The following is a 42,767-nucleotide window of genomic DNA, read 5'->3' on the forward strand; positions in this document are numbered from 1 at the left end:
ACGCCATCGCGATCTCACGCTTGCCCGTGGGCGTTGCACTACTCATCGAGTACACCGCGGTCATCTTGGTTGCCCTCGCCGCCTGGTTACTCTTCAAGGAGAAGGTGCACGCGCGCCTATGGCTTGCGATCGCGTTCGTGATCATCGGCCTCGCAATCGTCGCAGAGGTGTGGGACATCTCGCTCGACGTCATCGGCACGTTCGCGGCCCTCGCGGCCGCAGTCGCGTACGCCTTCTACTTCCTTGCGGGCGAGCGCGGGGTCGCGCGTCGGCCCGCTCTCGCCGTGACCTTCTGGGCATCCACGTTTGCGACCGCCTTCTGGGCGCTGTTCAGCGGCTGGTGGAAGATTGAACCCGCGCTTTTGACCTCAACCGTGTCGCTCACGGGGGCGCTCGACGCCGTGCATGTGCCCCTTTGGGTGCCGACGTTATGGGTTATCACCCTTGGGGCCTTCGCCCCGTTTGTGCTGAGCTTCGCGGCGCTACGGCACCTCTCTGCCACGGCGGTTGGCATCCTCGCCTCTTCTGAGGTGATTTTCGCGTTCATTGTGGCTTGGGCATGGCTTGGCGAGACATTGGTCGCGCTGCAGATCGCCGGCGCCGCCCTCGTGCTCGCGGGGATCGTGATCGCCCAGACCGCTCGGGATCGCAAAATGGGCGCGGATGCCGAGGTGCCCGCAGAGGTGCCATAACGCCGTGTCAGCAGGCGTCGCTATGGTGCCCATTGAGGTGAACCCGCATGCAGATAGATGTGATTGCCGACGGCGAGCTCCCTAGTGGTGCGGTGCTCGAGGTGCGCGACCTCGTTCGCGGCGCATGGCCATTCCTGTTTGATGAGACGGACACGGGCGGCCTCTGGTGGCTCGCCGAGTTAGAACCGGTGCATGTGGTCGCCACCGAAGGCGACCGCGTGGTTGGTTACTGCGCCGTTATACGGACGTCCGTCGTGCTTGCTCACGAACGCCGCGACATCCTCGGGTTGCACGGAGTAGTGGTCCGCGACGCTCACCGTGGACGCGGTTGTGGGCAGGCGATCGTGGCGACGGCGACGAAATTGATCCGCGAGAGTTCTCTTCCCGCGATGCTGTTCTGTGAGCCCCAGCTGATCGCGTTCTACGAACGCGCGGGCTGGGAATCACACGCGGACTCTGTCACCTTCGTGGGCACGGAGGCATCACCGCAGACAGTTGAGGCAGACCCCACCTTCCCCGAGGTGCGCATGATGTTGTTCAGCACGCAAACGCGAGACACTGACGAGTGGCGAGAAAAGCGCCTCTACGTGGGCGGATCCACATGGTGATGGCTCTGCCGTGCGTGACACAACGTCTAGGGACGCACCGGGTTCGCCGCGAGGTCACCGACGACGGTGTTCCACGGCACCACGTCATACGACGTCACGAGACCGGCGGTCATGTAGGGGTCGCCCGTTACAAACTCGTGGATCTCGCTGGGGTCATCGACCGACCACACGATGATGCCCTCGTTGCCGGCCTCCCCGGCCGCACCCGCGAGTACAACTCGCCCAGCGTCGGCCTGTTGCCAGAAGCGTGACAGGTGCTCGTCACGGAAGGGGCCGCGACGCTCGCCAATGTCGACGACGTATTGGTACCTCAGGAGGTAATGCGGCATCAGTCGAGGTAGTCGCGCAGAACCTGCGAACGCGAGGGGTGGCGCAGCTTCGACATCGTCTTGGACTCGATCTGGCGGATGCGCTCTCGCGTCACGCCGAAGACCCGGCCAATCTCGTCGAGGGTCTTGGGCTGACCGTCGGTCAGGCCGAAGCGCATGCCGACGACGCCCGCCTCGCGGTCGCTCAGGGTGTCCATGACCTTGCTGAGCTCCTCCTGGAGCAGCGTGAAGCCAACGGCGTCCGCGGGCACAACCGCCTCGGAGTCCTCGATGAGGTCACCGAACTCGCTGTCGCCGTCCTCGCCGAGCGGGGTGTGCAGCGAGATGGGCTCACGGCCGTACTTCTGCACCTCGACGACCTTCTCAGGCGTCATGTCGAGTTCGGCGGCGAGCTCCTCAGGGGTGGGCTCGCGGCCAAGGTCCTGAAGCATCTGGCGCTGGACGCGCGCAAGCTTGTTGATGACCTCGACCATGTGCACGGGGATGCGGATGGTGCGGGCCTGGTCCGCCATCGCGCGCGTAATCGCCTGGCGGATCCACCACGTGGCGTACGTGGAGAACTTGTAGCCCTTGGTGTAGTCGAACTTCTCGACCGCGCGGATCAGACCAAGGTTTCCCTCTTGGATGAGGTCGAGGAACAGCATGCCGCGGCCCGTGTAGCGCTTGGCGAGCGACACCACGAGGCGCAGGTTCGCCTCGAGAAGGTGGTTCTTGGCGTGGCGACCGTCGTTTGCGATCCACTCGAGCTCACGGCGCAGCTTGGGGGCAATCTTCTCGCCGGACGCGAGCTTCTCTTCCGCGAACAGGCCGGCCTCGATGCGCTTGGCCAGGTCAACCTCTTGCTCCGCGTTGAGGAGCGCGACCTTACCGATCTGCTTGAGGTAGTCCTTGACGGGGTCTGCGGTGGCTCCGGCGGTCATGACCTGCTGGGTGGGTGCGTCGTCGTCTGCGGTGCTCACGACGAAGCCGGCGGCGTCCTCCTCGGACTCCTCCTCGGACTCCTCCGCGGACTCGTCTTCCTCGTCGTCGCCATCCGCGGTGCCCTCGGAAGCGACCACCTCGTCGGTGGGGTCAGCGTCCGAGGCGTCGGCGTCGTCGACGTCGACCTCCTCCAGTTCCGCCTCGTCAACGCCGGGGGCGTCGAGCTCGGCGTCGTCGGACTTGGCCTTGCGAGAGGTGGCAGTTGCCTTTGCGGGGGTCGTGGCAGGCTCCTCGAACTTGGGACAGCCTCGCTCCTGGCACGCCAGGACGACGCTATGACTGGGATTGTTATGGCGCTGCGGACTTGGGAACGAGGCCTGGGGCCGCGCGCAAATCCATTAAATTGTAACGCCACTGTCAAGCGAATCGTTCCCGCGCCGCGCCCCTTTTCCGCGCTCGGTGGGCCTATTGGGCGGTTTGTCCGGCCTTCACGGCCCACCCCGGCGCGATCCCCCTGTCGGCGGCGATCGCAACGAGTTCGGCGAGCCGATACGAGTGGTCGTCCGTCAGCGCAAGGGAACAACGCTCCGCGGCGGCTTCAAGGTTCCCCTCCCACCACTCGAGCACGGCGCCAAGCGTTTGCGTCGCAGCGCGCCTGCGCCGTCCCCTCGCGGCCCTGGCGACGCGCTCCACAACGGCTCGCGCGCGTTCGAGAGACAAGAGGTCGGGGGCCGTGGTGCCGACGAGAGCCCTGTCGAGGGCATACGCCACCGCGCCGGATTCCATGCCCACGAGGGCGTCCTCGGTGGCGTCGCGATCGGCGCCCAGAATGGTGAGCACCACCCAGTCGCGTACGCACAGGTCATCGAGTGACGCCGCAAGCTGGCGAGCAGTGGTGGCGTCCGCCACCGCGCCCTCCGCGAGCGCCTGCTCCCATGCGGACGCCGCAAGCGCGCGGCCCTCCCAGCGCCGCACGTGGTGCTCCATTGCCCGCGCGTAGGCCTCTTCCTCGCGCTCCGCGTGGCGACGCGCGGCCGTAATCACGTCCACCAACTCATCCCGCAACGGCGGCAGGGGACGCGGGCAGCAGCCCTCCTCGTCACAGCCTGGGCGGAACCATTCGCCGTCCTGGAACGCGAGCGCCTCAACCTGGGGAATCAAGAACTCCACCTCGAGGCGCAGGGCTTCGAGCGCCTCGCAGTGCTCGCGAACGTCCCGCTCTGTGTAGGAAACGAGAAGAGCTCGTTGGCCCCGCTGCGCGGCGAGCTCCTCAGCGACGGCAGCCGCGGTGACGCTCGCGGACTCTTCTGCAAGGAGCACCTCGCGGGGAATCTCGAGAACGCACGTAGGCAGGTTCAGATCATTGATGCTCACGGCCACGACCGATTCGTGTGGCACATGACCGATGGCGGTTGGCAGTGCGGCGATCAGCTCGCCGAGGCTTACTTTGATGGTCTCCATGCGCACACCTTGTCGCGATCAGTTCTTCCACGTCGGTGCCGTACCCCCAAACGGTGGATAACCCGCCTGTGTCCCTCACCTGGGGACGCGGCTCTAGGCTGGTGCGCGTGCCCCCAGCAGACTCCGCATTGCTCGCTGTTATCGAGGACGCGATAGGCGCCACCATTGCACAGACTCGCGCCACGGCGGCGCCCGCAGGCGATGTCGGCATGGAACTCGTCGACGCGGTGGAGGCAGCCGTCGCAGGGGGCAAGCGGCTTCGCGCGCTCGCCGTGATGTCCAGCTACGCCGCACACGGCGGTGACAGTCCTAAGGACATCGCCCCGGTGGCCGCCGCGCTCGAACTCTTTCAGGCCGCGGCGCTCGTGCACGACGACGTTCTGGACGACGCCCACACGCGGCGCGGCCGCCCCACCTCACACATCGCGTTCGCCAAAGCTCACGCCGCACGCGGCGACGAGGGCAATGCCGAGCGGTTTGGGCTCGCGGGAGCGGTGCTCACGGGCGACCTAAGCCTGATGGTCGCCATGCGAGCCATCGCCCAAGCTCAACTTGGGGAGCACGGCGCCGCCACCATGCGACTGTTCACCGAGATGACGGAACTCGTCACAGTGGGCCAGTACCTCGACATGCGCATCGCGGCGAGTCCGCTCACCGAGTTGCCGAATCAGTTGGACGCGATTCGCGCGACGATGCGCTCCAAGACCGCCTCCTATACTGCCGAGTTCCCCCTCGCACTTGGCGCGAGCGCCGCGCGCGGGGATGGCCCGCATGTGGACGCCGCTCGCGCCGCGGGCGTGCCAGCGGGAATCGCGTTCCAGCTTCGCGATGACCTGCTGGGGCTCACGGGGTCGCCAGCCGTCACGGGAAAGCCGGTGGGTGACGACATTCGCGAGGGAAAGCGCACGGTGCCGCTGTGGCACGCGTGGACAAGAACGGATGCCACTGGCCGTGCCGTGATCGAGACCGCGCTAGGCGAGCCGAGCGCTACTGAGCAGCAGGTGCAGGCCGCGATCGACGTGATCACAGACACCGGCGCGATCGATGCGGTCGAGCACGAAATCGCCGAGCTCATGAGCCACGTGGACGGCCTTGTGAGCCATCTCGACGTCTCGACTCAGGGCCGCGAGCAGCTCGCGGCTCTGTTGAGCGGTTGGGGAGCCCGCGCGTCCTAGAGAAGCGTCTGGGCAATGCGGCGCACGTGGGCGCGCTGTCCTGACCGCAGCGCGGCGAGCGGACTCATCCCCAACTCCTCATCGTCAGTGAGCAGCCATTCAAGCGTCGCGTCGTCGCTCAAGTGGGCGTCGCCCAGCAGCGTCAACGTTCCCTTGAGGGTGGGGATGATCGACGGCACACCGTCCACCTCCATGATGAACTCGGCGGGCAACTGCACGGTGTTCCGCTCTCCCCTGCGGACAGACACGAGGGCGCCCTCACGAAGAAGTTCGCGCACCTGAGACGCGGTGACTCCGAGCCGATCGGCGAAGTCTGGAACGGAGATCCACTCGACGTCTGACATGCCCCAAGACTATCGAGGGTTGCCGTGTGAGCCGCGCCGGGTTATTGTCACATGAGTCACTTGAGTCACATCTGTCACATCTACCCCAGCAGGAGGCGACCGTGGCCCCCCTCACCCCCGCAGCAGGCGCCCGCACCGGTGCCATCAGTGTCACCGCAGTACTAACCGCGACTGGACTGCTTGCAGCTCCCGCGGAAGCGAGCACGCATCAGAGCGCATCGCGCGCATCGGAGGGCTCCCACATGACCACAGACGTGCGCATCAACCCTGCCTCCATTGAGCGAGCGCTCGCCCCAGCGGCGGCGCCCATCGTGATCGCCTCCGTCGCACCCGCGGCGGCCCCAGCGGCCTTGCCCGCGGCGGCAACGCGAACCACCCACACGGTCAAGCGCGGCGACACGGTGTGGGACATCGCGCGCCACTACGGCTCCACCGTCACGGCGATAATCGACGCGAACGACCTTGACCGCAACGCCACCATTCGGGTGGGCGAGAAGCTCGTCATTCCGGGTGCAGCCAAGGCGGCAAAGGCCACAAAGCAGGGATCTACCAGCAAGAAGACCACCAGGGTCACCGGCACCCACACCGTCCGCTCTGGGGACACCGTGTGGGACATCGCGCAGCGCTACGACAGCACAGTGAGCGCCATCGTGTCGGCAAACAAGCTCGGCTCCAACGCGGTCATCCACGTGGGAGATCGCCTCACCATCCCCGGCGCCAAGGCGGGCACCACCACCACCAAGGCGACCACAGCGTCGGGCACCACCAAGTCGTCAACAAAGTCGTCGAGCGCGTCCTCGCGCTACACCGTTAAGTCCGGCGACACCCTGAGCGCGATCGCGCGCAAGTTCTCCACGACTGTCGCCAAGCTCGTCTCGACCAACGGCATCGACAACCCCTCGCGCATTCGCGTGGGCCAGGTGCTCACCATCCCTGGCGGCGTGCCAACGGGCCTCGTTGGCGACACGTTCGCCGGCCGCACCTACTCCTCCGACATCGTGAGCGCGGCGAACGTCAACAAGCACACGCTCAACAACATGTCCGTGCCGAGCCGCGCCCAGATGCGCGCGCTCGTGGAGAAGACTGCCAAAAAGTACGGCGTCAACGTTTCCCTCGCGCTGGCCGTGGCGTATCAAGAGTCCGGCTTCAACCAGCGCGCCGTCTCCCCCGCGAACGCGGTGGGCACGATGCAGGTGATCCCCTCGACCGGCGAGTGGGTATCCACCATGGTTGGCCGGGAGCTCAACCTGCTCGATCCCCACGACAATGTGACGGCCGGAGTGGTGCTCTTGCGCTATCTCACGCGCAACGCGGACAGCCTCGACCAGGCGATCGCCGGGTACTACCAAGGCCTCGGCGGGGTGCGGAAATACGGCATGAACAAGGACACCAAGCAGTACGTGAAGTCCGTTCGCGCACTCATGAAGAAGTTCGACTGACCTTCCGGCTCGCCCCAGCGCCCTCCTCAGCCCACCCACAGCCCCTGCCTAGAATGAACCCGTGTCTGAGACGTTAACCGACCCCTTACTGGGCCGCGTCGTCGACGGGCGGTATGAAATCCGTGAACACGTCGCGACGGGCGGGATGGCGTCTGTCTATGTGGCCTTCGACAAGCGCCTTGAGCGCGAAGTGGCGCTCAAAGCAATGCACCAGCCGCTCGTCGATGACGCCGCGTCCCGCGAGTTTGTGGCGCGATTCCGACGCGAAGCCAAGTCCTCCGCCCGGCTCACCCACCCAGGAATCGTGCACGTCTACGACCAAGGCATCGACGGCGACCTCTCCTACCTGACCATGGAATACGTGCGCGGCGAAAACCTCCGCTCTCGCATTGCCCACGAGGGCACCCTCACCATCGGCGAGGCGCTCGCGCTCTCCGACGCGATCCTTGACGCCCTTGCGACCGCGCACCGGCTGGGCCTCGTCCACCGCGATGTGAAACCGGAAAACGTCCTCATAGACACCGACGGCCGCGCGCGGATCACCGACTTTGGACTCGCCCGCGCGGTGACCGATGTAGGCAGCAATCCCGACACCGTCATCATGGGCAGCCCCGGCTACCTAGCCCCCGAGCTTCTCGCGCGCGGCGAAGCCGCCCCCACCATGGACGTCTACGCGGTGGGCGTCATGCTCTTCGAAATGGTCACGGGCCGCCACCCCTTCACGGGCGAGTCCGCCGTCGCGATAGCCGCGCGCCACGTCCACGAAGACATCCCAGCCCCCTCCACGTTCGCCCCGTGGCTGCCAACCGAGTTCGACGACCTCGTAGCCGCGCTCGCGTCGAGGGACGCCGCAGATCGCCCGGCAGATGCCGCGGGTGCTCTCGTCCTTGTGCGCTCTACCAGGGCCCTTATGGACGATCCCACGCTTGACCGGCGTGCGGACCCGCCAAGTGGTGCGCTCGCCATCACCCACGATCCAGACGCCACCACGGTGCTCGATACCCCTGCCGCCGGAGCCACCGTGGCCCTGCCGGTCGGCATCGGCCGGCCCTTCGCGGCCGTTGGCACCGAGCTTGAGGCGATCGACGACGATCCCGACGCGATGCAACCAAGCAAGCCACAGCGTCGGGCCGGCTGGTGGGTGGGCGCAATCCTTGCCGCGATCGTGCTCCTCGGCGCGGTTGGCCTGTGGTGGTACAACGCGGTGGGACCCGGCGCGTACACCACGATTCCGGCCATCGCCGGCGAGAGCGCGGAGGATGCCAACCGCACGCTCGTTGCCGCGGGCTTCATCGTGCACAGCGAGGAACGCAACGACGACGAGGTCCCCGAGGGATTCGCTGTCGGCACCGATCCCGAGGCGCAACAGCAAGTGCAGCGCGGCTCGGAGGTGACGCTCATCGTGTCGCTCGGGCCCAAGATGACCAAGGTGCCCTCTGTTGTCGGATACCAAGAGGAAAAGGCGGAAGCCACACTCACCGATGACGGCTTCACCGTTGGCGAGCCCACGCTCAAACACAGCGACACCGTCCCCAAGGGCGAGGTCATGGGGTCCACCCCCAAGGCGGGTGAGACCGTGCGCCACGACAGTGTGGTGAAGCTCGAGGTCTCCGATGGTCCCGCACCTGTCACCATCCCCAAGGTCACCGGCATGGGCCTCGACGAGGCGCAGACCACTCTCGAGGACGCAGGTCTCAAGGTCACCGTGGAACACGGCCGCACTGAGAAGGTCGAGGCGGGCGAGATCTACAAGCAAGACCCCAAAGCCAAGGCCGAGGGGCATCGCACCGACACCGTCACCATTTGGGTCTCTGACGGCCCGCCGCTCGTGACCGTGAACGACTACGTTGGCATGGACTACGAAGACGGTGTGGCCGCCGCGAAGGCCGACGGCTTCGACGTCTCCACCACGGGCCGCTGGGGCTTCCTCAGCGACAAGAACTCGATCGTGGACCAGAGCCTCTCCCCCGGCCAGGAAGTTGAGAAGGGCACCACCCTCGTGCTCGTGTACAACTAACCGCACCTGCCCGACGCTGGTGTTGGCTAGTCGCACGTGTTGGCTCGGTGCAGCGGCCGGGTTCTGCGCTAGATCGCCTCGAGCCGAGGGGCACGCTTGGCGAGCAGTTCACTCACGAGGAATGCGAGTTCGAGCGACTGCTGGTGGTTGAGCCGCGGGTCCACCTTGGTCTCGTAGCGCAGCGCGAGGCTCGCCTCGTCGATCTCCTCAGTTCCACCGAGGATCTCTGTGACGTCGTCGCCCGTGAGCTCCACGAGCAAACCACCAGGCACGGTGCCCAATTGCTCGTGAACCTCAAAGAAGCCCGTGACCTCGTCAAGGATCGTGTCGAAGCGACGCGTCTTGAAGCCGGACTCCGAGGTGAAGGTGTTCCCGTGCATGGGATCGCTGAGCCACGTGACGTTGATCCCTGCGTCACGAACTGCCTCGACGAGCTGCGGCATGTTCTGCCGCACCTTGTCCGCGCCCATGCGCACGATGTACGTCAGACGCCCCTCAATGTTGTCCGGGTTGAGCTTCTGGGCGAGCGCGATCGCCTCGGCTCCCGTGGCGGTAGGCCCAAGCTTCACCCCGATGGGATTGTGAATCTTGGACATGAACTCCACGTGTGCGCCGTCGAGGTCGCGAGTGCGTTCGCCGATCCACACGAAGTGCGCTGACGTGTCGTACGGCAGGTCAGAACGCGAGTCGATGCGCGTGAGCGCGCGCTCGTAGTCGAGCAGCAGCGCCTCGTGACTCGCGAACAGGTCAACGGTCTTGAGCGCGTCAAAGTCGCCGCCCGCGGCGCCCATAAAGCGCACCGCGCGGTCGATCTCGGCCGCCATCTGCTCGTACCGCGCGTAGGCGGGGTTGGCCGCGAATCCTTTGTTCCACGCGTGCACGCGGCGAAGGTCCGCGAAGCCGCCGTGTGTGAAGGCGCGCACCAGGTTGAGCGTGGACGCGGACACGTTGTAGGCGTCAAGCATGCGCTCGGGGTTGGGGATGCGTGCCGCCTCCGTGAACGCCGACGAGTTGACGATGTCTCCACGGTACGCGGGCAGCGTGACGCCGTCGCGAGTCTCCATGTCGGCGGAGCGCGGCTTGGCGTACTGGCCCGCGATGCGGCCAATCTTCACCACGGGCGTGGAGGCGCCGTAGGTGAGGATCACGGCCATCTGCAGGATGGTCTTGATCTTGTTGCGAATGCGATCCGCGGTGGCCTCCGCGAAGATCTCCGCGCAGTCCCCTCCCTGCAGCACAAAGGCCTCGCCACGGCCCGCAGCGGCAAGGTAGTCGCGCAGAACGTCCGCCTCACCAGCAAATACCAAAGGTGGGACGCGCTCAAGGTGAGCCGTCACGCGCGCCAAAGCCGTAGCGTCGGGCCATACTGGCTGTTGCTTCGCCTCGCAATCGCGGTAGGAGTCAACCCCAGCGGCAGCGAGCTTCTCCCCCGTGTCGCTCATGAGGTCTGGCCAATATCCGCGAGCAACTCGGTGTACCAGTCCTGCGAGACGTCGAACGCCTTGTGGCCCGCGATGCGCGGGAACTCGATCGCCTTGAGGCGGTCGCCGTCCTCCTCATCGTGACCGATGACGCCGGACTCGCCGCGCAGGGCGCACTCCACCGCGTAGTCCGTCATCGACTTAATGAGCCGCAGGTCCTCGGTGTTGGCCTTCGCCGAACGCGAGAAGTAGCCGGACTTCTGCACCATGACCTTCTCCGCTCCGAGGCGCTCGGCGAACTGCTTGGCGAACCACGCACCGGGGTTGATCGTGTCGAGGCGAACGTGGCCGAACGCGTCGCGAGCGACCTCGCCGCCCGCCTCTTCAATCTCCGCAATGATCTCGGGCACGCCAGCGCCCTCGGACAGGAAGATGTTGACGTTGCCCACCTCGTCCATGACGGCCTTGAGACGGTCTGCCTCGGCGTCAAGGTCGATGGGAGCCTCAGGAACGTACACGGCGTGAATGTCCCAGCGCTCTTCGCTCAGGCCAACCTCCGGAAGCCACTCGCGGGTTGAGAGCCACTCGCGGTACTTGGCGGCAGACGCCGCGGTGAGCCAACCGCACGCGCGGCCCATGACCTCGTGCACGATGAGCATGCGCGGGCCAGAGCGGTGCTCGCCGATGACGTTCTGGGCGAAGATCGAGGCCTGCTCCGCGGCGCTCCACGCACCAAGCGACTGGCGGATGGGCACGATGTCGTTGTCGATGGTCTTGGGGAGGCCAACCACGGTGAGGCCGTAGTCGTTGCTTGCGAGGTACGCGGCAAGGTCGGCGGCGGTGGTGTTGGTGTCATCGCCACCGATGGTGTGGAGCACGTCCACACCGTCCTTGACCAGCTGCTCGGCGGCAACGTGCAAGGGGTCCTGACCCTCCTGCACAAGGCCGCGCTTGACGCAGTCGGCGACGTTCGTCAGCTTCACGCGCGAGTTGCCGATGGGCGAGCCGCCAAAGTCATGCAGCAGCGCGGCGTTCTTGCGAACCACGTCGCTGATCACGATGCTCTCGCCCTTGAGGAGACCCCAGTACCCGTGCTGGTACGCGATAATCTCCACCTCGGGAGAGATCTCGGTGTAGCGCTCGATCAGCCCGCCAACGGCGGACGAAAGGCAGGGGGCAAAGCCACCGGCGGTGAGCAGGGCAACACGGCGAACCGACATGACGGGCCTTTCAGTTGGGAAGAATCCCGCCCATTCTATGGGCGGCTGACGTGCACGACTATTAGGGCGAGGGTCCTACTCGGTGCCCTCTTCTTGGGCCTTCTGCGCCTTCTCGAGTCCACGCTTGACGATCGCGGCGTCCTTGTCCACGTACTCCTGGCCGGAGAGTTCCTGAATCGCCTTCATGATCCGGTCCGTTGCGGCGCGCAGCGCCTCGCGGTCGTCGTGGCGCCCCGCGAACTCTGCCAGGTCAACAGCCGGACCGATGCGAGCGCCCACCTTGAACGCCCTATTGGGCACGCGCTGGCCGATGGGCTGCGCCTTGTCCGTGCCGATCATTGCCACGGGAATCACGGGCACTCCTGCCTCGAGCGCCATGCGCGCGGCGCCGGTCTTGCCGCGATACAACTTGCCGTCTGGGCTGCGGGTTCCCTCTGGATAGATGCCGAGCAGGTCACCGCCCTTGACCACCTCAATGCCCGTACGGATCGCGTCCTCAGAGCCGCGCCCTCCGCCGCGCTTGACCGGGATAGTGCCGACGCCCTCCATGAAGGCCTTCGTTGCCCACCCCTTCACGCCCTTGCCCGTGAAGTACTCCTCTTTGCCAAGGAAGACGAGCTTGCGCTTGATGACGAGCGGCAAGAACACGGAATCCGAGAACGACAAGTGATTGGACGCGAGCAAAGCGCCTCCCGTTTCGGGGATGTTTTCCTCGCCCTCCACCCACGGGTCGTAGTACACCTTTAGGCCGGGACCAAGGAGTACGTACTTAAATGCGTGGTAGTACATCAAGACTCCAGTCGTGCGAGCGCCGCCGCTCCCACGATACCCGCGTCGTTGCCCATCGATGCCGCCACGATGGGCGCCGTGGTGCGGTGGCCCTTCGCGGACAAGTGGCTCGCGTACGCGTCACGCGCGGGATCGAGCAGCAGGTCTCCCGCGCCGATCACGCCTCCCCCAACCACGAACAGTTCGGGGTCCAGCACGGCGGCGAGCGACGCACAGCCCTCACCAATCCAGCGGCCAAGTTCGGCAAGTTGCCCGACGCTGAATTCGTCTCCCTCAAAGGCCAGTTTGGTGATTTCTGGGCCGGTAATGGCGGCAGGGTCTCCCCCGGCGGCCTCGATCAGCGCGGCTGCCCGCTTTGGGTGTTCCGCGGCCGCCCTTCGCGCCTCGCGGGTAAGGGCGGATCCGGACGCGTATTGCTCCCAGCACCCGCGCTGCCCACACCCGCACGGCTCCCCGTCAGGGACAACGCGCAAGTGGCCGAGTTCCGCGGCAAAGCCGTACGCTCCGCGCAGCATCACTCCATCCGCAACGATGGCCGCGCCCAAGCCGGTACCGATGGTCAGCATCGCCATGTTCTTGGCGCTCGCTCCAGAGCCGTACGCGTACTCGGCCCAGCCGGCCGCGTTGGCGTCGTTCTCGACCACCACGGCAACATCTAGCCGTCCGATCGCGGTGGCGACCTTCTGCGCGAGCGGGTACTCGCGCCACGCAATGTTGGGGGCGAAAAGCACGCGCTTGCGGTCCGAAGACACGAAGCCAGCGGCCGCGAGCCCCACCGCATGAAACTCGTGTTCCGAGGCCAACTCAGCCACAGCGTCGGCTATCGCAGCGTCGATGCTTGCGGGATCCGCAGGGTTGGTCTTGCGCTTGGTCTTGGCCAGGATCGTGCCGTGTTCGTCGACCACTCCAACGGCGATTTTCGTGCCGCCGATGTCCACTCCGACCGCGCGCATGTATTCCCACCTTCTTCGAGTTGTCGAACGCCATAAGAGGGTATCGTTTCCGTCACGTACGTACAGCCACTGGAGAGACAACGATGCCCACCCAGACTGAGGAATCCCCGCGCAACATCGTCGCGCTCGCACAGGGCGGCTGGGCCGCCCGCGGACCGGAGACGGTCTTCAGGTGGCACGACGATGACTTGCAGTGGCACGACGTCTCTGGCGACGAGGCCATGGACATGGTGCGGCGCGCGGCGCTTGGCCTCATTGCGCAAGGCGTCAAGGTTGGCGATCGCGTGGCGATCATGGCGAGGACTCGCTATGAGTGGACCATCATCGACTTGGCACTATGGTCCGTTGGCGCCATCCCCGTGCCGATCTATGACTCATCTTCCCAGGACCAGATCGACTGGATCACGTCGGACGCCGACGTCTCGCGGATCTTTGTCGAGACCGCCCACCACGCCGAATTGGCGCGAGCGGTCGCCACCCAGACGGAGTCTCCGCTTCAGCAGGTCTACGTCATCGACGAGGGCGCACTCGAGGACTTGTTCAAGGCGGGCGTTGGTGGTGACGTTGCCGAGGTTGAGCGCCGCACTGCGGCCGTTGGCCTCGATGACCTCGCCACCATCATCTACACGTCGGGAACCACGGGCAGGCCAAAGGGTGTGCGGCTCAACCATTTCCACTTTGTGCACCACACCAAGGGCATCCAAGAGGCGCTCCCCGAGGTGCTGTACCAAGAGGGCGCAAGCACCGTCCTGTTCATGACGCTCGCGCACGTGTTTGCGCGCCTCATTGAGATCGTGTTCATCGCCACCGGCGTGGTGGTGGGCTTCTGCCCCGACTCGTCGAAGCTGGTTCCGCTGCTCGGCCCGTTCAAGCCGACACTGTTGGTGGCCGTCCCGCGCGTGTTTGAGAAGGTCTATAACGGCGCCGAGCAGAAGGCTGCGGCCGGCGGAAAGGTGAAGATCTTCCGCTGGGCCGCGCAACAGTCGATCGACTACTCGATGGCGCTCGACACTCCCGGTGGTCCCGGAATGGGCCTCAAGTTGCGCCACGCGCTCGCCCACAAGTTGGTGCTGTCGAAGATCATGGACCTGCTTGGCGGCCAGGCGCGCTGGGCCGTTTCGGGTTCTGCGCCCCTTGGCGCGCGCCTTGGCCACTTCTATCGCGGGCTCGGCATCACGGTGCTCGAGGGCTACGGACTTACGGAGACCACCGCCGCTTCGCACGTCAACCGGCCCACGCTGTCCAAGATTGGCTCTGTAGGCCTGCCGTTGTCGGGCACCGAGGTCAAGATCGCCGACGACGGCGAAGTTCTCATGCGCGGTCCCATCGTCTTCGACGGCTACCACCACAACCCGGAGGCAACCGCCGCGGCGTTCGAAGACGGCTGGTTCAAGTCGGGCGACGTGGGCTACGAGGACGAGGACGGGTACCTGTTCCTCACGGGCCGCAAGAAGGAGATCATCGTCACCGCGGGAGGCAAGAACGTGGCGCCGGCCGTGCTCGAGGATCGACTTCGCGCCTATGCCCTTGTAAGCCAGGTGGTGGTCGTTGGAGACGCGCGCCCGTTCATCGGCGCCCTCATCACGCTAGACGAAGAGGCGCTGCCCGGCTGGCTCAAGAGCCACGGGCTGCCGGTACTGACGCTCGCAGAGGCCGTGAAGGATCCCACCATTCTTGGACACCTTGACAAGGCCGTGGAGCGAGCGAACAAAGCGGTGTCGCGCGCCGAGTCCATCCGCAAGTACGAACTGCTGACGGATGACTTCACGATCGCGAACGGCTACCTCACCCCCTCACTCAAGGTGAAGCGATCCCTGGTACTGCGCGACTACGCGAATGTCATCGAGGAGCTGTACACCGATAACCGCTCAGGCGCGGGCGGAACGGCTCCCGGCCACAACGTCGGCTCCTAGACCGCCTTTCGTTCTACGAGACGCAAGGGCGGGACAAGGCCACCGTCGGCAAGCGCACTGACGGCGGCGGACACCTCCGAATCGAGTTCGACGGCGCTCACCAATGGGGCCGGCTCTGCCGGACGCGCCCCAATTGTGAGGAAAGTGACAACGCAGTCCGCGCACGCCTTGCCGCGGACCTCACAGGTATCGCAATCAATCAACATGCTGACGACGGTATTCGCGGGGTCTGACATGGCTCGTGTCAGTGGCCTGACGTAGGTTCGCCGTATGGCCACTTCGCCCTCATCCACCGTAGAGCAGATGCTGCATCTGCAGCGTCGCCTGGATGACTTTGGGGAGCCGCTTTCACAAACCACGTTTGTCACGGTGGACCTTGAGACAACCGGCGGCAGCCACGTCTCCAGCCAGATCACAGAGATCGGCGCCGTGAAGACGCGCGGCGGCGAGGTCATCGGCGAGTTCCAGACTCTCGTCAATCCTGGCGCCCCCATCCCGCCCATGATCGTTGCGCTCACGGGCATCACCGATGCCATGGTCGTCGAGGCGCCCCCCATCGAGGAGGTGCTTCCCGCGTTCCTTGAGTTCCTTGGCGACGCCGTGCTGGTGGCGCATAACGCCCCCTTTGACACGGGCTTCCTGAGGGCAGCGTGCCGCACGCACGGCTACAAATGGCCTGGTAGCGAGGTCGTGGATACCGTCACGCTCGCCCGCAGGGCCACCACCAAAGAGGAGGCGCCCAACAAGAAGCTGTCCACGCTCGCGCGCGTGTTCGGCACCGAGGTCACTCCCAACCACCGGGCCCTCGCGGACGCCCGTGCCACTGCCGAGATCATGCACAAGATGTTCGAGCGGCTCGCTGCGTTCGGCATCACGCACCGCGAAGATCTTGACGCGCTGCGCAACCCCATGCCCGAACGCGTGCGCAAGAAGGCACGCATGGCCGACGCCGTGCCGAGCAAGCCGGGCGTCTACATCTTCCGGGGCCCTCGCGGCGAGCGCCTCTATGTGGGCACCTCAAAGAACCTGCGCTCGCGGGTGAAGTCCTACTTCACCCGGGCCGAACAGCGCCGTGGTGTGCGGGACATGCTTGAACTTGCGGTGAGCGTCGACACCATCGTGTGCGCCACGGAGCTCGAGGCGAACGTGCGCGAGGTTCGCCTCATCAACGAGTTCAGGCCCCGCTACAACCGGCGCTCCGCTCGCCCAGAGCGCACCGCGTGGGTGCGCCTCACCGATGAGCGCTTCCCGCGCCTCACGGTGTCTCGCTCTGCAGGCAAGGCGGATGCGGTCCTGGGGCCCATGCGTGGGGCGTCCGACGCTCGCCTGGCTATCGAGGTCACGCAAGTGGCACTTGGGGTACGTACGTGCACCACGCGCTTGCCGATCACACCGCGCGCGGGGGCCAGGGCGTGCCTGCTGAAGGACTTGGGCGCGTGTGCCGCGCCATGCGTACTGGGCGCGGAATCCGAATACGACTCGGTCATCGCGGCTGCTCGCGCGGCCCTATCCGATGACCCAAGCGGCATGGTTTCGGCAGTGGAACGGGCCATCGCCGAGCATGCGGAAACACTGAACTTTGAACGCGCGGCCCAGCTGCGTGACGGAGTGAGCGCCTTCGTCGATGGTGCCATGCGCGCGCAACGCCTCGACGCCCTCGCACGCTGCTCCATCGTCGCGGTGCGCAGGGTGGGCGCGGAATGGGACCTCGCCGCGATTGCGGAAGGGGCCCTCGTGGGATCGGAACGCGTTGCCACTGGCGTCTGGGACGCCGCCAACCGGTTGCGTCGCCTCACCCAGTCCCTCGACGTCCCAACGGACGTGCTCGTGGAGGAACGCGAACTCGTGTCGCGGTGGCTTGAACAACCGGGTACTCGCCTGTTGTATGTGGACGGCGAGTGGTCCATGGGGGTCAACGGCGCAGGGCGCCACCGGCGCTGGATCACGGCCCGCGAAGCGGACAGAGCCAGCGCCGGCAGCACCCCTCGTTAGCGCGCCGCGATTCGGTACGTGGGTCCTACCACCACGACCTTCGTCGCGAAGCCCTGCGCGCGATACGTCACCGAGACCGTAATGCGCTTGCCCAGGTCAGCCCTCTTGACCGTGTACGTGGACTTGGTGGCGCCGGAGATCGCCTTTCCATTCGCCTTCCACTGATAGGTCTTGACCGTGGACACAGGGTGAGAGGCGCCAGCGGTCACCCGCAGCACGCCACCCACACGAGTGGGCCCGTTCAGCTTGGAGCGGTCCACCGTGAGCGTCAGCAGCGGCACCTTCTTGCCTGCCGATGCCTTCGTCACCGGGACGTAGCCAGAGCGCTTACCCGTCACCTTCACAGTGAGCGTGGTGCCAGCTTGCGAGCGCGTGATCTTGAAGCTCGACTTCGTGGCTCCCTTGATCGCCTTGCCGTTGCTGTACCACTGGTACGAGTAGCTGGCAGAGGGCGACCACGCAGACACCTTCGCCTTGACGACGGCTCCCACCTTGACCGTTCCCGAAATGCTCGGCGAGGTGGTCTTGGTGAAGGTCTTGAGCACTGTCGCCGACTGCGCGGAGGTCTCCGTGCGGTCAACGTACCCAGCCCGCACCGAGGTGACCTGAACGCTGATCTTCTTGCCAGCGTCGGCCGTTCCCAGCTTGTAGGTGCTTGCCGTGGCTCCAGCGATGGCAACGCCGTTGCGCAGCCACTGGTAGCTCAACGTTGAGCCTGCGGGAAGGCCGGTCACCTTGAGGGTGGTGCCAACCACGGCAGAACCGCTCAACTTGGGCGTGAAGGCGTCCTGTGCGATGAGCGTGCCCTCAACGAGGCTCGCCACGCCCCAACGGGCAGAGGTCTGGTACCCCGTACCCGTGGGATCCGCCCAGTTGCGGATGGCAGTGCGAGCGCCACCAGTGGCGTCGTTCACCTGCACGTCGAGGCCCTGGATAGATCCGAGGCCGCCGTACTCGAGCAGGCTGATGGCTGCCTCGACCACGTAGCCGCCGTCGACTCGCTTAGCCGAGGACTGCACGCGGTTGGCCTGGAACGTCTCGTCGCCAGTTCCGAACGAGATGGCGCCATCCGCGTTAATGCGGATCTGCGTGTCGTCGTAGCGGTACGAGCCGTTCTTGGAGTTGCCCGCGTCGAGATACATCTCGATCGAGTCCTGGATCCAGGGGTCGGAACCGGTGGTGTCGACCGTCGGATCCGCAACCTCTGCGTAGACGTAGAGGGTCTGCCCCTTCCACAGCAAGTGGAAAGTGCCGATCGCTCCATCCGTGCCGGACACCTGCTTGAGCGTCTGCACCGACGACGATGTGCTCCACACAGGGTCAAGCGTTCCGTCGATCGCAGGCGCCACCGCAGCCTCGGGCACATCGGTGTGCGACAGTGCCTCGACGAGCGTGACGGTGCCAGTGACCCCCGCGGTGTTCCACCCGTCCGTGGTGGCGTCGTCGGTGACGCGCACGTCCAGCTGGATCGTGTCGCCAATCGCCGCGTCATCGAGCGGAATAGACAGGATGGCCTTGTATCCACCCTCGCCTTCAACGACCGCACCTTGGGCTCCCCCGCTGCGCGGCAAGAAGTACTCCGCGTCGCCAAGGAACACCGTCACGCCATCACCGTCGTTCGCCACCGCGTCGTCAACATCAACGAAGACGGTGAGGTGGTCATCGGCCCACCGGGTTTGGAACCCTGCGTTTTCACCGGCAGAAAGCAACGGGAGCAGTTTCCAGTCGCCAGCCGCGGCACCCTCCGCAGTGGCGGCGATGTCGCCCGCGAACGAGTTCGCTGTGCGCAGTCGCGCGGGCAGCGGGTCCTCTTCGCCCGACGGCTCAACGATGCCGTAGTACGCGGGCTTCGCCTGGAAGCCGTCGTCGAACACAAGCGGTCCACCGCTCGAGTCACGCCACGAGCGAGCGTCGTTGAGACCCCACACGGTCACCGAGTAGAGCTGCTCCGCGTGCGCCCTGAAGATCTCGAATGCATCGCGGTAGTAGTAACCCTGGTCAATGAACTTGGCTGCCGATTCCGGAGTGCCCGTGGGGACATCGAGCTCCGTGACGGCCTGCAGCAGGCCGCGCGTGGAGGCGTCGGTAAGCGCCTCGTCCATCGCAGACACCGGCATGGACAGGCTCACGTGGAACTGGTGACCAATGCCGTCTACGGGCACATCAGCGGCGAGCAGGCGATCGACGAGGGCAAGGTAGCGCCCGCGCTTTCCGGACTGCTCCGTGTTGTAGTCATTGATGAAGAGTTTGACGGGACGGTCAACACCAGCGGCAGTGTGCTCGCCCTGGTTGAACGCCGACTCTGCGTACTCAAACGCGTCGGTAACAAACTCCTCACCAAGGATTCGGTACCACTCGGAACGGCGCATGCCGTCCGCGTACGCCGACGAGTCGTCAATGACCTCGTTCACGACGTCGAACGCAGTAATGGGGTTGCCGTCTCCGAAGTCGCCCCATTGCGCCAGGTAATCCGCGACATTATTGATGTGGTCGCGCATGCGGTCGCGGAGGATCTGCTTGTCCCCCTCGGAGTTGGTGAGCGGGTTGCCCTCGTCATCCTGGAAGAACCATGCAGGAGTCTGGCTGTGCCACACGAGCACGTGACCGTAGACGCGGATGTCGTTCGCCTTGGCGAAGTCCATGAGGCTGTCGATCTGCGCAGAGTTGGGGTCCCACTCGCCGTCGGCGTTGTACCAAGCCTCAGGCTTCATGTAGTTCTCTGGCGTGATCTGGTCAAAGTGCTTCAGGAGCAGCTCCGACGGGGCTCCAAGGGTCTCGCGCTGATCGATCGCGACTCCCACAGGGAAGTCGACCGTGCTCTTGATGGGCGTGAGGTCCTGCACCACGGGCGGCTCGGGAACCACGAGCGAGATGTCGTCCACGTAGAAGTCCGTGGTGTCTCCGGCCTCGCCGCTTGCGTACGGCGTCTCGAGGTACAGGAAGAGACCGTCAGCGCTCGGTGCGCTGAAGGTTGCCGTGACCTGGTGCCACTGGCCCCCGGCAAGGCCGGTGAACTGACCGAGCGTGTTGTACGCGTCGGAGCCCTCGTTCGTGACGCGCATCGAGAGCCACAAGCGGTCAGAGGATGCGTCCGCGAGCTTCACCCATGCAGTGAACTCGTACTGAGCGCCCGCCTCAATGAGGCCCGTGAGATCGTGGCCGATGCCGTTGCCCTGGGACACCCGCTCCGAGACCAGAGCGGAGTAGTCACCGTCGTGGGCGTCGGTGTCAACGCGCTCGAGCGAGAAGTCGCCAGTGCCGTTGTCCCGCTTGACCCACCCGTCGAGTCCCTCTTCGAAGCCGGTGCTGACCACTACGGTGCCGGGCTCAGGGCCATCGGTGCACTCGGAGAGGTAGGTGACGGTGATGTCGTCGACGAGGTAGTCGAGGAGTCCTTCGACCTCGAAGTAGATCTTCGCGGAGTCCGCACCCGCTCCAGGCGTGAAGGTGCCGGTGACGGTCTTCCACGCGGAGTCCGTGCCTGTGGAGGTGTTGCCCACCCACGAGTACTCGTTGTCAGCACCAGGCTCGTTGTACGTGAAGTGCGCCGCACCGCTTGTGCCTGCCGTGCGCACCTTCGCCGTAATCGTGTACGCAACGCCCTCATCGAACGCGCCCACCGGCGACTGAATGCCGAAGTACCCAGACGTGCGGCCCGACACGCTCAAGACCGTGTTCTCCGCATTGTCAGGGTCCGCAACATACGCCAACGTGGGGCTGCCGTTCTGCTGCCACCCGCCAAGCGTCGAGTCCTCAAAGTCGATGGTGACGCTTCCCGGCGCAGGTGCCGCTTGCGCAGGGATAGTGACGACCGCCGCCGCGATCAGTCCCAGTAGTGCCGAGACGGCAGCTACCGATTTGGTCCTAAGCATGAACGCTCCTTTGCGCACATGGGCGGGCCGCGCGCCCCGATGCGCGCGGGCCAGTACCGCCTAAGCCACGCCATCGATACCGCATCAACCTTCCGAGTCGATAACGATTTCGATAACGATGTCGGGAACCGTAGGTTGGAAACTCGTTTTCGTCAAACGGGAACGCCAAGAGGCGATTTAGCAGGGAATTCGATACGTTTCGGGTGCGAGACGATCGCGACTATGCCGCGGACGCAGAAACCCAGCGATCGAGAACCGCGGCCGCGGCACCCGAGTCAACCGACTCGCGAGCGTGCTCAATTCCAGCGGCGAAACGCTCCACGATTGTGCCGCTCGAGGTGCCCGGCAGCGTGCCGTCGGCCACGATCCCCGCGGCCGAATTGAGCAACACCGTCTCTCGAGCCGCTCCCCCACCACCGGCGAGCACGTCGCGGACCACACGAGCGTTCGCCTCTGCATCCCCGCCACGAAGGTCGTCGATCGTGATTCGCGCAAGGCCAAGGTCCGCAACGGGATCCAGCCGCAGTTCCGTGACTCCGTCGCCGCGGACTTCCCACACCGAAGCGGCACCAGTCGGCGAGAGCTCGTCGAGGCCGTCGTCGCTGTGGAACACCATTCCTTGCCGACCCTGCTGGGACAGCACGCCAGCAAGAACGGGAGATACCCTCAGGCTCGAGGAGCCAATCGCGCTCGCGATGGGCTGCGCGGGGTTGGTGAGCGGCCCAAGAATGTTGAGCGTCGTGGGAATCCCGATCTCCTTGCGGATCGGCATCGCGTGGCGCATCGCCGGGTGGAACACCTGGGCGAAGCAGAACGTGATCCCCACCTCTGTTGCGAGCTCGGCCACGCGCTCTGGCGGCAAGTCAAGTCGCAGACCAAGGGCCGCAAGCACGTCAGCGGAACCGGACATCGACGTAGCCCCGCGGTTTCCGTGCTTCACCACAGTCAGCCCGGTCCCAGCAGTGACCAACGCGGCCATGGTGGTGATGTTGACGGTGTTGTAGCCGTCGCCACCAGTGCCCACGATGTCCACGGAGCGTCCTGGTACCTCAATGCGGATCGCGTGCTTGAGCATCGCGTCGGCGAGTCCCGCGACCTCTTCAGGGGTCTCACGCTTGACGCGCAGCGCCGCGAGGAAGGCGCCAATCACCACGGGAGACGCGTTGTCCGTGAGCACCTGATCCATGACCGCGGCGGTCTCTTCAGCCGTGAGGTCGTCGTGCTCTACGAGGCGCGACAGCAGCTCTTGGAGCGTTGCCATGAGACGGTCAGCTTGCCGTAGCGGGCTCGAAGAACTCGTCAACCGCCTCGCGGACAACAAACGGATCGAGAGGGTGCGAGACCGCGGCATCCGCCTCGGACCACGTTGCCAACCATGCGTCGGAAGGGCGCCCAACGAGCAACAGGATGGGAGGGCAGTGATAGAGCTCCGCCTTCATCTGCCTGCAGATTCCCATGCCCCCTGACTTCGCGGTCTCGCCGTCAAGGATCACCAGATCAAAGGTCGCGGTGTCGAGCGCGCCGATGACCGCGTCGTGGGTCGCCGTCTCCGTCCACTCCACCGGCCTTCCGTGAGTCGTGGAGCCAACCGCGAACCGCACATTCTCGCGAACGTGGAGGTCATCGCTGTAGATCAGAATGCGTGCAGCACGTGGGGCCGGCGCTGCCGATTCATGCGTCACCAGGTCACTCATGTCGGCCATTCTCGCACGACCGCACCACCGCTGAAGGCGACCTTCCGGACAAGGCTCGCCGGACCGTCGGACAATGGCACACACCAGGGCACTCGTACGCAATAATGGGACCTATGTCCCAGGCAACGGCCGTCCCTTCGCCGATCCATGCCACGCGACCAAATCAGGTTGCCGTTGGCACGATCGTGTGGCTCAGTTCCGAGCTCATGTTCTTCGCTGGACTCTTCGCGATGTACTTCACGTTGCGCGCGGAGGTGCCCGAGGAGTGGGCCAAGTGGACCGCCGAGCTCAACGTGCCGTTCGCGGCAGCCAACACCACGGTGCTTGTGCTGTCCTCGTTCACCGCGCAAGCGGGCGTGTGGGCCGCTGAGCGCTACCAGGCCAAGCGCACCGGGTCGATCTTCAACTTCCGCGCCTGGGGACAGCAAGAGTGGTGGGTCCTCACCTACATCATGGGCTCGGTCTTTATCGCGGGCCAGGTGCTCGAGTACACCGAGCTCATCGAGCACGGACTCACGATTTCGTCGAGCCCATACGGCTCCGTCTTCTATCTGACGACTGGCTTCCACGGCCTCCACGTGCTCGGCGGACTCATCGCCATGCTTTTCGTGCTCGGCCGCCAGTTTGCCGCCAAGAAGTATGGGGTTCACGAGGCCACCACCACCATCGTGGTCTCGTACTACTGGCACTTTGTTGACGTTGTCTGGATCGCGCTCTTCGCCGTGATCTACCTGATCAAGTAAGGGAGAGTGATGAACGCCCTCGCTCGCCGGCGCTACAGCAAGTCGGCCCCCGTTCTGCTCGTTCTCATTCTTCTCGCGGCGCTTACCGCCATTGGCTTCGTTGCCAACGGCTCGCCGGCCGACGCTGCCACGGCTACCGCTGATGACGTCGCCGAAGGCCAGAAGCTGTTCGCCGCAAACTGCGCCTCGTGCCACGGGCTCGACGCTCAAGGCACCGACGGCGTGGCCCCCTCGCTTATTGGCGTGGGCGCTGCGGCGGTTGACTTCCAGGTGGGAACGGGCCGCATGCCGATGCAGGCCTCCGGCCCGCAGGTACAAGAGAAGAAGCCTCAGTTCGACGCGGAGCAGATCTCGCAGCTCGCTGCCTACGTCGCGTCGCTTGGCGAAGGGCCCGCTATTCCCACCGCTGAAATGGTGGACCCGGCGCTCGGTGACGCCGCCGTCGGCATGGAGATCTTCCGCACCAACTGCGCGATGTGCCACGGCTCCATCGGCGGTGGTGGCGCGCTCACTCAAGGCAAGTTCGCGCCCAACCTGTGGAGCACCTCGAACACCCACATCTACGAGGCGATGCTCGTTGGCCCCCAGTCGATGCCCGTGTTCAACGACGCCAACATCACCCCAGAGAACAAGCGCAACATCATCGCGTACCTCGACTTCCAGCAGCAGGGTTCGCCCGGCGGCCTCAAGCTCGGAAGCATCGGCCCTGTCGCCGAAGGCTTTTGGGGCTGGCTCGTCGCGCTTGGCCTGATCATCGCCAGCACCATTTACGTGGGAGCCCGCGCCTCATGAGTACCGAAGAGAAGCAGCACACCGAGTCCGGCGTGCACGCCGACGGCCAGTGGGTTGACCCCGGACTGCCCCCGCACCGCCCGCGTCGCGCAGACGTTGACCCCGCAGCGGCAAAGCGCGCGGAGCGTCAAGTGGCCGCACTGTTCGGCATCTCGATCCTCGGCACCATCGCCACGTTGGTCGTCTACTTTGTGCAAGACCAGACCGAAGAGATCGCCTCGATCCGCCTGGTCAACATCCTGCTTGGCGTGAGCCTGTGCTTCGCGATGCTTGGCATTGGCCTTGGCGCCATTCACTGGGCTCGCACGCTCATGCGCGATCACGAGATGGTGGAGGAGCGCCACGCGCTGCGCACCTCGGACGAGAGCCGCGAGGCCGCCATCCAGAACCTCAAGGACGGCGCAGAGGACTCTGGCCTCACCACCAACCGCCGCACCCTGCTGAAGGGCTCGCTCATCACCGCGGTGGCGATCGCCCCGCTCGCCGTCTTGGTCCCCCAGATTGGCAACATGGGAGGCGACTGGAACGTCTCCAAGTTCCGCCACACGATGTGGGCTAAGGGAACGCGCCTTGCGCGCGACCCTGACGGCACGCCCATTAAGGCCGCTGACGTCACCATCGGATCCGTTTTTCACGTGATCCCCGAAGGCCTCAACGAGCTCGAGCACGGCAAGCTTGAGGAGAAGGCCAAGGCTGTGGTGCTTCTCATCCGCATGGATCCGCGTGACCTCAACATCCAAGAGGGTCGCGAGAGCTGGTCCTTCGACGGCATCATCGCTTACTCGAAGATCTGCACGCACGTGGGATGCCCCGTAGCGCTGTACGAACAGCAGACCCACCACTTGTTGTGCCCGTGCCACCAGTCCACGTTCGACGTCGCGAACGGCGCCAAGGTGGTCTTCGGCCCCGCGAAGCGCCCGCTCCCCCAGCTGCCCATCGCGGTTGACGATGAGGGCTACATCATCGCGCAGAGTGACTTCCACGAGCCCGTGGGCCCGTCCTATTGGGACCGCCTTAAGGGAACGTCTCCATCCCCTTCGCCTTCCGCCATTGAGGAGGTCAGCTCCTAATGGGCGCCAAAGTCAATGCCGCAGCAGCGGGCACTGCAAACTGGGTAGACGAGCGCACCACAATCGGTGGCTTCGTCAAGTTCTTCGCTCGCAAACTCTTCCCCGACCACTGGTCGTTCATGCTTGGCGAGATTGCGCTGTACTCGTTCCTGGTGCTCGTCATCACCGGTATCTTCCTCACGGCGTTCTTTGTCCCGTCGATGGACATCGTGCATTACGAGGGCGAGTTCGCCACGATGCACGGCGTCGAGATGTCGAAGGCCTTCGAGTCCACGCTCGTGACCAGCTTCCAGGTGCCCGGCGGAATGCTGATCCGCCAAATGCACCACTGGTCCGCGCTGCTGTTCACAGCGGCGATCGTGACTCACATGGCGCGCGTGTTCTTCACGGGCGCGTTCCGCAAGCCTCGCGAGATCAACTGGCTCGTGGGCTTCACGCTCATGATCCTGTCGCTCGCCGCGGGCTTCACGGGCTACTCGCTTCCCGATGACGTTCTCTCCGGCAACGGCCTGCGCATCATCGACGGCGTGATCAAGTCCGTCCCTATCATCGGCACGTACATCTCGTACTGGCTGTTTGGCGGCGAGTTCCCTGGCGAGGTACTGATTCCTCGCATGTTCACGGCCCACATTCTGCTGGTGCCTGGCCTGATACTCGGGCTCATCGCCGTGCACCTGTTCTTGGTGTTCTTGCACAAGCACACCCAGTACCCCGGCGGCGGCCGCAAGGACACCAACGTGGTTGGCCTGCCCCTGTTCCCCGTCTACATGGCGAAGGCTGGCGGCTTCTTCTTCGTCGTGTTCGGCGTGGTCGCGCTTGTCGCGGGTCTGTTCACCATCAACCCAGTGTGGAACTACGGACCGTACGACCCCTCCCCCGTCTCCGCGGGCACCCAGCCCGACTGGTACATCCTCTTCGTCGACGGCGCGCTGCGCATGATGCCCGGCTGGATCGCCGGCGTGCCAACGGAGTGGGTCATCGGCGGGTACACGTTGTCGTGGAACATCCTCATCCCCGCCGTTGTCATCCCTGGATTGTTCTTCACGTTCCTCGCGATCTACCCCTGGCTCGAGGCATGGGCAACGGGCGACCGCGGCGAGAAGCACGTCCTTGACCGCCCGCGCAATGTTCCCGTTCGCACTGGCATTGGCGTGGCGCTCATCTCGTTCTACGTGCTGCTCGTAATCGAGGGTTCGAACGACATCATCGCCAACCTCTTCCACCTCTCGCTCAATGACATCACCATGGTGACGCGCGTGGGCATCTTCGCCCTGCCCGTGCTGTCGTTCCTCATCACGCGCCGCATTTGCTTTGGCCTGCAGCGCAAGGACCGTGAGCTGGTACTACACGGGCACGAGACGGGCCGTATCGTCCGTCACGAGCACGGCGAGTACATCGAGGTGCACGAGCCGCTCTCTGACCAAGAGGTGTGGCTGCGCGTTCAGCACGAGGACCTCGCCCCCATGGAGATCGCCGACGAGTTCAACGCTCGTGGCGTGCGGCGCAAGGGCTACAAGTGGGACCGCTTCAAGCAGCGCCTCTCGCACTTCTATTACGAGCAGCGGGTGCGCCCCGTCACGCCCGCAGAATACGAAGAGGCCCAGCACCACGCTCACCACTAGTCGCAGCTAAGGAATGCCCGACGCTGTGGCTGGGTTGTCGCCTACGCAAGGCTTAGCAGTTCGCTAGGCTCAAGAAGTCCCCGGAAACCGTCTGGGCACCAGCCTGGGCACAACGTTGGAGGAAGCATGGCCGTCTACAGCCTTCCCGATCTCGACTACGACTACGGAGCACTGGATCCGCACATCGCGGGCGAAATCATGGAGTTGCACCACTCCAAGCACCACGCCGCCTACGTGGCCGGTGCCAACAAGGCGCTCGACCAGCTGGCGGAGGCCCGCGATAAGGGCGAGTTCGATTCCGTCGCCGGCGTGGAGCGGGCGCTCGCGTTCAACCTTGGTGGTCACACCAACCACTCGATCTTCTGGACCAACCTGTCCCCCGACGGCGGCGACAAGCCCACGGGAGACCTCGCCTCGGCGATCGACAACGACTTTGGATCGTTCGATGCCTTCCAGGCGCACTTCACGAACAACGCCATGACGGTCTTTGGCTCCGGCTGGTCCATCCTGGTGTGGGACACCATCGCCAAGAAGCTGCTCATCGTGCAGCTGTACGACCAGCAGGGCAACGTGCCGATTGGCCTGATCCCGCTGCTCACGCTCGACATGTGGGAGCACGCGTTCTACCTGCAGTACAAGAACGTCAAGGCCGACTACATCAAGGCCTGGTGGAACGTCGTGAACTGGGCGAACGTCCAGGAGCGCTTCGCGAACGCCCAGGGCATGAGCCACGTGAACCTGTAGCTCTCGCTTCTGCGACGAGGGGCCCCATGCGAAGGCGTGGGGCCCTTTCGCTTGCTGTCACGCGCCCCGTGAGGGTCTCAATGCTGGAACTGCACGCCCACTGAGCACTCAGGTACTCACGGAGCACGTCATGCGAGGCGCAGCACCATCGTGTCGGAGTTGCCTTCGCGCCCGCACACCGCGAAGCCTGTGCGCTCGTAGAGGCGCCGAGCGCCGTCGTTCCCGTCCTCAACGGACAAGCTCAGTCCGCGCACGCCGGCGTCACGCGCGTGCTCACAGATCTCCGTCAGTAGCAGCGACCCGTAGCCAAGGCCTCGCCACCCAGCGAGTACCGCTAGCCCTATTTCGGGGACGTCATCTGCGACGTATCCGTACCCGGGGTCATCGGAGGTGAAGGTGCGCCACCACGCAGCCCCCGCCGGGATTCCATCGATCTCGGCGATGAGGCCGAAGTCACCTGGGCGCAGCCAGCCGGTGATGTAGTGCGCGATGTCAGGGGCAGCGAGGATGCTCTCAGGAGTCCACGCATTGTGGTTACGCCAGTCCATCGCGGCCACGAGGAACGGCATGAGCTCGTCCTCGCCCGTCATGGGGCGGATGAACACGGCTAACTAGTGTGCGTGCTGGCCGCGAGAGAACTCGAAGACCCAGCCCACGAGGCCGATCACGGCGAGCACCGCTGCCGGGGCCATGATCCACCAGTCGATCGCCAGTGCGGCAAAACCGAGGGCGGCGGCGGCGGCGAGCACGAGCGGCCACCAGGACCACGGCGCGAAGACACCCTGCTCGCCCGCAAGCTCGGCGATCTCGCCGTCGTTTCGGTCCTCGGGACGCTTGCCGTGACGCTTGGCGAGCATGCGGAAGTAGTAGCCGACCATGAGGAACATGCCTCCCGTGAGCAGGATGGCGAGGAAGCCAACCCACTCGTGGAAGTGCGTCAAGAAGCCGTACACAGTCCCCGCAGCAAAGAAGAACAGCGCGGGCAGAATGAAGAGGTTTGCTTCCCGGTCCATGCCTACTCTCCCTTGCGCTCTGCGGAGTCGTCGGTCTCCACCTCGGCGTCATCAACGAGCGGATCATGCTTCGAGTGCGCGTGATCGATCGCGGCGGCCGCGGGGTGGTGGAGGTCGAACGCCGGACGCTCCGAACGGATGCGCGGGATCGACGTGAAGTTGTGTCGCGGCGGCGGGCACGAGGTGGCCCACTCGAGCGAGTTGGAGAAGCCCCAGGGGTCATCCACCGTGACCTTGGGTGCGCGGCGCTGGGTGATGTAGACGTTCCACAGGAACGGCAGCGTCGACAGCGCGAGCACAAACGCACCCACGGTGGATACCTGGTTCATCCACGTGAAGTCGTCCTCTGGCAGGTAGTCCACATAGCGTCGGGCCATGCCACGCACGCCCACCCAGTGCTGGATGAGGAACGTGGTGTGGAAGCCGATGAACAGTAGCCAGAAGTGGATCTTGCCAAGGCGCTCGTCGAGCATCTTGCCCGTGAACTTTGGCCACCAGAAGTAGAAGCCGGCGAACATCGCGAACACGACCGTGCCGAACACCACGTAGTGGAAGTGGGCAACGACGAAGTACGAGTCGCTGAGTGCGAAGTCGAGCGGCGGCGAGCTCAGGATGATGCCCGTGAGGCCACCGAAGAGGAACGTGACCAGGAAGCCGACGCTCCACAGCATGGGCGTGTCAAACGTGAGTTTGCCTCGCCACATCGTGCCGATCCAGTTGAAGAACTTCACGCCTGTGGGGACCGCGATAAGCATCGTCATGAACGCGAAGAACGGCAGCAGCACTGCGCCGGTGACGTACATGTGGTGCGCCCACACGGTCACGGACAGTGCGGCGATCGCGATGGTCGCGTAGACGAGGCCCGTGTAACCAAACAGAGGCTTGCGAGAGAACACCGGGAAGATCTCGGAGACGATGCCGAAGAACGGCAGCGCGATGATGTAGACCTCTGGGTGCCCAAAGAACCAGAACAGGTGCTGCCAGAGCACGGCGCCACCGTTGTCGGGGTTGAAGACCTGCGAGTGCAGCTGACGGTCGGAGCCGAGAGCAAGCAGCGCGGCCGCAAGGGGCGGGAACGCGAGCAGCACGAGCATGGACGTCACAAGCGTGTTCCACGTGAAGATCGGCATGCGGAACATCGTCATTCCGGGCGCACGCATCGTGACGATCGTGGTGATGAAGTTGACCGCACCAAGGATGGTTCCGAAGCCACCAAGGGCAAGGCCGAACACCCACAGGTCGCCACCGAGCGACGGCGAGTAGATGGAGTTCGACAGCGGCGCGTACGCGAACCAGCCGAACGAGGCCGCTCCCTGCGGGGTGAAGAAGCCCGCCATCGCGATGACGCCACCAAAGAGGTACAGCCAGTACGCGAGCATGTTGAGGCGTGGGAACGCGACGTCAGGGGCGCCAATCTGCAGCGGCATGATTGCGTTCGCGAACCCAGCGAAGAGCGGCGTTGCGAACAGCAGCAGCATGATCGTGCCGTGCATCGTGAACAGCTGGTTGTACTGCTCTGCCGACTGCACCACCTGCATGCCGGGCTCAAAGAGCTCCGCACGGATGAGCAACGCCAGTAGACCACCAACGACGAAGAAGAAGAACGAGGTGATGAGGTAGAGCTTGCCGATCACCTTGTGGTCGGTGGAGGTGATCCACGTGACGACGATCGAGCCCTGCTTGCGTGGGGCAACGGGGATGGCCGGGGCTGCCGTGCCGGGAGTGTCGGTCTCGTATGCGACGGTGGCCATCAGTGACCCTCCTCCTCGGTGCTGGTCTCGGTGTCGTATCCGGAGTCTTCGTGATCCTCCGTCATCTGCACCACCTGGTCGCGGCTGTACTCGATGCCAAGCTGGCCCTCGTAACCGTTGTCGCGCAGCCACTGCATGTGCTCTTCGTACTCGGCCTGCGAAACGACCTTCACATTGAAGAGCATCGACGCGTGGTACTCGCCGCAGAGCTCGGCGCACTTGCCCTTGTAGGTGCCTTCCTTGGTGGGAATCACCTGGAAGACGTTGGTGCGGCCGGGAATCGCGTCTTCCTTGTACAGGAACGCGGGAATCCAGAACGAGTGGATGACGTCGCGAGCCATGATGTGGAACTCGATGCGCTTGTCCACCGGCAGGTAGAGCGTGGGGAGGTCTTCCTCGACCCCCTCCTCACCCGTGAGTTGCGCCTGCACACCCGCGGTGTAGGTGTTGTCGTCCGTGTAGTTGAAGTCCCAGCTCCACTGCTTACCGATGACCTCGATCGTGTAGTCGGGCGTGGCGCTGGTGTCGCGGATCTCCGCCATGTCCTCGGCCGTGAACTTGAACAGCACCGCAATCATGATGAGCGGCACCGCGGTGTACATGAGCTCAAGTGGCAGGTGCGCGCGGTTCTGCGGCGGCAGCTTCTCGTCACCCTTGCGCTTGCGGTAGACCGCAACACACCACAGGATCAGACCCCACGTGATGACGCCGACGACGAGCGCCGCGATCCACGAACCATTCCACAATTCGATGATGGTTCCGGTCTGGTTGGTGATCTCCGGAGTGGACGGCAACGCGCCGTTCTCGATTCCGGTTGTACACCCTGCTAAAAGGCCTGCGGCGAGCACGGCACCGGCCCCGGCAAGGGCCATTTTGGGTGCGCGCGAACGAGAGCTGTTGGACACGCGGTCAGTCTATCGCGCGATACCGTGAAGGCATGTCAGCGCCCCGCACCTATCTTGACGCCGGCGGCTCCGCTCCCCTGTCTCAGCGCACCCGTGAGGCTTTGCTCGCCGGCCTGGCCGACGGCTGGGCTGACCCCGCGCGCCTGTCCAGTGAGGCGCGGCGCGCCAGGGCATTGCTTGAGGGTTCTCGCGAGGCCATCGCCGACGCTTTGGGCGCCCAGCCCGCAGGAGTTCACTTCACGGCGAGCGCGGTCCTTGGGCTTGAGCGCGTGCTCGCGGGGATTTGGACGGCGCGCCGCGGGCGCGATGAGGTACTTGTGAGCGCGGTCGAGCGGGACGCGACGATGCACGCGGCGTCTTTTGCGTCCGACAAGACGCCTCGGGAGGTGCCGGTCGACTCGCTTGGCCACGTGGACCTTGCCGCGCTTGAGGAGGCCCTTGGCGAGCCTTCGGTCGCACTCACCGCGATTCAGCACGCCAACCATGAGTTGGGCACGGTCCAGGATCTCGACGCCGTGCACGCCCTCACGTCGGCTCGCGGCGTCCCGCTCGTCGTCGACGCCACGAGCTCGATCGGGCACATCGCCGCGCCAGAGGCGTGGGACGCCTTGGTGGGCAATCCCGCGGACTGGGGCGGGCCGTCGGGCCTTGGTGTTGTGGCCCTGCGGCCGTCAACGCGCTGGCTGCCCGCGTGGCCGGAAGGCGACGACTGGGCTCCCGGCGGAGTGAGCGTGCCGCTCGCGCTCGCCGCGGCCGTGGCGCTACAGGAGAGGCTTGAGAACGCAGACAGCGAGGCAACGCGTCTCGCGTGGCTCGTCGACATGATCCGCGAGCGGATGGCGGCCGTTCCGGGAGTGGACGTGGTGGGCGACCCCGACAAGCGACTGCCGCACGTGGTGACCTTCAGTTGCCTCTACGTGGACGGCGAGGCGCTGCTCTCGCGGCTCGACAAGAAGGGGTTCGCGGTGGGCTCAGGATCCGCGTGCACCACGAGCACCCTTGAGCCGTCGCGAGTGCTCGCGGCGATCGGCGCGCTGACTCACGGCAACGTGCGCGTTGCGCTGCATCCAGGGGTCTCGGAGCCGGAGATCGAGAGGTTCATCGAGGTGAGCATCCGTGCCATCGAGGAGCTGCGACGCGAATCTGGAGCGCCCGCCCTTGGCTGACATTCGCATCGATGCGCGTGACCTGCTGTGCCCGTTGCCGATCATCGAACTCGCCAAGGCAGCGGCCGCGGCCGTTCCAGGAGATCAACTGACGGTCGAGTGCACCGACGTGGCCGCCCGCACGGACGTGCCCGCGTGGGCGCGGATGACGAACAACGAGTTCATCGGAGAAACAGAAACGGACGGCGGGGCTTTCGCCCTCACCGTCCGTCTCCGGTAAAGAGTTCTTTAGCTGAACGAGTCGCCGCACGCGCACGAGCTGGACGCGTTGGGATTGTCGATCGTGAAGCCCTGCTTCTCAATCGTGTCCGCGAAGTCGATCGTTGCTCCGTCGAGGTACGGGACGGACATTTTGTCAACAACTACCCCGACACCGTCGAAGTCGCGAACCGCATCCCCATCCAGGGTGCGCTCGTCGAAGTACAGCTGGTAGATAAGGCCGGAGCAGCCACCGGGCTGCACCGCGAGGCGCAGACGGAGATCGTCGCGGCCCTCCTGCTCAAGCAGGCTCTTCACCTTGGCCGCGGCGGCGTCAGTAATGACTACCCCGTGGGCCTTGGTCTCGATTGCAGTGTCCGTCATGGGCGGCTCCCTTCTGTCACGTCCGTGGATACCAGCGTACGACGCCCACGCGATATTCCCTACATCGCGTTGCGAATATCACGGTCGTGGTGCGCTCAGCGACGCGGCGCCCACGTCTGCGCAACGCGGCGCACCACGTCGGCAAGGCCCTCAGGTCCCGGATTTCCCTCGTGAGTGCCACTGAGGCCCGCCGCCATGACGTCGCGACGCCCCACGCTGAGGTCGGTGGTGATCGCGACGGCAGGTAGCGCGTGGCGTGCCGCGAGCCGCGCGGCGGTGGTCGCGAGCCCGTGGTCCAGGGTTGCCGGGCTGAGCGGCCCACCAACGGCGAGCACGACGTCCGCCCCGGCCACAGCGTCGGACAGCCCGACGGCTTCCGCAAGATAGTCCGTAGCTCTCGTGAGCGTGGCGCCCAGTGCCGCAAGGCAGTACGCGAGGCCTCCGGCCGCGCCCGAGCCGGGCGCATCAGAGAGGCGGTTGGGACCCAGCAAGGTGCCGCGGGACGCGATCGCATCCCCGGTCGCCGCGATCTCCCGCCACCGCGCCTCTTGATCTTGCGAGGCGACCGCGAGCGCGGCGTCGGATTCCCTGCCGTTGCGCAAGGAAGCGCTCATGCCGTGGAAGCCAAGCAGCGGCCGGTCGCTTGTGACGAGCACGCGGAGCGACAGTTTGGCGAGCTGCAGCCTCGTGGCGGCGGGCGCGGCGCCCCACACCTCGAGCGCGTCTCCGGCGGGCGTGGCATCCCCAAGGGGCACGATGACGGCGCCTTGGATCTCATCCGCGGCCGCTGCGAGTCCCAAGAGCGCCGCCATGAGGTCTTGGGGGTTCCAGCGCTGGTCCGCGCCCTTGGGGCTGAGCAGCAGCCCTGCGGGAGTGGGGACAGCCTGCACTCCGCCTACGCTCATGCGATCCGGAGGGAAGGAGTCCGCCGTGCGGGGGCCGCCGTCGCCAACCGCGAACACCTCGAGCGTGGCGTCGGACACCTCGCCCCACGCGGAAGCGGCGATGCGGCCAACGTCGCGAACGGTGTCCACGCCGGGCCACCGCTCCACTCCCATCACCGCGCGCATGGGCTCAAGTCTGCCCTGAAGCCCGTGAGACAATGACCGAATGACGCAGACCTTCACGGAACCTGGGTCCTCCCCCGCCCTCTTGCTGCTGGGAACCCGGCGTGACCCCCTGTCTGAGCGCGGAGTGGACTGTCCAGGTGGACTGCCCGCAGCGTCGGACCCCGGCCTAGTCGAGCGAGCGCGAGCCGCCAAGGAGGCCCTTGGCGACCGCGTATTCATTCTTGGTCACCACTATCAGCGCGACGAGGTCATCCAGTTCGCGGACGTGACCGGGGACTCGTTCAAGCTGGCGCGCGACGCTGCGGCGCGTCCGCAAGCGGAGTTCATCGTGTTCTGCGGCGTGCACTTCATGGCCGAGAGCGCGGACATCCTGACGTCCGATGACCAGCAGGTGATCCTCCCCGACATGGCCGCCGGCTGCTCGATGGCGGACATGGCGAACATCAACCAGGTGGACGACGCGTGGGCGCAGCTCCAGGAGATCGGCGTGGCAGGCAAGACCGTGCCGATCACCTACATGAACTCCACGGCGGCCATCAAGGCGTTCTGTGGCGCGAACGGCGGCGCGGTGTGTACGTCCTCGAACGCCGAGGTGGCGCTGCGCTGGGCCTTTGATCAAGTCGGTGGCCTTGACGGTGACGGGAAGGTGTTCTTCCTTCCCGATCAGCACCTTGGCCGCAACACGGCGGTGCTGCAGTTGGGGCTGAGCCTCGACGACTGTGTGCTCTACGACCCCCGCAAACCGCTTGGCGGCAACACCCCGGAGGCGCTCGCGGCGGCGCGCGTGATCCTGTGGAAGGGCCACTGCTCGGTGCACGGCCGCTTCCGCCGCGAGAATGTCGAGGCGCTGCGCGAGCGCGTGCCTGGCATCAACATCATCGTGCACCCCGAATGCGCCAACGATGTGGTGACGTCGGCGGACTACGTGGGCTCCACCGAATACATCATCAAGACCATCGAGGCCGCTGAACCCGGCACCGCGTGGGGCATCGGCACCGAGCTCAACCTGGTGCGTCGCCTCGCGAACGCTCACCCCGACAAGGACGTCCACTTCCTTGAGGACACGGTGTGCTTCTGCTCCACGATGAACCGCATCGACCTCCCGCACCTGGTGTGGGCGCTCGAGTCACTCGCGGCCGGCGAGGTGCCCAACCGCATCGTCGTGGATCCAGAGACCGAGCGGCTCGCCAAGATCGCCCTAGACCGTATGCTCTCCCTGCCCGCCGTGAACCCGGCCAAAGACTGACCCGTAAGGACCCTCCTCACCATGGCACGCAACAAGCCTGAACCCGCCGCCCCAGCCGCCGCTCCCGCTGAGCCGACCACGCCGTCGGGCAAGAAGGGGCAAGCGACGCCAAAGCGCAAGGATCAAGAGGCCGCGAACAAGCGCGGGCTCGTGGTGGACGTCAAGGCGGACGCGAAGCAGCGACGCGCCAAGGACCGTGAGCGTCGCGAGAACGAGTACGCGGCACTGCGTTCCGGCGACGAGCGCAACATGCCCGCAGAGCACCGCGGCCCCGAGAAGCGCTTCATCCGCGACTACATCGACGCGCGCACGTCTATTGGCGAGTTCCTGCTGCCGTTCTCGATCCTGTTCGTGATCCTGTCGCTCATTCCCGGGCTGAACCAGGCGGCGGCGATCCTGATTCTCGGCTTCTACGTGATCGTGCTGATGGCGGCCGTTGAGACGTGGCTCACGCTGCGTCGCCTCAAGAAGGCGTTCATCGCGAAGTTTGGCGAGAACAAGATTCCGCGCGGATTCACGTTCTACTCGATCGCGCGCGCACTCAATCTGCGTCGCTTCCGTACCCCGCGCCCCAAGGTGCGCCGGGGCGAATTCCCCGTTTAGCAGGCACATCTCCCCCTTGTCCCGCTGGGCACCGCTTGCGCGCGCCCTCAATTCCTGTCGGTACATAGCGGTTGTCTCCTGCCGGGGGGGCCCGACGCTGGGGCGCCTTGGTTACCGAGCGGTTAGGCTGGGCGAATGGTCACCTATCGTTATTTGGGTAACTCCGGCCTCAAAATCACGGAGCTCACATACGGCAACTGGCTCACTCACGCGTCGCAGGTTGCGAACGAGCAGGCGGCGGCCTGCGTGAAGGCCGCTCTCGACGTTGGCATCACGTCCTTCGACACCGCGGACGCCTATGCGAACACCGCAGCGGAGGCCGTGCTCGGCGACATCCTCAAGGGTGAGCGCCGCGAGAGCCTCGAGATCTTCACCAAGGTCTACTGGCCAACCGGTCCCAAGGGCGCGAATGACACGGGCCTGTCTCGCAAGCACATCATGGAGTCCATTAACGGCTCGCTGTCGCGCCTCCAGACGGACTACGTAGACCTTTACCAGGCACATCGCTTTGACCACGAGACCCCGCTCGAGGAGACGATGCTCGCGTTCGCGGACATCGTGCGCCAGGGCAAGGCGCTCTACTTCGGCGTGAGCGAGTGGACCGGCGAGCAGATCCGTGCGGGTGCCGCGCTTGCGCGCGAGCTCCATGTGCCGTTCATCTCCAACCAGCCCCAGTACTCGATGCTGTGGCGCGTCATCGAGCCTGAGGTCATCCCGGCGTCCGAGGCGGAGGGCCTCAGCCAGATCGTCTGGAGCCCCGTGGCGCAGGGCGTGCTCACCGGCAAGTACCTCCCAGGACAGCCGCTGCCTGAGGGCAGCCGCGCCACCGACGAGAAGGGTGGCGCCAACATGATCAAGCGCTACCTCAACGACGACGTGCTGACGCGCGTCCAGAACCTCACGCCCATTGCGCAGGAACTGGACCTGACTCTCGCCCAGCTGGCGGTGGCGTGGGTGTTGCAGAACCCGAACGTCGCGGCGGCGATCATTGGGGCCTCGCGCCCCGAGCAGGTCACCGAGAATGCGAAGGCGTCTGGAGTGGAGATTCCCGCCGAACTCATGGCGCGCATCGACGAGGTGCTTGGCGACGTCGTGGAGACAGACGCCTCACAAACGGCCGCCTCGAGCCCTTCGACGCGCGTCTAGGCGCCGGTCAAGAAACTGCCACAGACGCGATGAGGGGCCCGGGTGATCTACCCAGGCCCCTCATCTCAAAGGAGAAAACAATGCTCGTACGCCTGGCAGGAACGTACATCTAGGCAACGCGCCCTGCGGCTATCTAGTTCCCGACTTTCCTGAGAGTTTGCCAAGAGTCTGGTTGAGCTTCGCAACCCACCGCGGCCCCTCGTACACAAACGCCGTGTAGAGCTGTAGCAGGTCCGCGCCGGCGTCCAGGAACGCCTTGGCGTCGTCCTCGCTGGAAATGCCTCCCACTCCTACAATCGCCAATCGGCCCGACGCTCTGGCAGCTATGCGGCCCACCACGGCTTGGGCGCGCTCCCGCACTGGGGGCCCAGACAGGCCTCCGGGCCCGCGGTCGTGGGAGATCGTGGTGTTCGTGGCCACGATGCCGTCCAGATGGAGCTCGAGCGCCAGGTCCGTCACCGCGTCCACGTCCTCGTCAGCGAGATCGGGCGCGATCTTCACGAGCAGCGGCACGTGCCGTTCAGGGACCGCCTCGTTTGCCGCCGCGCGCACGTGCTCGAGGATGGGGCGCAACGCGTCCACCGACTGCAAGTCCCGCAGCCCAGGGGTGTTGGGTGACGAGACGTTGACCACCAAGTAATCCGCGTACGCGGCAAGCGTCCGCGCGGAGTACGCGTAATCGGTTGCCGCGTCCTCCGGCGCGGTCACCTTGGTCTTGCCGATGTTGACCCCAACGAGCACGGCGCGGCCTCTCGCGGACGCGCGCAGACGAGCGAGGCGACGGGCAACCGCATCCGCTCCCTCGTTGTTGAAGCCCATCTGATTGCGCAGTCCGTGCACGTCCAACTCGCGCCACGACCGCGGCTTGGGATTGCCCGGCTGCGGGCGTGCGGTGACCGTGCCGATCTCGACGAAGGCGAAGCCGCCTGCCGCAAGGCCAAGCACCGCCTCCGCGTTCTTGTCCATCCCCGCGGCGAGCCCCACGGCACCGGGAAAGCGCAGACCCATCACCTCGCGAGCCGCTGCTGGACCCGGATTGGGGATGATGCCAAGGGATCGCCCCACGCGGAAGACGAAGGGCAACCGCGCGAAGGCAACGACGCCAAATCGGTGTGCCTTCTCGGCGTCAACGTGGCACAGCACGTGCCGGTACAGGAAGCTGTACATGGCTCAACCGTAGTGCGGGTTAGGCTCGGCGTATGACCTCCGCTCGCGCACTTTCCGACGCCCTAGACACCTTCGCAGCCGATGCCCTCATCGTGGGGCTCACGGGGGATGGTGAGGTTGCGTCCCACCCTCAGTTGCCCGACGCTGCGCGGGCCGCGCTTGAGGCCTCCTTGGGTGCGCTCGACGCGAGCGGGAAGCTCGGTTCGGTGACCGTCGTGCCTGGTGGCGAGGCTGTTTCCGCTCGCCGGGTGGTGGGTGTTGGGATTGGCTCCGGATCTGCGAACGACCTCCGTGAGGCCGCAGGGTCCGCCTCCCGTTCAGTGGGCAAGAAGGCGACCTCCGTGGCAGTGGCACTGCCAATCGGCGATGACGGCGACGCAACCGCTGTGGTGCACGGCGTACTACTTGGCTCCTACTCGTTCACGGCCTACAAGTCAGATCACGAGGCCCACGACACTGAGTGGCACATCGCGGGCGCCTCCGACACTGCGATCGAGCGCGGGTCGATCGTCGCGGAGGCCGTCAACGGCTCCCGCGATCTCGTGAACACTCCCCCGCTCGACATGTACCCGGCCGCACTCGCCGATGCCGCCCTGGCGCTCGGCGCGGAGCACGGCATCTCGGTGACGGTGTGGGACGAGGACGAACTCGCCGAGATGGGCTGCGGTGGAATCCTTGGTGTTGGCCTTGGCTCGTCGCGCCCGCCGCGCCTCGTGCGCGTTGCCTACACGCCTGCCGACTCCAAGGGCACCGTTGCGCTTGTTGGCAAGGGCATCACCTTTGACACCGGCGGTATCTCCCTCAAGCCGTCCAAGTCCATGGAAACGATGAAGTCGGATATGTCCGGTGCGGCGATCGTGCTGCACACCGTGGTGGCTGCGGCACGCCTTGGCCTTGGCGTTGGCGTCACGGGCTGGTTGTGCATCGCGGAGAACATGCCGTCTGCTACCGCCCAGCGGCCCTCCGACGTGATCCGCATCTACGGCGGCAAGACGGTCGAGGTGCTCAACACGGACGCCGAGGGGCGCCTCGTGATGGCCGACGGCCTTGTCAAGGCAATCGAGGAGTCTCCCGATGCGGTGCTCGACGTCGCGACGCTTACGGGAGCGCAGGGCATGGCCCTCGGCACTCGCACCTCGGGAGTGATGGGCGACGACGCCGTACGTGACGAGGTGATCGCGGCTGCGAACGCCGCGGGCGAGCCGATGTGGCCCATGCCCCTGCCGGAGCACCTGCGCGAATCCATCGTCTCCAAGGTGGCGGACCTGCAGAACATCGGCGACCCTAACGGCGGCGGCATGCTCTCAGCGGGCCTGTTCCTCAAAGAGTTCGTTGGCGACACGCCGTGGGCGCACCTGGACATCGCCCGCCCCGCCTTCAACGAGGGCTCCGCTCACGACTATGCGCCTCCGGGCGCTACGGGCGCCTCGCTGCGGACCCTGCTGCGGTTCCTTGCGGCGCGAGCGGACGCTTAGCCCCTCGCCGCGTGCGGCCGGAATGGGTCGTGAGTTCGCCTATCTGCGTGAATAGCCGGACCAACGACCCATTCTGAGCCGCGGCGCGCCTAGAACTGCTTGCGGTGTGTCTCGTTCCACTCGCGCATGCGCGAGGGGTAGCCGGAGAGGTTGACGTCGTAGGCGGGGATGCCAAGCTTGTCCGCAACTTTTCGCGCCGTTGCCTGGTCAGGAATGCGGCGGCGCGTCCACTCGCCCGTCTCTGCCACCACCACCATCGTGGTCTGCGTGACACGAGTGGGTGGCTCGATGAAGGCTTCGCAGCCGGGCCTTGAGGCGATGAAGTCACGCAAGTGCGTCATCGTCTCCGCTTGAGCATCTTTAGGTGATGCGGCCGCGCCCGGGGTCTTGGGCTTACGCGAAAACAGTCCCATGGGGTTAAGGCTAGCCGTCGTTCGAGGTACGCGAGGTAAGTCTGGGGGTGGCAAGATGGACGTACCGACCGTCCTTACAAGGAGACCCCATCGTGACCGAGTCCACCCCTCACTCGTTTGACGTACTCGTGCTTGGAGGTGGCAGCGGCGGATACGCGGCCGCGTTGCGCGCCTCGCAACTCGGCCTGAATGTGGGCCTCGTCGAGGAGAGCAAGGTCGGCGGCACGTGCCTCCACAACGGCTGTATCCCCACCAAGGCCCTGCTGCACGCTGCGGAACTCGCAGACAACGCGCGCGAAGGTTCCAAGTACGGCGTGCTGAGTTCGCTGCAGGGCATCGACATGAACACGGTGAACTCCTACAAGCAGGGCGTGATCGATCGCCTGTACCGCGGGCTCCAGGGCCTCGTGAACTCGCGCGGCGTAACGGTGATCGAGGGGCGCGGGCGCCTCGTCAGCCCTGACACCGTCGAGGTCAACGGCGAGCGCTACACCGGGCGCAACGTGGTGCTCGCAACGGGCTCGTACGCGCGCTCGCTTCCCGGCCTCGAGATCGGCGGGAGGGTCATGACCTCCGATCAAGCGCTTGAACTCGACACCGTCCCCACGAGCGCGATCGTGCTCGGCGGCGGCGTGATCGGCGTCGAGTTCGCCTCCGTGTGGACGTCCTTTGGTTCCAAGGTGACGATCGTCGAGGCGCTGCCCCATCTGGTCCCCAACGAGGACGAGGCGCTCTCCAAGGGCCTCGAGCGCGCGTTCCGCCGCCGCGGCATCGACTACAAGCTCGGCGTCCGTTTCCAGGGCGTCACGCAGGACGAGAACGGCGTCACGGTCACGCTCGAGGACGGCACCACCATCTCGGCGGACCTGCTGCTGGTCGCCGTTGGCCGGGGCCCGCGCACCCAGGACCTTGGCTATGAGGAGCAGGGCATTCGCGTAGACCGCGGCTTCGTCCTCACCGATGAGCGCCTCCACACTGGCGTCGCCAACATCTACGCCGTCGGCGACATCGTTCCCGGTCTACAGCTCGCCCACCGTGGCTTTGGCCAGGGCATCTTCGTCGCGGAGCAGATCGCGGGCCTCAACCCCACGCCGATCGTCGAGGCGAACATCCCCAGGGTCACCTATTGCAACCCCGAGGTGGCCTCCGTTGGCCTTACCGAGGCCAAGGCCAAGGAGGAGTACGGCGACGACAAGGTCGTGGCACTCGAGTACAACCTCGGCGGCAACGGCAAGAGCCAGATCCTCGGCACCACAGGCTTCGTGAAGCTCGTGCGCGTCGTCGATGGCCCCGTCGTTGGCATTCACATGCTCGGCGAGCGCATGGGCGAGCAGATCGGCGAGGCTCAGCTCATCGTCAGCTGGGAGGCTCACCCCGACGACGTCGCTCCCCTCATCCACGCCCACCCCACGCAGAACGAGTCGCTCGGCGAGGCCCACCTGGCCCTCGCAGGCAAGCCGCTGCACGCCCACGACTGATTTCGGAGACAATCACCATCATGAGCACAGACGTCACGCTTCCCGCTCTCGGCGAATCCGTCACCGAGGGCACCGTCACCCGTTGGCTGAAGAACGTCGGCGACACCGTCGCCGTCGACGAGCCGCTCCTCGAGGTGTCCACCGACAAGGTGGACACCGAGATCCCTTCGCCGGTTGCGGGCACCCTGCTTGAGATCGTCGTCCCCGAGGACGAGGTGGCCGAGGTCGGTGCAGTGCTGGCAAGGGTTGGCGCCGCCGATGAGGCCGGTAGCGCGCCCGACGCTGCGGCACCCGCCGCTCCTGCGGCCGCCCAGCCGGTGGCTGAGCAGGCGGCTCCCGCGGACGCTCCTGGCGAGACCGCTGGACAGCCAGAACCCCAGACCGCTCCCGAGCCAGAGGCCGAGGCGCCCGAGGTCGCCGAAGCTGCCCCCGAGGTGGCCGCAGAGGCGCCCGCAGCCGCACCAGCAGAAGAACCCGCAGCGGCGCCTGCGGCGCCAGCAGGTGGCGGCCGCGACGTGACGCTTCCTGCGCTTGGTGAATCCGTCACCGAAGGCACAGTGACCCGCTGGCTCAAGTCCGTTGGCGACACCGTTGCCGTGGACGAGCCACTGCTCGAGGTGTCCACCGACAAGGTCGACACCGAGATTCCGTCCCCCTTCGCCGGCACGCTTACCGAGATCCTCGTTAACGAGGACGATGTCGCTCAGGTCGGTGCCGTGCTCGGCCGCATTGGCGACGGTTCCGCTCCTGCCCCGGCCGCGCCTGCTGCTGAGCCCGCTCCGGTGGCCGCAGCGCCCTCCCCTGCACCCGAACCCACGCCCGCCCCGGCGGCTGTTCCTGCCCCTCCCGTGGCAGCGGCACCAGCGACTCCGCCAGCACCCGCTCCGGCACCCGCTCCGGCACCCGCGCCGGCGGCCGCTCCGGCTCCTGCGGCCGCCGGC

The 42,767-nt window shown here is 65.6% G+C and carries 38 protein-coding genes and 1 pseudogene (1 of these 39 running past the window's edge); 20 read left to right on the plus strand and 19 right to left on the minus strand.

Annotated features, from left to right (window positions below; translation table 11 throughout):
* Together QM618_RS02220 and QM618_RS02225 are read left to right on the plus strand one after the other, a co-directional pair.
* Positions 1-692, plus strand: the 3' portion of a protein-coding gene (locus tag QM618_RS02220; protein WP_428094345.1) for an EamA family transporter. The gene continues 271 nt to the left of window position 1, outside the view; the window shows 692 of its 963 coding nt (coding positions 272-963); its start codon lies off the left edge, out of view; it ends in the stop codon at positions 690-692.
* Positions 693-739: 47 nt separating this feature from the next.
* Complete coding sequence (locus QM618_RS02225) at positions 740-1,300, plus strand: GNAT family N-acetyltransferase (RefSeq protein ID WP_428094348.1); 561 nt, start codon at positions 740-742, stop codon at positions 1,298-1,300.
* Between the two features lie 26 nt (positions 1,301-1,326).
* Here the strand turns inward: QM618_RS02225 and QM618_RS02230 are convergent, their stop codons facing one another.
* The 3 genes and pseudogenes from QM618_RS02230 to QM618_RS02240 all read right to left on the minus strand — a co-directional run bounded on the left by QM618_RS02230 (position 1,327) and on the right by QM618_RS02240 (position 4,011).
* Positions 1,327-1,629, minus strand: coding sequence for a YciI family protein (locus QM618_RS02230; RefSeq protein ID WP_428094352.1), 303 nt, complete (start codon positions 1,627-1,629; stop codon positions 1,327-1,329).
* Positions 1,629-2,825 (minus strand): annotated as a pseudogene (locus QM618_RS02235) (RNA polymerase sigma factor); the annotation flags it as partial. The pseudogene QM618_RS02235 and the gene QM618_RS02230, both read right to left, overlap by 1 nt.
* Positions 2,826-3,015: 190 nt before the next feature.
* A complete protein-coding gene (locus QM618_RS02240) occupies positions 3,016-4,011 on the minus strand; it encodes a DUF4192 family protein (RefSeq protein ID WP_428094357.1) in 996 nt (331 codons plus the stop codon).
* Positions 4,012-4,118: 107 nt separating this feature from the next.
* Between QM618_RS02240 and QM618_RS02245 the strand changes: the two genes are divergently transcribed.
* Complete coding sequence (locus tag QM618_RS02245) at positions 4,119-5,186, plus strand: polyprenyl synthetase family protein (RefSeq protein ID WP_428094360.1); 1,068 nt, start codon at positions 4,119-4,121, stop codon at positions 5,184-5,186.
* Here QM618_RS02245 and QM618_RS02250 read toward each other — a convergent pair.
* Entirely contained in the window at positions 5,183-5,530 is a 348-nt protein-coding gene (locus QM618_RS02250; protein ID WP_428094363.1) for an Rv2175c family DNA-binding protein, read from the minus strand. The genes QM618_RS02245 and QM618_RS02250 overlap by 4 nt on opposite strands.
* Positions 5,531-5,631: 101 nt before the next feature.
* Between QM618_RS02250 and QM618_RS02255 the strand changes: the two genes are divergently transcribed.
* Positions 5,632-6,969: a LysM peptidoglycan-binding domain-containing protein gene (locus QM618_RS02255; RefSeq protein ID WP_428094367.1), complete on the plus strand. Its 1,338-nt coding sequence runs from the start codon at positions 5,632-5,634 to the stop codon at positions 6,967-6,969.
* Positions 6,970-7,030: 61 nt separating this feature from the next.
* Complete coding sequence (pknB, locus tag QM618_RS02260; protein WP_428094370.1) at positions 7,031-8,986, plus strand: Stk1 family PASTA domain-containing Ser/Thr kinase; 1,956 nt, start codon at positions 7,031-7,033, stop codon at positions 8,984-8,986.
* A 68-nt stretch (positions 8,987-9,054) separates the two neighbouring features.
* Here the strand turns inward: pknB and QM618_RS02265 are convergent, their stop codons facing one another.
* The 4 genes from QM618_RS02265 to QM618_RS02280 all read right to left on the minus strand — a co-directional run bounded on the left by QM618_RS02265 (position 9,055) and on the right by QM618_RS02280 (position 13,369).
* Positions 9,055-10,428 (minus strand): class II 3-deoxy-7-phosphoheptulonate synthase, encoded by a 1,374-nt coding sequence (locus tag QM618_RS02265; RefSeq protein ID WP_428094373.1) that lies wholly within the window; start codon positions 10,426-10,428, stop codon positions 9,055-9,057.
* Positions 10,425-11,627, minus strand: a complete 1,203-nt coding sequence (locus QM618_RS02270; RefSeq protein ID WP_428094376.1) for a pyrophosphate--fructose-6-phosphate 1-phosphotransferase — start codon at positions 11,625-11,627, stop codon at positions 10,425-10,427. The genes QM618_RS02265 and QM618_RS02270 overlap by 4 nt, the downstream gene beginning before the upstream one ends.
* A gap of 75 nt (positions 11,628-11,702) precedes the next feature.
* Entirely contained in the window at positions 11,703-12,416 is a 714-nt protein-coding gene (locus QM618_RS02275; protein ID WP_428094379.1) for a lysophospholipid acyltransferase family protein, read from the minus strand.
* Positions 12,416-13,369, minus strand: coding sequence for an ROK family glucokinase (locus QM618_RS02280; RefSeq protein ID WP_428094382.1), 954 nt, complete (start codon positions 13,367-13,369; stop codon positions 12,416-12,418). Before QM618_RS02280 ends, QM618_RS02275 begins: the two co-directional genes overlap by 1 nt.
* An 83-nt stretch (positions 13,370-13,452) precedes the next feature.
* Here QM618_RS02280 and QM618_RS02285 point away from each other — a divergent pair, with 83 nt between their 5' ends.
* Both QM618_RS02285 and QM618_RS02290 read left to right on the plus strand, forming a co-directional pair.
* Entirely contained in the window at positions 13,453-15,282 is a 1,830-nt protein-coding gene (locus tag QM618_RS02285; RefSeq protein ID WP_428094386.1) for an AMP-dependent synthetase/ligase, read from the plus strand.
* A gap of 270 nt (positions 15,283-15,552) precedes the next feature.
* Complete coding sequence (locus QM618_RS02290) at positions 15,553-17,274, plus strand: DEDD exonuclease domain-containing protein (RefSeq protein ID WP_428094390.1); 1,722 nt, start codon at positions 15,553-15,555, stop codon at positions 17,272-17,274.
* Here QM618_RS02290 and QM618_RS02295 read toward each other — a convergent pair.
* The 3 genes from QM618_RS02295 to QM618_RS02305 form a co-directional block, all read right to left on the minus strand.
* Entirely contained in the window at positions 17,271-21,146 is a 3,876-nt protein-coding gene (locus tag QM618_RS02295; RefSeq protein ID WP_428094394.1) for an endo-1,4-beta-xylanase, read from the minus strand. The genes QM618_RS02290 and QM618_RS02295 overlap by 4 nt on opposite strands.
* Before the next feature lie 220 nt (positions 21,147-21,366).
* Positions 21,367-22,407 (minus strand): anthranilate phosphoribosyltransferase, encoded by a 1,041-nt coding sequence (gene trpD / locus QM618_RS02300; RefSeq protein ID WP_428094397.1) that lies wholly within the window; start codon positions 22,405-22,407, stop codon positions 21,367-21,369.
* A gap of 7 nt (positions 22,408-22,414) precedes the next feature.
* The gene (locus tag QM618_RS02305; protein WP_428094400.1) at positions 22,415-22,840 is read right to left on the minus strand and encodes a hypothetical protein; all 426 of its coding nucleotides are present in this window, start codon (positions 22,838-22,840) and stop codon (positions 22,415-22,417) included.
* A 113-nt stretch (positions 22,841-22,953) separates the two neighbouring features.
* On the opposite strand from QM618_RS02305, the gene ctaE reads away from it, so the two are divergent.
* The 5 genes from ctaE (at position 22,954) to QM618_RS02330 (ending at position 27,811) form a co-directional block, all read left to right on the plus strand.
* The gene (gene ctaE, locus QM618_RS02310; RefSeq protein WP_428094403.1) at positions 22,954-23,583 is read left to right on the plus strand and encodes an aa3-type cytochrome oxidase subunit III; all 630 of its coding nucleotides are present in this window, start codon (positions 22,954-22,956) and stop codon (positions 23,581-23,583) included.
* Between the two features lie 9 nt (positions 23,584-23,592).
* Complete coding sequence (gene qcrC, locus QM618_RS02315; protein WP_428094406.1) at positions 23,593-24,375, plus strand: cytochrome bc1 complex diheme cytochrome c subunit; 783 nt, start codon at positions 23,593-23,595, stop codon at positions 24,373-24,375.
* Positions 24,372-25,445, plus strand: coding sequence for a cytochrome bc1 complex Rieske iron-sulfur subunit (gene qcrA, locus QM618_RS02320; RefSeq protein WP_428094411.1), 1,074 nt, complete (start codon positions 24,372-24,374; stop codon positions 25,443-25,445). Before qcrC ends, qcrA begins: the two co-directional genes overlap by 4 nt.
* Positions 25,445-27,067, plus strand: a complete 1,623-nt coding sequence (qcrB, locus tag QM618_RS02325; protein WP_428094415.1) for a cytochrome bc1 complex cytochrome b subunit — start codon at positions 25,445-25,447, stop codon at positions 27,065-27,067. Before qcrA ends, qcrB begins: the two co-directional genes overlap by 1 nt.
* Before the next feature lie 126 nt (positions 27,068-27,193).
* Positions 27,194-27,811, plus strand: coding sequence for a superoxide dismutase (locus tag QM618_RS02330; protein WP_428094418.1), 618 nt, complete (start codon positions 27,194-27,196; stop codon positions 27,809-27,811).
* Positions 27,812-27,939: 128 nt separating this feature from the next.
* Here QM618_RS02330 and QM618_RS02335 read toward each other — a convergent pair whose 3' ends face one another.
* The 4 genes from QM618_RS02335 to ctaC are packed head-to-tail and all read right to left on the minus strand — an operon-like array spanning position 27,940 to position 31,480.
* Positions 27,940-28,416 carry an N-acetyltransferase family protein gene (locus tag QM618_RS02335; RefSeq protein ID WP_428094421.1) on the minus strand — a complete coding sequence of 159 codons (477 nt, stop codon included), beginning with the start codon at positions 28,414-28,416 and terminating at the stop codon, positions 27,940-27,942.
* Between the two features lie 6 nt (positions 28,417-28,422).
* Positions 28,423-28,824 (minus strand): cytochrome c oxidase subunit 4, encoded by a 402-nt coding sequence (locus tag QM618_RS02340; protein WP_428094424.1) that lies wholly within the window; start codon positions 28,822-28,824, stop codon positions 28,423-28,425.
* Between the two features lie 2 nt (positions 28,825-28,826).
* Positions 28,827-30,575, minus strand: a complete 1,749-nt coding sequence (gene ctaD / locus QM618_RS02345) for an aa3-type cytochrome oxidase subunit I (protein WP_428094427.1) — start codon at positions 30,573-30,575, stop codon at positions 28,827-28,829.
* The gene (ctaC, locus tag QM618_RS02350) at positions 30,575-31,480 is read right to left on the minus strand and encodes an aa3-type cytochrome oxidase subunit II (protein ID WP_428094430.1); all 906 of its coding nucleotides are present in this window, start codon (positions 31,478-31,480) and stop codon (positions 30,575-30,577) included. Before ctaC ends, ctaD begins: the two co-directional genes overlap by 1 nt.
* 32 nt (positions 31,481-31,512) lie before the next feature.
* On the opposite strand from ctaC, the gene QM618_RS02355 reads away from it, so the two are divergent.
* Together QM618_RS02355 and QM618_RS02360 are read left to right on the plus strand one after the other, a co-directional pair.
* The gene (locus QM618_RS02355) at positions 31,513-32,646 is read left to right on the plus strand and encodes a cysteine desulfurase family protein (RefSeq protein ID WP_428094434.1); all 1,134 of its coding nucleotides are present in this window, start codon (positions 31,513-31,515) and stop codon (positions 32,644-32,646) included.
* Positions 32,639-32,866, plus strand: a complete 228-nt coding sequence (locus QM618_RS02360) for a sulfurtransferase TusA family protein (RefSeq protein WP_428094438.1) — start codon at positions 32,639-32,641, stop codon at positions 32,864-32,866. The genes QM618_RS02355 and QM618_RS02360 overlap by 8 nt, the downstream gene beginning before the upstream one ends.
* Before the next feature lie 8 nt (positions 32,867-32,874).
* Here QM618_RS02360 and erpA read toward each other — a convergent pair whose 3' ends face one another.
* Together erpA and QM618_RS02370 are read right to left on the minus strand one after the other, a co-directional pair.
* The gene (gene erpA / locus QM618_RS02365) at positions 32,875-33,228 is read right to left on the minus strand and encodes an iron-sulfur cluster insertion protein ErpA (RefSeq protein ID WP_428094441.1); all 354 of its coding nucleotides are present in this window, start codon (positions 33,226-33,228) and stop codon (positions 32,875-32,877) included.
* Between the two features lie 95 nt (positions 33,229-33,323).
* Positions 33,324-34,298: a glycerate kinase gene (locus tag QM618_RS02370; RefSeq protein WP_428094444.1), complete on the minus strand. Its 975-nt coding sequence runs from the start codon at positions 34,296-34,298 to the stop codon at positions 33,324-33,326.
* A 40-nt stretch (positions 34,299-34,338) separates the two neighbouring features.
* Between QM618_RS02370 and nadA the strand changes: the two genes are divergently transcribed.
* The 3 genes from nadA (at position 34,339) to QM618_RS02385 (ending at position 37,293) form a co-directional block, all read left to right on the plus strand.
* Positions 34,339-35,544, plus strand: a complete 1,206-nt coding sequence (gene nadA, locus QM618_RS02375; protein WP_428094447.1) for a quinolinate synthase NadA — start codon at positions 34,339-34,341, stop codon at positions 35,542-35,544.
* 21 nt (positions 35,545-35,565) lie between these two features.
* A complete protein-coding gene (locus tag QM618_RS02380; protein WP_428094450.1) occupies positions 35,566-36,147 on the plus strand; it encodes a DUF3043 domain-containing protein in 582 nt (193 codons plus the stop codon).
* A 135-nt stretch (positions 36,148-36,282) separates the two neighbouring features.
* Complete coding sequence (locus QM618_RS02385) at positions 36,283-37,293, plus strand: aldo/keto reductase family protein (protein ID WP_428094453.1); 1,011 nt, start codon at positions 36,283-36,285, stop codon at positions 37,291-37,293.
* Positions 37,294-37,422: 129 nt separating this feature from the next.
* Here the strand turns inward: QM618_RS02385 and QM618_RS02390 are convergent, their stop codons facing one another.
* A complete protein-coding gene (locus QM618_RS02390) occupies positions 37,423-38,460 on the minus strand; it encodes a quinone-dependent dihydroorotate dehydrogenase (RefSeq protein WP_428094456.1) in 1,038 nt (345 codons plus the stop codon).
* Between the two features lie 32 nt (positions 38,461-38,492).
* On the opposite strand from QM618_RS02390, the gene QM618_RS02395 reads away from it, so the two are divergent.
* A complete protein-coding gene (locus QM618_RS02395) occupies positions 38,493-39,935 on the plus strand; it encodes a leucyl aminopeptidase (RefSeq protein WP_428094459.1) in 1,443 nt (480 codons plus the stop codon).
* A gap of 89 nt (positions 39,936-40,024) precedes the next feature.
* On the opposite strand, the gene QM618_RS02400 is transcribed toward QM618_RS02395, so the two are convergent.
* On the minus strand, positions 40,025-40,348 hold the full coding sequence (locus QM618_RS02400; RefSeq protein ID WP_428094462.1) for an oxidoreductase: 324 nt from the start codon (positions 40,346-40,348) through the stop codon (positions 40,025-40,027).
* 92 nt (positions 40,349-40,440) lie between these two features.
* Between QM618_RS02400 and lpdA the strand changes: the two genes are divergently transcribed.
* Together lpdA and QM618_RS02410 are read left to right on the plus strand one after the other, a co-directional pair.
* Positions 40,441-41,826, plus strand: a complete 1,386-nt coding sequence (lpdA, locus tag QM618_RS02405; protein WP_428094466.1) for a dihydrolipoyl dehydrogenase — start codon at positions 40,441-40,443, stop codon at positions 41,824-41,826.
* Between the two features lie 20 nt (positions 41,827-41,846).
* The coding region (locus QM618_RS02410) for a biotin/lipoyl-containing protein (RefSeq protein ID WP_428094470.1) at positions 41,847-42,767 on the plus strand (921 nt) is incomplete at its 3' end.

Origin of the sequence: Demequina sp. (assembly GCF_049841215.1) — a bacterium.
Lineage (GTDB): Bacteria > Actinomycetota > Actinomycetes > Actinomycetales > Demequinaceae > Demequina.

What these genes read in the sequence shown, in the direction of transcription:
- QM618_RS02225 (WP_428094348.1), top strand. Translation starts at nt 740, where the DNA reads ATGCAGATAGATGTGATTGCCGACGGCGAGCTCCCTAGTGGTGCGGTG.
- QM618_RS02230 (WP_428094352.1), bottom strand. Translation starts at nt 1,629, where the DNA reads ATGCCGCATTACCTCCTGAGGTACCAATACGTCGTCGACATTGGCGAG.
- QM618_RS02240 (WP_428094357.1), bottom strand. Translation starts at nt 4,011, where the DNA reads ATGGAGACCATCAAAGTAAGCCTCGGCGAGCTGATCGCCGCACTGCCA.
- QM618_RS02250 (WP_428094363.1), bottom strand. Translation starts at nt 5,530, where the DNA reads ATGTCAGACGTCGAGTGGATCTCCGTTCCAGACTTCGCCGATCGGCTC.
- QM618_RS02265 (WP_428094373.1), bottom strand. Translation starts at nt 10,428, where the DNA reads ATGAGCGACACGGGGGAGAAGCTCGCTGCCGCTGGGGTTGACTCCTAC.
- QM618_RS02270 (WP_428094376.1), bottom strand. Translation starts at nt 11,627, where the DNA reads ATGTCGGTTCGCCGTGTTGCCCTGCTCACCGCCGGTGGCTTTGCCCCC.
- QM618_RS02275 (WP_428094379.1), bottom strand. Translation starts at nt 12,416, where the DNA reads ATGTACTACCACGCATTTAAGTACGTACTCCTTGGTCCCGGCCTAAAG.
- QM618_RS02280 (WP_428094382.1), bottom strand. Translation starts at nt 13,369, where the DNA reads ATGCGCGCGGTCGGAGTGGACATCGGCGGCACGAAAATCGCCGTTGGA.
- QM618_RS02285 (WP_428094386.1), top strand. Translation starts at nt 13,453, where the DNA reads ATGCCCACCCAGACTGAGGAATCCCCGCGCAACATCGTCGCGCTCGCA.
- QM618_RS02290 (WP_428094390.1), top strand. Translation starts at nt 15,553, where the DNA reads ATGGCCACTTCGCCCTCATCCACCGTAGAGCAGATGCTGCATCTGCAG.
- QM618_RS02295 (WP_428094394.1), bottom strand. Translation starts at nt 21,146, where the DNA reads ATGCTTAGGACCAAATCGGTAGCTGCCGTCTCGGCACTACTGGGACTG.
- trpD (WP_428094397.1), bottom strand. Translation starts at nt 22,407, where the DNA reads ATGGCAACGCTCCAAGAGCTGCTGTCGCGCCTCGTAGAGCACGACGAC.
- QM618_RS02305 (WP_428094400.1), bottom strand. Translation starts at nt 22,840, where the DNA reads ATGAGTGACCTGGTGACGCATGAATCGGCAGCGCCGGCCCCACGTGCT.
- ctaE (WP_428094403.1), top strand. Translation starts at nt 22,954, where the DNA reads ATGTCCCAGGCAACGGCCGTCCCTTCGCCGATCCATGCCACGCGACCA.
- qcrC (WP_428094406.1), top strand. Translation starts at nt 23,593, where the DNA reads ATGAACGCCCTCGCTCGCCGGCGCTACAGCAAGTCGGCCCCCGTTCTG.
- qcrA (WP_428094411.1), top strand. Translation starts at nt 24,372, where the DNA reads ATGAGTACCGAAGAGAAGCAGCACACCGAGTCCGGCGTGCACGCCGAC.
- qcrB (WP_428094415.1), top strand. Translation starts at nt 25,445, where the DNA reads ATGGGCGCCAAAGTCAATGCCGCAGCAGCGGGCACTGCAAACTGGGTA.
- QM618_RS02330 (WP_428094418.1), top strand. Translation starts at nt 27,194, where the DNA reads ATGGCCGTCTACAGCCTTCCCGATCTCGACTACGACTACGGAGCACTG.
- QM618_RS02340 (WP_428094424.1), bottom strand. Translation starts at nt 28,824, where the DNA reads ATGGACCGGGAAGCAAACCTCTTCATTCTGCCCGCGCTGTTCTTCTTT.
- ctaD (WP_428094427.1), bottom strand. Translation starts at nt 30,575, where the DNA reads ATGGCCACCGTCGCATACGAGACCGACACTCCCGGCACGGCAGCCCCG.
- QM618_RS02355 (WP_428094434.1), top strand. Translation starts at nt 31,513, where the DNA reads ATGTCAGCGCCCCGCACCTATCTTGACGCCGGCGGCTCCGCTCCCCTG.
- erpA (WP_428094441.1), bottom strand. Translation starts at nt 33,228, where the DNA reads ATGACGGACACTGCAATCGAGACCAAGGCCCACGGGGTAGTCATTACT.
- QM618_RS02370 (WP_428094444.1), bottom strand. Translation starts at nt 34,298, where the DNA reads ATGCGCGCGGTGATGGGAGTGGAGCGGTGGCCCGGCGTGGACACCGTT.
- nadA (WP_428094447.1), top strand. Translation starts at nt 34,339, where the DNA reads ATGACGCAGACCTTCACGGAACCTGGGTCCTCCCCCGCCCTCTTGCTG.
- QM618_RS02380 (WP_428094450.1), top strand. Translation starts at nt 35,566, where the DNA reads ATGGCACGCAACAAGCCTGAACCCGCCGCCCCAGCCGCCGCTCCCGCT.
- QM618_RS02385 (WP_428094453.1), top strand. Translation starts at nt 36,283, where the DNA reads ATGGTCACCTATCGTTATTTGGGTAACTCCGGCCTCAAAATCACGGAG.
- QM618_RS02390 (WP_428094456.1), bottom strand. Translation starts at nt 38,460, where the DNA reads ATGTACAGCTTCCTGTACCGGCACGTGCTGTGCCACGTTGACGCCGAG.
- QM618_RS02395 (WP_428094459.1), top strand. Translation starts at nt 38,493, where the DNA reads ATGACCTCCGCTCGCGCACTTTCCGACGCCCTAGACACCTTCGCAGCC.
- QM618_RS02400 (WP_428094462.1), bottom strand. Translation starts at nt 40,348, where the DNA reads ATGGGACTGTTTTCGCGTAAGCCCAAGACCCCGGGCGCGGCCGCATCA.